Source organism: Sphingobium sp. ba1 (genome assembly GCF_000743655.1).
GTDB lineage: Bacteria > Pseudomonadota > Alphaproteobacteria > Sphingomonadales > Sphingomonadaceae > Sphingobium.
In genome coordinates this window covers 218,372-274,372 of record NZ_JPPQ01000083.1, presented here as the reverse complement: position 1 = coordinate 274,372, position 56,001 = coordinate 218,372, and the positions used below count along the sequence as shown (strand labels likewise).

The window sequence follows — 56,001 nt, the reverse complement described above, 5'->3', positions numbered from 1 at the left end:
GTGCATGTCACGAAGGAACCAGCCGGCACACTGCCGCAGCTGTGCATCCACTATGATCCGGACGCGATCTCTCTTCCTCGTATCCGGGAGCTGGCGAAGGCGGCGGGGACGCAGATCGCAGAGCGCATCGGCCATGCGGTGTGGGAGGTCGACGGCATTGGCCATCAAAGGCGTGCCAGGTCTATTGGCGAAACGCTTCGCGCGCTGCCAGGCGTGCTCGAAGCCGAGGCCATTCTTCCCGGGACGGTGCGGGTTGAGTTTGATCGCACGATCACGTCGGAGGATGGCATTCTCACGGGGCTTCGCGATGCCGGTGTAACACCCAAGGCACTCGCGGCTTCCGGAAAGAAGCCCGTGGCGCACGACCACGACAAGGATCACGATCACCCGGCTGTCGAGAAGCACGACCACGATCATGGGCATGGCGGACTGCTTGGGCCCAACACCGAGCTGATCTTCGCTCTTGCCTGCGGCGGCGCGCTGGGGGTGGGCTACCTCATCGAGACGTTCGTGACGGCCCCCGCCTGGGTGCCGTTCGCTCTCTTCATCGCGGCTTATGTGTTCGGCGGCTTCTACACCGTGCGTGAGGCTATCGAAAATCTGCGCCAGAAGCGCTTCGAGATCGATACACTGATGCTGGTGGCAGCCGCTGGTGCGGCGGCGCTAGGCGCTTGGGCCGAAGGTGCCTTGTTGCTGTTTCTCTTCAGTTTGGGGCATGCACTCGAGCATTACGCCATGGGCCGCGCCAAGCGTGCGATCGAAGCTCTGGCCGAGTTGGCGCCGCGAACGGCCACCGTTCGGCGCATGGATGGTGGCTCCAGTGTCGTGCCGGTCGAGGAACTGGTCCTTGGTGATGTCGTCATCATCAAGCCGGACGAGCGCATCGCCGCCGATGGCTTCGTCATCAAGGGCAATTCTGCGGTCAATCAAGCGCCTGTCACTGGCGAAAGCATCCCGGTCGACAAGGAGCCGGTCGAAAGCGCGGACTCTGCTCGGGCCAATCCTGATCGCGTCGCTGCAGCCAGCAGGGTCTTCGCCGGCACGATCAACGGCAGCGGCCTCATCGAGATCGAAGTCACGCGCCTATCGAACGAGAGCACGCTCGCCAAGGTCGTGAAGATGGTCAGCGAGGCGGAGACGCAGAAGTCGCCGACCCAGCGGTTCACTGATCGCTTCGAGCGCTTCTTCGTGCCTGCCGTTCTTGTCTTGGCATTCCTGCTTCTATTCGCATGGGTCGTCGTCGATGAGCCATTCCGCGACAGTTTCTATAGGGCGATGGCCGTCCTTGTGGCCGCCAGCCCCTGCGCGCTGGCCATCGCGACGCCGAGCGCCGTGCTGTCGGGTGTCGCCCGTGCCGCGCGGGGCGGCGTCCTGGTAAAGGGCGGTGCGCCGCTCGAATTGCTGGGATCGCTCGATGCCATCGCGTTCGACAAGACCGGCACGCTGACGATGGGCGAGCCACGCATCCAGCAGATCATCCCGGCGCCTGGCGTCACCAAGGAAGAACTGATGGCGCTGGCGGTGGCTGTAGAAAGCCTCAGCGACCATCCCTTGGCCCAGGCAATTGCGCGTGATGGGCGCGAGCATATTGGCGATCATCCAGTTCCGGAGGCCGAAAATCTGAAGAGCCTCACGGGTCGCGGCATCTCGGCTCTTGTCGGTGAGGATGAAGTTCTCATCGGCAAGGCCGAGATGTTCGGCAGCGACGGCATAGCCCCGCTGTCCGGCGAGATGGATACCGCGATCAAGACGCTCCGGGAGGCAGGACAGACCAGCATGGTCGTGCGCAGCGGCTCCCGGGATATGGGGGCTATCGGTCTTCTGGATACGCCGCGCGAAGCAGCCCGCGCGGCGCTGGAACGCCTGCGCGAGATCGGCATCAAGCGGATGATCATGATCTCGGGCGATCACCAGCGGGTGGCTGATGCCATAGGCAAGCAGGTCGGGATCGATGAAGCCTGGGGCGATCTTATGCCCGAAGACAAGGTCGAGGCCATCAAGAAGCTGAGGGCCGAGACAAAGGTCGCGATGGTCGGTGATGGCGTGAACGATGCGCCCGCCATGGCGACAGCGACCGTCGGGATTGCGATGGGCGCAGCCGGCTCGGATGTCGCGCTGGAAACCGCCGACGTGGCGCTGATGGCAGACAACCTGTCGCATCTGCCGTTCGCTGTCGGTCTCAGCCGGAGCACGCGCTGGGTTATCCGGCAGAATGTGTTCGTCAGCCTGGGTGTCGTCGCCTTCCTCGTTCCGGCGACCATCCTGGGTCTTGGTATCGGACCGGCTGTCGCCCTTCACGAAGGATCGACGCTGTTGGTGGTTATCAACGCGCTGCGGCTTCTGGCGTATCGAGATCCGGTCCGTGTCTAAGCAGGACGCGGACCACCATCGAGAAGCGACGTGAGGATCGGAAGATTCGACGCCATCTTCGTCGGGACAGGCATACTGATATGCGTCGCTCTCGCTGTGGTGGGAGTGTGGGCGATGTCCGGCGTACTGCACGCACCACTTAATGATCCTCCCGCCACGAAGCGTGTGCATTTTACGATCCAGCCGGGCGAAACGCAGCGCGTAGCAGCCTATGTGGCCGGGGAGGGGACCGTACGGTTCGTAAGCGAGAGCCGCGGCGCGAAGGTCCGCTATCGCCTTCGCCTGGAAGATGGGCACCAAGGGTCCATTCTTGCCGATACGATTGCTTCGGGCATTCAGCGGGGGGAGTTACGTCCGCAGCATGGCAGCCTGTACGAATGGTCTTGGAACAACCTATCGCCTGGGCCGGTGCATGTTGGCTTCTTTGCCGAGGGCAACTTCGACATCCTGAACCGAACAGGCGCTCGTCAGCCTGAATCCTTGGTGGCCCCCTGATTTTAAGAATTGGGCGCTACGCCTCTCACATCATAGATAATGGAGCACCGCGATGATCGTCGGAGCGCGTCCCCGCCTGCAGCAGATCATACTCGAAATCTGGAAGCCACTGACCATCCTGTTTGCCTGGGATGTGGCAGTCACCATCTTCCACCGGTTCATGCCAATCAAGGAGCCTGCGCTGCCAGTCGCGCTGTTCGGCACGGCCATAGCTTTGTTTCTCGGCTTCAGGACGAACGCCGCTTACGCCCGCTGGTGGGAGGCGCGCACCTTATGGGGCGCTTTGATCAACGCCTCGCGCAGCATGGCCCGTTTGTGTCGCAATGTATTGCCGGCTGGCCCGGAAGCGGAAGCTATTGTGCTGCGGCAGATCTCTTTCGCGCACGCGATGCGGTGCCGGCTGCGGGGGCAGGATCCGACAGAGGATATTAAGCGGCTGGCGGGCAAGGAGGCCGCCGAAGTGGCTGCCGAGCGTACGAACCGCCCCAATGCGTTGCTCGAGGACATGTCTCGGATCGTGTCTGGAGCGCGGACTGACGGGAAGATCGACACCATCCAGCAGTCCCTGTTCGAACGAGTGATGATCGATATCGCCAATGCCCAAGGGGGCATGGAGCGCATCAAGAATACGCCGCTGCCCAATGGCTTTGAGTTCATGCCGAACTTCTTCACGCGGCTGTTCTGCGTGCTGTTGCCGATCTCGTTGGTGGAGACGTTGGATCTCTACACACCGATCGGATCGACCCTGATCGGGATGATCTTCCTGGCTGCGTTGCGGATCGGGCAGGATCTGACGGACCCGTTTGCCAACACCGTCCATGACGTGCCGCTATCGACGATGTGTCGGACGATCGAGATCGATCTTCTGGAGTCCCTAGGGCGGAAGGGGCCTGGGCCACTTCCTCCTGTGGCGGGAACGCAGTGGTAGAGTAGGGGATCAAAGGCCGGACGTAGCCGTTACACCCTTCAACAGGCCGTAAAGGGGCGGAAATCAATCGTTACGATCGAGTTGGGCGCCAGCGACAGGCGGTTCCTATCTGCCTTGCGCGCCCATTCATTTAAAGGAGTATGAAGTGGCAACAGCAAGCGTAATCAGCACGCAACCGACCCCGGACGAGGCCCTGCAGCGTCTGGTCGACGGCAATGAGGCATTCGTGGCCGATGCGCCGGTGCCGGCCGACTTGTCACGCGAGCGGCGACTGGCGCTCGCAGAAGGTCAGCAGCCGTTCGCGACGCTGGTGGGCTGTTCGGACTCTCGCGTTGGCCCAGAACAGCTGTTTGGCGCCGGCCTCGGCGAACTGTTCATTGTCCGGACTGCCGGTAACAACGTGGACACCGCCGGCATGGGGTCCATCGAATATTCGGTGGCCGTGCTGAAGGTGCCGCTCATCGTCGTGTTGGGGCATGAGAAGTGCGGCGCCGTTGCGGCTGCAGCCGACGTCGTGACGAAGGATACACGGTTTCCGGGTAGCATTGCTCGTATGATCGAGCCGATCGTACCGGCCGTCTTGGCAGCTCAGCGCAATGTCGGCGAAGACAAGCTGGTCGATACCGCGGTCGAGGAAAACGTCCGGCGTATGGTCGAACGCCTGCAGAAGTTCTCAGAGCCGATGCTGATCGAACCGCAGGAGCGTGGCGAGTTGAAGGTCGTGGGCGCCGTGTACGAACTGTCGACCGGCCGGGTTCGCTGGCTCTAAAAGCGCAGGCCTTCCCGACGGACATAATCAGAGTTTGGCTGGTTATGTCCGTCGGGAGTGCGCGGATATCATGGCGGTGATAGTCGCCCTTTGATGCTGAGCGTCATTTGTAGAAGCTGCTTGTGTCGACTTTTACTCGCACGTCTGACGCGGTCACCGTCAGCGGGTCGCTGATGGGAAGTTCGATTTCTGCCTCATAAGGATATTCGTCAGTGTCGCGGGAGCCGATATCGTTCGCAACATCAGATCCTGAGCCATATTGCAGTTCGACCACAACGGATCCGGTCACCTCGTAGTAGATCGTGTTGGCATCCATGTCGGTGACCACGATTTCGTCGACCCAGTGATGGTCAATTGCGGTGTGGGTAGACAGCTCATCGAGCTCCTGGATTGCTTCCCCAATCATCTTCTCGAACACGGCGGTCTGCATCGCTCCTGCGACTGCCTCTTCGATAAAGTCCCGGCTCTCTTCAGCCGCATCCAGTAGGGCGTTGATTCCGTCGAGAACTTCGCTGAAAATCCGCCTGATTTTTGAACCGTCGGCTAGGATGGTGTTTGGGCGGACATGTGTAGAGCGGTTTAGCGCATTCACCATTTCAATCAATTCGTCGGCGTGGGGCTTCACCTCGAACTTCAGTATGTCCTTTACGAATTGGTCTGAAAGGCCGGCCTTGATGATGTAATTCGCCCGTTGCCTCCTCGTCACTGTATCGGTGTCTGGTGCTTGCACGAACCAGACGCATGCGCGGACATCTTCGTCAGGTGACAGTTTGTGGATGATATGACTGATCGCTTCGCGCAGGCCGGCTGCTACGAAGTTTCCACGGATTGGGTTGCTCTTGCTCTTCCCTACTTTGATGCAGCCTTTGAAGACTGTTTTCAGGAATTTGTCCCGATCGAAACGCTTTGCGAGAGCGCGTGACGCTTCGCTGATCTCGCGCCAGGTAGCAATCTCATTTGTCATTATTATTCCATTTCAACATCATATTTTGATATTTCTGTCCAAGTTTCGATCTTGAGTTGGCCGGACTTCACTCAGTGCCCTTAGGCAGACGACATCGAAACGCTAGCTGGACTGATGCGGGATGGTGCTTGTCGTCACCGGGACGAAGGCAAGGTTCGTCCACCAAACTTTTTAATCTGAGCAGCGACGCCCCTCTTGATCAGCGACACTGCCCGTTCGTTGGGGTTTCCGCTGAGCAGGAACAATGAGAACTGGCGCAGCTTATGTCGGGTCAAGATCGGGATCGGCTCGGACACGAAACTGAAGATGGTCCGTAGGCGTTCGGCCGCGAATTTTTCTACCTTGTCAGGGTCGGCACTTCGGTTGGGCGTTGATGTGGCCGCAAAGTCGAAGAGGTCTGAAGGCTTGGGGGTGTACTTGTAGAAGTGCTGCTCCCAATCGGGGGTGCCGAAAACCTCATTCAGCGATGCCCTTTTTCCAGCGTCGAGAGCCGCATGGTCGTGGCTCAACTGGCGAAGGGCGGCGTGCAGTGGAAAGAGATACCAGACGTCTGCTCGTTGGGTGTTTGCAAGATATCTCAAAGTATCCCATCGAACAGACATGCCATAGGGGTCGAGGAATACGACGGCGCGCTGAAGTCCGCTCCGGCCCGGCTGCGTCCAAGGGCCATTGGAGAACACCTTGCGCAGTTCATCGTTGGCATCCCCAGGGACGCATCGGATGTCGTGGTTTGGAAAGTCGGATTTCACCCGCTCTAGTGCGGCGAAGCGCTGTGGATCCTTCTCGATGAATACGAAGTGGCGGAAGGGCGGATCAATGGCTATCGCACGACGTGCAGAGCCCTCCAGGCGGACGCGTTCCATGACTCCTGGCTCTTGGCTAAAAAGCCCGGCCGACTTGCTTTCGATGGTGCGGTCACCTGTCCCGGCGAATGCATCAATGTACCACGTTTCGAAGGGATTGGTCGGCGACGGACTCGCTTGCAGCGCTCGCGTGTAAAAGTTGAGGTAATCGGAAACAGCATTGAGCTTGATCTCGGTCCACCCGCCACCAAAGGTATGTTCAGCTCTTTCCACATCGGCCATGTCGGGTTTGTCTCGGTTAGGCCTCAGCGGCACCGTTGATCTTGTCTGGTGGGGATATGCCCCTCGTTAAGCGGCGCGCGAGGCGACGGGAACCGGCAGCTCGTTCCATTCGCGCCCGTCGAGATCACGGCCGCCGGTCTTTGGCCGGATGCCGCCCCATTGTTTGAAGAAGAACGCGACGCCTTGTTCGGCGCATAGGTCGCGAATTTCACGCGCCCATTCGATTGCCATCGGCCGCGCGCCCGGCCCACTTTCGCCGCCCGCAATAACCCAGTGAATGCCCGTGAGATCAACTTTTCCGACTGAACCGATCAGCGGTTCTACGGAAAGGAAGCGGACGCCAGCAGGTGCATCTCGCAGATGCGTAATACGAGCGCTGGATTTGCTGTCTTCGACCGACACACCGAGCCAAATGTGAGCCGGTGGTGTGGCATCACGGTAGCGCCGCTTGAGATAGCTGCGCATCAGCGAACTGCGTTTCGTCAACACTTGGAAGACGTGCCAATCCGCCTTCTCCATCGTGTCGAAGACCTGATCGATGAAGGTGCGGGGCACCTCCTTGTGGAATAGGTCGCTCATCGAATTGACGAAGATCATCCGGGACCGCTTCCAAGCGAGCGGTTGCGCTAGCCGTTCAGGCCGAAGGGTGAGGTCGAAGCCATGTTCGAAAGGATGACCTGGGATGCCGCGCCACCGCTCAGAGAAGCGGGCGGCATAGCAATTGTCGCAGCCGGCAGTAATCTTCGTACAACCCGTCACCGGATTCCACGTCGCATCTGTCCACTCGATTGCACTGCCGTCGGCCATAATAACGCGCCCCTAGAACGTACCATGAATCTTGGCATATCGCGAATCGTGGGGCAACGAGTTTCGGTGCCAAAACTGGAAAATATGAGCAAAATGAATGAGAAGGGGATGGACAGTTGCTGTAAGTATTACTCATAACTTGTCTATGGCGGCAGGGCCAGCGAGGCATCAATCCATGGCAGGTAATCTGGGTTACGATTGGATCGTGGGCGGTAGTCTGCCCGAACTCGGTCGCCACAGTGCGGCAAAGCATGAGATATTCGATGCCTATGTTGGGGCGTACATTCGCACACTGACTAAGAGTCATCGCACCCGTGCTCTCAACCTCACAATCGTTGACGGGTTCTGTGGTGGCGGTCGCTATACGCTTGATGGCGGTCAGGTTGACGGGTCTCCACTTCGAATGTTGGCTGCAGTCGACCGGGTTCGGGCTGAGGTCGCAGCGGCACGGACACTAGGCATTGCGATCAATGTCGACTTTGTCTTCGTCGATGCGAACCGCAACCATATCGATTTTCTACGGGATCTTCTGGAAAGCGAGGGTCACGGCTCTCGGATCGGGCGGGACATCCATATCCTCACTTCGAAGTTTGAAGAGGTCTCTGGAGATGTGATCGCACGCATCCAGGCAAGAGGGCGGGCGCATCGCTCCTTGTTCTTCCTGGATCAATACGGATGGAGTTCAGTCACATTCGCCACAATCCGCAAGATCATGGCAGCCCTTCAAAACCCGGAAGTGGTGCTGACCTTCATGGTAGACCATCTGGTGAACCTGCTGAATGACAGGATGATCGACACCGCGGGCTTGGCGGCGGTCGATCTCGGTCGCAGTGATGTCCAGGACATGCTGCAAATGAAGCAGATGCGGGGTTGGAAGCGCTTCATCCAAAACACGCTCTACGAGCATATCCAGCGGAACACTGGCGCCGATTATTACACGCCGTTTTTCATCCACCCCGAAGGCGGGTCCAATCGGGATTATTGGCTCCTGCACCTGTCGAAGCACCATTCGGCTCGAGAGGAAATGGGCAAGATCCACTGGGGAATGGAAAACACATTCGAGCATTTCGGTCGAGCGGGCTTTAACTCGCTTGGTTTTAATCCAAGCGAGGATGTGCGGAAGGATATGTTGGACTTTGGCTTCAACGACAACGCGCGAACCAGGTCGGAGAACGCCGTTGTCGACCAACTCGCCAGGATGCTTCACGCACGGGCGGCAGCCGGGAAGGGGCCGCTGACCAAGAAAGAACTGTTCGCATCCCATTGCAACGAGGCGCCGGTAATCGGTGAGATCGTGGATGCAGCGCTGGTCGAACTACGCAAGGCGCAGGATGTGATTATCACTGGCAAGGATGGAGCGTTGCGACGGTCAGTGAAGACGTTCGCTTGGGATGACGAGATCAAGGTGTCTCGGGAGCCTGGCCTTTTCTCTGTGTTCGATCAAAGAGCAGCGTGACAGGTCAATCATTTCAGATGCCGTATGTCAGCTACCAGATCCTTTTGTAGGTTTTCCCGTTAAGATCGGTGAGCTTGGGATCTGCAGGCATTAGGTCAATGCATCGTTGAAGAGTGGGAATGTCTCGCACGAAATGCATTGGTGTGGTGTTTGCGATTCGATGGTTTGGGGTGGAGAGGAAAGCTCCGGCTGCCTCTGTCGTGTCAAAAACGCGATCGCACATTGCGACGAGAATTTCGATGTAGGATAGACCTTTGCGCATCATGGTGTAAGACGCGCATCGACGATGAGTGTTTTCGAGAAACGGGTGCGGGCCGCCGCCCTCTGCATCGGGCTTGTTGTATTGCCGTGCTTGCCTTCTTCGAAGCCACTCTTCCTCGATGCCTAGTAGGTGTCGGACGGGCCATCCACCGTCCAGCATGTTCACTATGGCCAGCATCTCTGCGACGAGACGGGCGTAGGCCACTCCGCCTTCAATACAGATTTGTCGCGGGGTTATGCCGTTGTGCGAGAGCGGCTCGACATACCAATCGCGAAATTCGAATCCAGATAGCTTGCGGCGACGTCCTGCGGCTATGTATTCTCGTTGAAGCTTTTTTCGACGCTTAATGTAGGCCGCTCTTTCTGGATTGATACGAAAGGTATTTGGTTTGGATCCGTGGCAAATTATGCGCCTGGCGATCGGATGTGCGTCTTCTATATCTGGCTCGTCGCATAGCATTCGCATGTAGGTTGCGACTGCCTGATTAGGTGTCCCATATTCTTTACGGCTGATGCCGGCAGCTTCAAGCACATCCGGGTCAACTTCATATGGGCTTGGAAGCTCAGCATTCAAAAATGGGTGGCGTACGGGAGGAACTGAATTTTGTGGTTGGTCTGCCCGGGTACGGGAGAGGTAAATGTTGGGTGGTCTGTCGTATAGGATATCGCCATTTTCATCCGGTTTGGACCGGAGAAAATCGCGAAGGGTTACGTGCTGCCAATTTCGGGCAGGCGCAGAGAACCAGTGCTCACCGGGTATCGTTCTGCCGACAAAAGCTCCAGTTCCGTAGTACGTAATTTCAGCTTCGTGCTGCTTGCGGGTCTCACTTTTTATCCGATGGGGAATGTTTTCTATCAGGTCGCGCAGTCGATTGCCTTCGTTGGTGATGATTTGCCTTCTTTCTTCCTTGAGAAGGGCAATGCGTTCGGGCTCCAACTGATGCGCGATCCAGACGCGGGGGGCATCGGAAAGGATCGCCTGTCGCAGATCTTGGCCCGAAGTTGTCTCGAAATCATAGTCAGCGACGTCGATCTCGATGCATGACTGGATACGCTGGCGGAGAAGCTCTGCCTTGGCTTCGTCAACCGCGTGGTAAACCTTGATCTCGACATTCAGGCGTCCATCGGGATGATATAATACGATGTCAGGCCTGATGCCGTCCTGCCACTCTTCCAACGTAACGGCATGGTATTTCCACTCCGTCTCAAAGTCGCGTGCTATGTCCAGATATTCGACATGGTGCAGAGGAAGTCCGACAGTACGGGCCTCTTCGATTACCATCTTCGACCACAGGTGAAGGCTTGTTTCGAGGCCGGATGTGCATTCGTCATGCGAAACATGTGCAAAGTGACCGCGCCGAGTTATGATTTTGTCGCTACCCTTACGGGTATGCGGGACGGTTTCTGCAACGTGGCGCATTTCGGATTGGCAGCCGGCGCAGATAAATGGCGCTTGGGTTTTAGAAGCGTCATCGATGTGAACGACCTTGCCGGTTGATTTCACAAGAGCGAAGGGATGTTTCAGCATTTTGAACCATGGACAGATCTATTGTGGCGAGGCGTCCAATGGATGAATTTCCTTTGTCGCCGTGGAGCGCGCACAAAGTTCCTACGTTCTTTTTATCTCTTCCTCTCCTGCCGACCCAAGCCATTTGGAACAGTCAGAGTGAACCGCGACTCTTGTGAAGGCTTTCTGTCTGGGCCCGTGGTTATGGATATTCCGATCGCGTGTTCCTAAAAATTTATCCCACATTTCCACGATTCGAGAAAATGTGGGATAAATCGCGATATTCCTGTCGGTTATGCCACTGTCGCGACTTCGACGGTAAGGTGCTGGAGCTCGTGAACGGGCACCAGGCGCCGCCGGATTTCCGTCGCATCTACACCCGGATGGGCAGACACGCCGACGATCGCGGAGTGTGCTTCAGGGCCGATCTTCCACACGTGCAGATCCGTGATCCGGGCATCGCCAGTCGTCTCGACCAACTCGCGGACTTCATCGGCCACGTGGCGATCGGTGCGATCCAGGAGAATGGCGGCCGTGTCGCGCATCAGTGACCATGACCAGCGTGCAATCACAACGGCACCGACAATGCCCATGATGGGATCCATCCATACCCAGCCCAGATAGCGACCGGCCAGAAGTGCGGCGATCGCCAACACCGATGTCAGGGCATCGGCCAGAACATGCATGTAGGCAGAACGCAGATTGTTGTCGCCACCATGGCTGTGACCATGGTGATGCCCGTGATCATGGTGATGACCATGGTCGTGCCCATGACCACCAGATAGAAGGAAGGCCGACGCTATGTTCACGAGCAGTCCGAGGATTGCGATCCATGTGGCTTCCGCGAAGGCGACGTTGATAGGCTCAAACAGCCGCATGACGGACTCAACGCCGATAGCGAGGGCGATGATGCCCAGGACGAGGGCCGATGCGAAGCCGGCGAGATCCCCGACTTTCCCGGTGCCGAAGCTGAAGTCGCCGTTATGAGCATTGCGTTTCGCGTAGGCATAAGCCGCGGCTGCAACACCAAGCGCTCCGGCATGGGTGGCCATATGGAAGCCGTCAGCCAGTAGGGCCATCGATCCAGTAGTGTAACCAGCGACAATCTCTGCCACCATCATGAGGGCGGTGAGCACCACGACCCAGAGTGTCCGGCGGGCATTGTCGTCATGGCTGGCGGCCAGGAACATATGTTCGTGCGTCAGGTGGCCGGTGTCGGCCAGCACGGCGGTCTTGGTACTCACTTGCTGTACCTCCGGATGATCGTGACGAGGTCCTCTGCGCCTTGCTGGCGTTCTTCGGGCGACAGACCGTCGCGTGCGACATGGGCCTCCAGATGTTCGACGATGATCTCATCGAGAAGGCCATTCACGGCGCCGCGAACGGCTGCGACCAGATGGAGGACTTCGGTGCAATTCGCATTGCCGCCAAGCGCGCGCTCTACTGCGCCAACCTGGCCCGCGATGCGCTTGATTCGCCCGAGTAGCGCGTCTCGGTTTTCATTGATGTGGGCCATTTTTCCCTCGGTAGCCTCAGTGTCATGCAGCAAATTGCTGCTGGTAGGATGATGCTCTATAGGGTAGGGGGGTATGGTATTCAATCAAATTCAGTGGAATGATTTGTGCGCTCGCCTTGCATTGACCTTTGTGGTTTCGACGCCTCGTCCGGCTGGTGCCGCGGTTGCGGCCGTTCTCGTGAGGAAGTGCGTCGTTGGCGCAATCTGCGCCCGGGCGAGGCGCGTAAGGTTGCTGCGGATTTACCGCAGCGCCTGTCCAAGCTGCGCGCAAAGGGCCTGACGAATGATCGCACCGACGACTGACCAGCCTTTCGGCTGATGTCGTCGGTGCGATGGGTGGCAAGCGGAAGCTGTTAGCCAGGCGCGACCTTCAACTGGTGATCGTCTCCGTATCGAATGCGGCAGGAATAGCCATGGCCGCACTCGGTGTGCATCTGCGATACAGCGGCTTTCGTTAGCCGCTGTATCTGGCCACTATCTTCGATTTCGATCCGTTCAACCGATTGGAAGTCGAAAGGTGCGACCGGCACATTTTCCCGACCCTGCTTGATGAGTACCCCGTAGTGCGCCGTGCCTTTGAAATAGGTCACCCGGATGTCATGGGAGCTTTCGTTCTTCCATCTGGGATGGACGGGACCGCATGCGGACAAGCATAGGGCCAAGGCGGTCAGTAAGATCGTCGGTTTCATGGTCTCAATTTCTTGCGGGATTGCTGTTCCTAACAAATCCGCCCTAACCGGGCATGAATGCCTAACCCTCAGGGGCGACGCGATCTGGTCGCATCAGCGCCATGTTCACCACATCGATCCAGTTCCCGCCCATGAAGAGCGCGTTGCGTGAGGTGCCCTCTTCGACAAAACCCAGCCGATGGTACAGCCGCCGTGCGGGTTCGTTATGGGCGAAGACGTTCAGTTCGAGCCTGCTCAGGTTGAGATCACGCCAGCAATATTCAATGGCGACTGCCATCGCGTCTGCTGCCAAGCCTTTGCCGCGGTCTTCGACCTCACCGATGCGGATGCCGATAAGGGCCGATCGATGGATGGCGTGGATTTTGTGGATTTGGATGAATCCCACAATGTGCGGAGCGTCCTGCACGCGAATAGCGAAGAAGACGCGTGAGGCGTCCTGATCGGCATTTAGCCAGAATGCTTCCTGATGCTGCCAGTTAAGCGGTCGGTAGGGTTCATTCAGGCGAGCGTCGTCGGCATTGTCCATCCAGCGGAACAGGCGCTCGAGATCGACAGGGAAAATGGGGCCGAGGGCCACGGTGTTGCCAAAGAGCATATTGGGTCTTTCATGATGTGCAGATGGCCGCGCGGATGGCGACCGAAGAGGAAGCTCGATCAGACTGGCTGGGGGCTAAGGCGCCTGAGCCACCATGTTCGGATGGCCCGCTCCGCAGGTGCCTCGATGCTGTGGTGCAGGAGGGCTGCCAGACCAAGCATCGTTGCCGACGTGACGATGACCCCCGCGAAGGGGCCTATCTGTGCGCGGTCGATTGCCCGGAGCAGCACGAAGCCGGCGTGATGGTGGATGAGATACAGCGGGTAGCTGAGAGCGCCGAGATACAGCAGAATAGGATGAGTGATCGCGGACAGGCGGCCGTTGATGGCCAGCCAGAGCATCACCTGAATTCCGACCCCGGCGATCAGGAAGGCGGCGCCGCCATTGAAGCCCAGTATCGCCAGCGCCATCGCGAAATAGGGAAGTTGGTCGAGATAGCGCCGTTGTGCTGACCACGCTCTGTAGGTGAGCACACCAATGGCGAAGAACGGGCTGTATTGGTTCACCAGGAGCATCTGTACCCGATACGGCGCTATCTCGGAGACGGAGGCGATCGCGCCAACTGCCATCCAACCAGCAAGCAGGTACTCGATGCGCACCCGCTTGCGCGCCATCCATGCGAGGGCCGCGCATATGTAGAAGGCGAGCTCGACGGTCAGCGTCCAGTACACGCCATCTACAGACGGGACGAAGAAGAAGCCTTGCAACATGGTTAGGTTGATCATGACCGTTTCGAATTCCGCCTGTAGCCGTTCGGTCCCGCTCCATTGCACGACCAGCGTCGTGATCAGCACCGCCGCCCAATAGGCTGGGAAGAGCCGGGCAACACGCTTGATGGTGAAGTCGGCGATGCCCACGGTGTTTTCCAGCGTGCGACTGATCACGAAACCGGAGATGCCGAAGAACAGGAAGACGCCATAGCCTCCGGCATCGAACCTCACGCCGATGCTGCGGCGCTCGGGAAAGAAGTCGGGATAGATCGAGGTGTAGTGGAACAGCATCACGCTGATCGCCGCGATCCCGCGCAGGGCGTCGAGTTCCTTCAGCCTGTTTCTGAACGGGCCGCTGACCGGTTGCTGTTCAAGCCGATCAGGACGCACGTTGACCTTCTGTTTTTCAACGAGGGTCATGACGGCCCCCCTTGAAAATCTTCCCGACCATGTTGCGGATGTCTTGATAGAATGGGCCGGTATCGTCCTTGTCAAAGACGTAGTAGCGCATGTTCGGGCGCACGAAGTCCGCGAGGTAGGATCGCAGCTCCTGCAGGCGGCTATATTCAGCGACGCGCTCATTAACGCGAGAGCGCCTGATGAGCAGGCGCATGAGCCGCTTGGTTTCCGGAATCATATAGCGTGCCTGAATTATGTCTTGCCGGCCCACCGGCGCGTCAACGACCTGGCCCAGGACCGAACGTCGATAGGCTTCCCAGGCGAAGAGGGTGTCACAATGGCGAGTGAGCGGGAGGCTGCCCCAATAGCGGCCGTTTACTTCCATGAGCCAATAGCGCTTCCGTGCCGCGTCATAGCGATACTCGACCATGGCGGGGCCCTCCCACTCCAATTCCTGAAGCAGGCGCTCCGACAATTTCATCTGGGCTTGATGCTGATGGAGTGGCTCGTTGTAGCAGAGCGTCGACACCCCGCCTTCTGGCGGCCATTCATGAAGGCGCACATGCTGAAAGCGCAGGGTCGCGCGATCACGCCTCATGTAGAGCATTTGGCCAAGCCCCACGCCATCGCAATAGGACTGGATCAGGGGCCAGCGGCCTATTGTTTGGAAGCGATCAAGCAAGCGGTCGAGTTGGCCGGCATTGCTGACGAACTCTGCCTTCTCCCATTTGAGGCCAGCCTCTTCGAGAAGGGGGAGGATGTCATTTGGGTTGTCCCACTTGGCGATAGCGGGGAAGGTCTGCTCAGCGATCCGCGCGGCGAAATCTTCGCCGGCTCGAGGTTGCCATGTCTGCGGCACGTCGAACCCGAGCTTTCTGGCTGCGCTCAGCGTGTCGCTCTTGCTGAGCGCCCGCTGCAATTGCTCCAAGCGGGGCGTCAGAACCTCGCACTTGCCGATGTACTTTGGTCCTGACGCCAGTTGCAGCAAATCGGTTTCGGACACAGCAAATAGTGCCATCGCGCCCGTGCGACGTACGATGTCGGGCATCCAGGACATGATTGGCCCGGCCGGACGGATGATGGCTTGCGAGCAATGTCGTGAGGCTGCAGCCATTGAGGTTGCGGCCGTACCGACGCCGATGACCGGCACGCCCTTTTGGCCGAGTTCACGGATGATGCTGAGATTGATCGGTAAGCGCCGACGGAAGGTGGCGTTGACGCGGCCCGTCAGGCTTTCCGGCGTGTCCGTGGCGCCCATTTTTTCGCGAGCGTTTCCAGCCTTGCTTCGATCAGAGGGATATCGGGCTTGGCGTTGGGATCATGGTTGTCGCCGAGGGTCTCCAGCGCCTCTTCATGATATTCATGCTGGGGATCGCCGAGCGCTTCGAGCTTTTCGGCATAGCCCCATGGTCCGCCACTGTCCTCCGGCGGGCGCATGCCTACTGCATCGAGGATGAGCGGATATGTCAGGTGCGGGCTGGCCGCGCTGACGCGCTCGATCTTGACGCTATGCTCCCAGGCGTCGCCAAAGTCGTAGAGATATCGGAAAGTCTTGCGCCTCGTATCCGCCAGGACCTGGGCGAGAGTGGCCTTACGGGCGTCGAGCGGCCCGTCGAAGCCATATTCAGGATCAGGGATGCCGAAGCCGGTCTGCCCGAAGCTCATTTCCCACAGATGAGAGTCCGTCCACGAGAAGGCGGTCTGGATGACGGTGTGCAGACGGTCGAGGCGGATATTGAGCGGCACCTCCAGCGTTCGGCTCACGGCCGGTGTCACATCGTCCAGCGTAATCTTCATCCGCACGATAGTGCTGTTGCTCACGCAGCCTTCTCCAGATCGTTGGTCAGCTTTGATGCCTGCCATTTCCACGGCAGGAAGTCATCGATCCGATTGATCGGGTGATTGCCGATGCGCTCAATGACGTCTGTGAACCACGCCTCGGGCTCGACGCCGTTGAGCCGGCATGTACCGGCCAGAGAGTAGAAGAGCGCGGCGGCCTCTCCACCCTTCATAGAGCCGACGAACATCCAGTTTCGGCGCCCGAGCGCGACACCGCGCAGGGCGTTTTCCACCAGATTGTTGCTGATCTCGAGCTGACCATCATCGCAGTAGCGGATCATGGCCTGCCAGCGATTGAGCGGATAGCGACAAGCCCGCGCCAGATTGCTGTCGGAAGACAGGCCTCGGTTCTGGGTTTCGAGCCACACGCGCAATGCCTCCAGCTTGGGCACCGCCTTGCTCTGGCGGATGCGTCTTCGCTCATCGGGTGGCGCACCCTTGATATCGCGCTCGATGGCGAAGAGTTCGGCGATCCGCACGACCGCCTCCGCCGCGATCGGTGACGGGCTCTTTTCCAGTATGTCGGTAAATTTCCTGCGACTGTGACTCCAGCATCCTACTTCGACGATGTCCCTGGGCGCCTTGGTTTTGGGATCGCGGTAAAGCGCATTATAGCCAGCAAAACCGTCCGCCTGGAGATACCCCTGATAGCCGGCGAGATGTTCTGCCGGATGCGCTCCGCCACGATCGGCGCTGAAGCGGAAGGCTACGGCAGGCGGGCTCATGTCACCGCTTGAACGATCATCGCGCAGATACACCCAGAAGTGCCCGGTCCGGCTGCCATCGCCATTGCCCAACAACGTGACCGGCGTGTCGTCCCCGTGGATCTTGGCGGCTTCCCGGATATAGGCGAACAACCGCTCGCCCAGCGGCGCCAGCAGCCATGCCAGTTTTCGCGCCCAGCGGCTCATCACATCCCGATCAATGTGAAGCCCAACGCGGCGGAAGATTACCGACTGCCGATGCCAGGGCTGGTGATCGACAAAGCGATTGACGACGAGGTGGGCCAGCAAGGCGCTGCTCGCCATCACCTTGGGCAGCGGCAGATCGACGGCGGGCGCCTGGCGGATCTGCTCGCAGGACCGGCACACCAGCCTGGGCCGGACATGGCGGATGACGCGGAAGCGCGCCGGGACATAATCGAGGACCTCAGTGACGGCCTCGTCGATCTGGACTGACGGTCCGTTACAACCGCCACTGCATGGGCTGGGCTGATGATCGACGGTCTGACGCGGGAAGTGCGCCGGAAGCGGAACGCGGCTGCCAGGTTTGCGGGCCGATTTTGCTACCAGCGCCGCCGGCACCTCATCGTTGGCGGGTTCCGGCGCCTCGACCTCCTCGAACATCAGCCGCAGCTGGGCGATATCCATTTTCTCGGAGCTGCGGCCGAACTGGACGCGCAGCAACCGCGCGACACGATGCTCGAGCTTTTCGATCCGCAAGGTCTGGGCTTTGACCGTAGCTTCCGCGGCCCTCAGTTCGGCCCGTTCCCGCTCCATGACATCGGCCATCTCCAGCAGCATTTTCTGCAGGAGAACCGGGTCTGTGGGGAGGCGATCAAGGGCGAACCGCATGGTCTCAACCATAGCCGAAGCCCACGGCAAAACCTACATAAAATGGCGGTTTTCCTGATCTTTTTGGCTATGCGAGCCTCGGCGTGATCACCTCGTCATGGACTATCGCCTGCTTCCAGTTCAGCCCTTCGATGAGCATAGCAAGCTGGGCCGCCGACAGGCGAAGCGCGCCCTCATGAGCACGGGGCCACACGAACTTTCCACGCTCGAGACGCTTTGCATACATGCATAGCCCTGAGCCGTCCCAGACCAGAGCCTTCAACCTGTCGCCCCGCTTGCCGCGGAACAGGAAGACCGCTCCCGAGAATGGATCGAGCTGAAGGATATTGCGCACTTGCGCCGACAGCCCGTCAAAACCCTTGCGCATGTCGCACGGCGACAGCGACAGATAGATTTTCGTCGAAGGCGGGAACGCCAGGCTCAATGATCCAGCTCCCGCAGGACATCGAGCACCTGTTTCAGGACCGCCCGATCAACTTCGCCATCCACCGACACCGTCAGGCCGCACCGCCCTCGAACCTCGATCCGCCCAGCTTCCCGAGCTTTGGCCGACGGCGACGACGATGCCAGTTCGACAGGCGCGAAGCCTGCCATGGCTCCGCGGAGCAGTTGCTTGCGCCAGGTATAAAGCTGGCCTGTTCCAACGCTGTGCCGCCGAGCCACGGCCGAGACGATCGCCCCCGGCGCCGTCGTCTCCTTCAGGATCGCCAGCTTCTCCTCGTCGCTCCAGTTCCGACGCCGCTCCACCCGTACAAGCACTCCGCCATCACCGCGACCGCTCATACGAGGCTCGTTTGACTGCTCGATGTCCATGCTCATGCCTCCTTAAAGGCCGCGAGCTTTCCTATTCCGGTGCCGGCAACAAGGTCACGTTCCGTCGGCGCTTACATTGATCGCGCTATCGAGCCCGAGCACGATAGCAGGTGGGTGCGGACGCAAAGGACGCCCGCCAGAATGCGGTGTTGCCAACAGAAGATGCCTTTCGAACGTGCCGAAGGCAGCGGCGTACGTAAAGCATCACAGCCGCTGCCAGACTGGCAGGTCAGACCAATCGGAAGGTCGGGCGCCCTGCGAAAAGGGCGCTGCGGCATCAGGCGGAGGGCGGCTCTAGCAGCGGAGGGGAGGGTACGATCGTCAGCTGTAGGTCATCAGACCGACGGAACTGACGCTTGAGAATACGGCGGTGCCGGTCGCCTACACCAGCTATCCTGACGTCGTCTGCTGATCCGTGCGTGTGATGACCGGTGTGACGGTGAGAACCGTCAGGAAGTTCGTCCGTCTGCCCATCAACCAGATCCGCCGGCTCAGTGTGCGCCTTACCTACTGGATCGGTATGGGTATATTCGTAATGATGTCCCTGAAGCGGCGCGTGCGGCAGGGCGGCTCCAGCCGCTCCTTGAGCGAGGATCGCCAGAACTGTCAGCATTATGCAGCGGATCAGCTGTGTCATGTCGCCTTGGCTCACATGCTCAGTTCGGGTTGCGCTCGGAGGCCTATAACAGAAATGGCGTTACAGATATCGTGAGATTGCCCGGAATTCTTCAACGGCCTTGGAGACGCCGCCGCTGTCTTGGCTATGGCTGAGACAATGATCGATATGATCGTTGATCAGGGTCTTCTTGGCGTTGACGATCGCACTTTCGACCGCTTGCAACTGCTGGGCGATCTCGACGCAGGGACGTCCTTCTTCGATCATTGTTACGATGCTGCGCAGGTGGCCGCCAGCACGGTTCAATCGCTTTATGATCGCAGGATGCGTCTCGTGCTGATGATCGGCCATGCAGAATCGACTCCAAGAATGGCGCTTGCAGTATCCTCCCCGGGGGGATACTGCAAGCGCCATTCATATCCCCCCGGGGAGGATGATTCGTCATGAGGTCATGCAATGCTTTCGGTGTTGAGCAATCGGACATACCGTCACCTGTTCTTGGCGCAGGTGGTGGCTTTGGTCGGAACCGGGCTGGCTATGGTCGCGCTGGGGCTGCTCGCCTATGACATTGCTGGCGGATCGGCAGGCGCAGTGCTGGGGACCGCGCTGGCCATCAAGATGATCGCCTATATTGGTGTGGCTCCCGTCGTAGGCGCCTTTGCCGACAGGCTGCCGCGTCGCGCCTTTCTCGTCACGATGGATGTGCTGCGCGCCGCCGTCGCGATCTGCCTGCCGTTCGTCAGCGAGATCTGGCAGATCTACGTCCTGATCTTCGTGCTTCAGTCTGCTTCGGCAGCGTTCACGCCCACTTTTCAGGCGACCATTCCCGATGTTCTGCCGGAAGAGCGCGACTATACCAAGGCACTCGCCCTGTCGCGGTTGGCTTATGATATGGAAAGCCTGACGAGCCCGATGCTCGCGGCTGCCTTGCTGACTGTCATCAACTTCCACTGGTTATTCTCGGGCACGGCGGTCGGTTTCGTCGGTTCGGCCATTCTGGTCCTGTCGACCACCTTGCCTCGAGCGCTCAACCGTAAGGAGGTGCGCACTGGCATTTATGCCAAGACCACCAGGGGCATGCGGATTTACCTCAAGACGCCACGGCTGCGCGGCCTTCTCGCTTTGACCTTTGCTTCGGCGGCGGCGAGTTCGATGGTGATCGTCAACACTGTTGTCATTGTGCGGGACCAGCTTGGCCTTGGCCAGCGGGACGTTGCCTTCACGCTGGCAGCCTTTGGTGGAGGCTCTATCCTCGCTGCGCTGGGGTTGCCCCGTATTCTCGACCGCATATCCGACCGCTCGATCATGATCACTGCCGCAGCAGTGCTGGCTTGGGGGCTTGCGATCATGGGTGCCCTCACGCACTGGTTCGGCAGTTCTTCCAACTATTGGTCCATACTGCTCGCGGGTTGGTTTGTCCTGGGTATGGCCTATTCGATGAGTGTCACCCCGTCGGGGCGGCTACTGAAAAGGTCGGCCAATGCGGAAGATCGGCCTGCACTCTTTGCGGCGCAGTTCGCCCTGAGCCACGGAAGCTGGTTGATCTGCTATCCGCTTGCTGGCCAGCTTGGCGCGAGAGAAAATCAGGTAATGACGTTCATTGCCATGTCGATCATCGCGCATTTTGGTGTGATCGCTGCTTATTTGCTGTGGCCGAGCGCGGATCCTGACGAACTTCCGCATGATCACGTCGATCTTGATGCAGACCATCCCCACCTTCGGGACAAGCATGGCCAAAGCGCTGGCCACGCCTATGTGATCGACGATCTTCATCAGCATTGGCCAAGATCATGACTCGTTCTTTCGGTCGATCCGGCTTGCCGAGCGCATGTGACGAAGATAGCGTGCGCGCCATGCGAGCATTGCACTCATCCCGGCGTAACAGCACGGCGCTTATATGGCGTCGGCGCGTGTCGACGCTGTGCGGCCTGCTCGCTTTGTTGGGTGTGACCCTGCTGACCACTTGGCATGACACCCTACCTCAGGCGCATGCGGCCCAGCAGGTCGCGTCCAGCGTCGCCGATCACGATCATCACCATGACCGGCATGAGTCGAAGGACCAGCCTGACCTGGCAGACATGATGCACATTGCTGCACATGCCGCGCATCAGTCGACAGATCTCCCGTCGCAGCCCGTCATAGTTGCAGATGTTGCGCCGGTCGCTGGGCGTTGGGAGCTGTTCCACGCTGCCGCGTTGGGTTCCACGGGGCCAGCCTCTCTCTTGAGACCACCCGAGGTCTGATCCCTGGCGCGCATCTGCGCGCATCTTTTGATCAGACCTACGAGGGAATTACACAATGCAAGCCTTTCGAGGCCGGCTGCCGCGTATTGCGGTATCCGGCGCGGTCGTTGCGACCTGCCTTATGGCGGGTGGCACGGCTGCAAGCGCGCAAGTCGCGCCACCATTTGCCGAGCTTTTTCGGCAAACCAGCGAAGCGCCACGTCAATTGGAGCTCGAAGCCGAAGTAGATCGAGCCGAAGGATTGGCACGGCAGGCACGCGCATATCCCAATCCGACCGTGAGCGTCATGACGGAGAATGTGGGGGGGCAACGCCCTTACAACCGCTTCGGTCGTGCGGAAAACACGCTCCAGGTAAACCAGCCGCTTGAGCTTTTCGGAAAGCGCTCCGCTCGCATTGCGGCAGGCGAAGCAGGCGTGGTCGCTGCTCAGGCGCGTACGCGTGACGGCCGGCTGTCCTATGCATATGAACTGGCGCGTGCCTATGCTGGCGCTGAAGTCGCCGATCGCAGGATCGGGCTGGCTGAAGATGAACTGGAAGAAGCAGAAGCGGATCTTAAGGCCGCCCGCGCTCTGGTTGAAGCGGGCAAGGAAGCCCGGCTTCGCGGCCTTCAGGCTGAAACCGAAGTGAATTCGCTAAGGGCTGTCGTCGATACGGCCAAAGCAGAGCGGGTTGGCGCCTATTCCCGCCTGACTGCGCTCAGTGGTCAGTCGGTGTCTTATTCGACGCTTGCCGAACCCATGTTGGACCGGTTGGCGCCGATGAAGGGGCAGGGGCCGATCGACCCGACGCAGACGGCTCCTTATCTGGCAGCGAAAGCTGACGCAGAAGCTGCCGCGCGGCGCGTAACATCCGCCAAGCGGCAGGCCATTCCTGACGTGACGGTGTCCGTCGGCGTTAGACGGCTTGAGGTCGATAACGCGAATGCTCTACTGGCAGCTGTGAGCGTGCCATTCCCGCTCTTCGACAGGAATCGCGGCAACATCGATGCCGCGCAGGCTGAACTGCGCGGCGCGCAGGCACGGGAGGCGGCAACCCGGTTGGAGGCCGAGGCTGCAATCCAGGCTTCGCTTGCCCTCAACGAAGCGGCAGACGCCAGAGCAGCGGCTGCGGATAGAACGCTATCCACGGCTGAAGAAAGCTATCGGCTTGCACGTATCGCCTATGAAGCGGGGAAGTCCCCGCTGATCGAATTGCTAGCTGCACGCCATGGCCTGGGAGCTGCTCGCGGCGTGGTGCTCGATGCCCGCGCTGCCCAGTTCGATGCCCGCGCCAGCCTTGCACGGCTTGAGGGCCGCACCATTACCGGAGAACCCGTCCAATGAAGTCCGACAACAAACTCTATGCCGGCGCTGCGGTCGGCCTCATTCTGGCGGCACTAGCCGGCTTCGGCGTGGCCCGCATGACAGCGCCCAGCGCACCGGTGGCTGAGGAAAGCGCTGTGGAAGCAGAGGCCCAGCCTGCCGATACCGTGGAAATTACTGCGGACGGCATCAAGACCTCGGCAATCTCGGTCGAAGCCGTCTCCGGCTCCAGTCTCTCGGGGATCGTCATGGCGAGCGCCACGGTCGAAGCTACGCCTGATGCCGAGGCTGTTCTAACCGCGCGAGCGCCAGGCACGGTGACGCGCATCTTCAAGCGTATCGGTGATACGGTTCAGGCCGGTGAGGCGATCGCGCTGGTGGAAAGTCGTGATGCCTCGGCAATCGCGGCCGATCGTGGGACTGCGGCGGCGCGCGCGACGCTGGCTGCGCGGCAATTGGCCCGCGAGAAGAGCCTGCTGGCGCAAGGTGTATCGGCGCGGGCGGACTATGAAACGGCCGAAGCCAATCTGGCGGTAGCCCGGGCCGAAGCGCGCCAGGCGGACGCGGCTGCGCGTGCAGCAAGAGTTGCTGGCGATGGCCGGTCCGTATCTGTCGTCAGTTCGGTCTCTGGCCGGATTACATCGGCAACGGCAAGTCTGGGTTCGTTCGTCCAGGCGGAGACTGAACTATTTCGGGTCGCAGATCCGCGCAGCATCCAGATTGAGGCTGCGGTTCCTGTGGCTGACGCTGGCCGGGTAAAGGCTGGCGATCGGGTGGAACTCACGACGTCCGACGGCCAGAAGGTGGAAGGGCGTGTGCGCTCGGCGACCGGTGTTGTCGACGCGCAGACCCGGCAAGCCACGGTCGTCATCACTCCGAGCGGCGGTGGCAGCGTGATCGCTCCAGGACAGCTTGTGCAGGCACGTATCTTCGCCAGCGGTGGTCAGGGTGCGAGCGGTGTCACGGTGCCACAGGATGCGGTCCAGACAGTCGGCGAACGGACAGTGGTTTTTGTTCGCACGCCCAAGGGCTTCAAGGCACAGACCGTTCAGGTCGCCAGTCGCAGTGGCGGCATGGTTGCGATTGCGGCTGGCCTGAAGGCGGGGCAGCAGATCGCGACGACCAACGCCTTCCTCCTCAAGGCTGAGCTTGAGAAGGAGTCGGCAGAATGATTGCGCGTATCCTCAGTCTATCCGTCAGGATGAGATGGGCGGTGTTGTTCCTGACACTCGCCATTGTCGGATTTGGCGGCTGGCAGATCACCAAGCTGCCGATCGACGCCGTCCCGGACATCACCAACCGTCAGGTGCAGGTCAACACCTTCAATCCCACGCTCGGCCCGGTCGACATGGAAAAGCAGGTGACTTATCCGGTCGAGACGGCCCTTGCCGGCATTCCAGGTCTCACCATGACCCGGTCGCTCACGCGCAACGGGTTCAGCCAGGTGACGGCGATCTTCACGGACAGCACGGACATCTTCTTTGCTCGCCAGCAGGTGACGGAGCGGCTGGCGCAGGCCAAGGACAGCCTGCCTGCCGGGGTGCAGCCCAATCTGGCGCCGCTCAGCACCGGCCTTGGCGAAATCTTCTTCTACTCGGTGGCATTTCGTCATCCCGATGGGAAGAACGTCAAGATCGTCAATGGTCAGCCGGGCTGGCAGTCGGACGGCAGCTACCTCACGCCTGAAGGCGAGCGACTGACCACCGAACTGGCGAAGGCGGCCTATCTGCGCACCGTGCAGGACTGGATCATCCGTCCGCAAATGCGCAATGTCAAAGGCGTAGCCGGCGTCGATTCCAACGGCGGCTTCGTGAAGCAGTATCTGGTGCAGCCCAATCTCAACGCGCTGGCCACCTATGGCCTGTCGGTGACGGAACTGGCTGATGCTCTCCAGCGGGCGAACCTGTCGGCAGGCTCCAACTACATCAAGCGAGCCGGGGAGAGTTTCCTGGTTCGCGCCGATGCGCGCCTGAAGTCGATTGAGGAAATCGAGGAGGCGGTCGTTGCGACCCGTGCTGGCGTGCCGGTCCGCGTGCGTGATGTCGGTGAAGTGGTCATCGGTGGCGCGGTCCGCACCGGTTCCGGCAGCCGCATGGGATCCGAAGCGGTGATCTCGACCGTCCTGATGCTGGTGGGCGACAATAGCCGCATCGTGGCGATGAGCGCGGCAGAGAAGCTCACGCAGATCAACAAGGGTCTGCCGCCAGACGTCTTTGCCGAGCCGGTCTATAACCGCTCGAAGCTGGTGAATGCGACCATTTCGACGGTCGAGAAGAACCTGACCGAAGGCGCGCTTCTCGTCATCGTGGTGCTTTTCCTGCTGCTCGGCAATATCCGCGCGGCGCTGATCACGGCGGCGGTCATTCCGGTGACCATGTTGATGACCGCCAGCGGTATGAACGCCATCGGGGAATCCGGCAACCTCATGAGTCTTGGCGCGCTCGACTTCGGTCTGATTGTCGACGGCGCCGTGATCATCGTGGAAAATGCGCTGCGACGGCTTGCCGAACGGCAGGAACATGAAGGGCGTCTGCTGACGTTGTCGGAGCGGCTGGGCGAGACGACGGAGGCTGCGGTCGAGATGGTTCGACCGACCGTTTACGGGCAGCTCATCATCTTCCTCGTGTTCGTGCCGCTGCTGACCTTCCAGGGTGTCGAGGGCAAGACCTTCTCACCGATGGCGGTTACGCTCATGATTGCTCTGGCCTCGGCCTTCATCCTCTCGATTACCTTTATCCCTGCGATGATCGCCATCGTGATCAAGGGGAAAGTGAGCGAGACGGAAGTGAAGCCGATCCGTTGGTTCAAGGAAAAGTACGAGCCGCTCCTGAAGAAAGCCGTGGCGCGTCCCTTGCCGTTCATTGCGGCCGGCGGTGGCATGTTCCTGGCAGCCGTCCTGTGCTTCGGCCTGCTGGGCGAGGAATTCATGCCCCAGCTTGACGAGAAGGACATAACGGTCACCAACTTCCGCGTGCCATCGGCTTCGATCGACCAGTCGACCGAGATGCAACTGCGGATCGAGAATACTCTCAAGACGCTGCCGGAAGTGGCGCTCGTCTTCTCGAAGAACGGCAACGCGGATCTGGGTACCGACCCGATGCCGCCAAACGCTTCGGACACCTATGTCATCCCCAAGCCCGAAAGTGAGTGGCCGTCGGATGTGAAGAGCAAGGACGATATCCTCAAGCGCATCGAAGCGAGGATGAAGCCCCTGATTGGCAACCGGACGGAAATCCAGCAGCCGATCCAGATGCGCTTCAACGAGCTTATCGCCGGCGTTCGGGCTGACGTGGCCATCAAGCTTTATGGCGATGACCTCGATCAGATGAGCCAGCAGGCGCAGCGCATTGCTGCGGTGGTTCGGAAGATCCCCGGTGCTGGCGATGTCAGTGCCGAGCAGACGTCCGGCGCGCCGACGTTTGACGTGAAGATCGATCGATTGGCGGTCGCACGTTACGGCCTTTCGGTCGAAGAGGTTGCCAATACCGTTGCGGCTGCTCTTGGGGGCCGGGAAGCCGGGCTGCTGTTCGAAGGTGACCGTCGCTTCTCGGTCGTGGTCCGTCTGCCTGATGCGCAGCGCGACGATCTGGAAACGCTGGGGTCCATCCCGGTGATGTTGCCTACCCCAGAAGGTCAGGTGGCAAGGTCCATCCCGCTCCGCGAGGTGGCACGGTTCAGCTTCACATCGGGGTTGAACCAGATCAGCCGCGAGAATGGCAAGCGTATGGTGATCGTGCAGATCAACGTGCGTGGCCGGGATCTGGGCGGCTTCGTCACAGAGGCGCAGCAGAAGGTGGGCGAACTCCAACTGCCTGCTGGCATGTACACCGATTGGGGCGGCACGTTCGAAAGCCTTCAGTCGGCGCGTCTGCGCCTGCTGATCGTGGTGCCGATCTGCTTCGCCGCGATCTTCGCACTTCTCTACATGGCATTAGGCGGCGCTATCCCAGCAGCGATCGTGTTTAGTGCGGTGCCCATGGCTCTCGCGGGCGGTGTTTTCGCTCTGCTGCTGCGCGGGATTCCGTTCTCCATCACGGCTGCGGTGGGCTTCATTGCCCTCTCCGGTGTCGCTGTTCTGAATGGCCTCGTCATGATGAGTGCCATCCGCAAATATCGAGAGGATGGGGCAGAGGAGGATCAGGCGATCATCGGCGGTGCGATGGAGCGCGTGCGGCCGGTGCTGATGACTGCGCTCGTGGCAAGTCTCGGCTTCGTGCCGATGGCCCTCGCTACGGGGACGGGAGCCGAAGTGCAGCGACCGCTTGCCACGGTGGTCATTGGTGGCCTCATCACGTCGACGGCGCTGACGTTACTCGTGTTGCCGGCGATCACGGCATTCATGGGGCGCCTCAAAAAGAAACAGGCGCAAGAGTCGTCGGGTAATTCCGAACCGGCAACTGCGTAATCGAAAGGCAGGCGGCGGCGGAGCTGCCGCCTGCTTCACCTATGATTTGCTCAACGCCAGACCCTCGAGGATTGGAAAGTGCCATGTTCCTTGACGAACGTTCTCGATTTTCTGTCCGGTCAGGCCAGCTGGCTATCGTGATGATGGCGGCGCTGGCGGCCGGGTCATGTTCATCTGGCGATGGCAATGGCCAACTCAGTCCCGACGACCAGGCGCTGCTCAGTGATCGCGAAGCGCATCATGAATTTCAGTGCAATGATGGCTCCCTTCTCCACGCGGCGTACCGCGATGAGGGGCTGGTGATGATCCTGAGTGGACCCGCGCAACCGCAGCCGATCCGCCTGACTGCTCCGGCTCAGGGGCTGACCTATGTCGGGGAAGGCATCACTGCCACGATCACCAATCGCGTCCTGCGCATCAGCGAAGTAAACCGGCCGGAGCGCACCTGCACCTCGGGCAAGCCCTTGGGCCTTAGCCCTGTAGAACCAGCCGACGACTTGGTTCGTGACGAGAATAGGTCATCTGACGCTCGCAATTTTGTTGAGAATCATTCGCGATAATCTATCGTGTGTGCGGTTTGGCGCCCGTTGAACGGCCGTTTGGATGAATGAGAGAAGGAAGGAGTGGCGAATGCGAACTTATCCATTCCTCTCTGTCCTGCTCGTAATCGCTATGATGATCTCACACGGCTCGTTGCTGACCGTGTCACAGCATTTCCACAAAAGCGACCGATCATCCGTTGAGGCTACTACAGAGCATCAACATTTTTCAGAAAACCATGAGGAGCCGGGCAGCGCTACAGGAGGCGGTCACGTTCATCTAGTCGGTGATCGCGTGCCAGATGACCATGGGCTGAAACCTGTCCCAACTGGGAAGGCTATCCATAGCGGCGCGCATCGCCAGCCTTTTATGGCGCCATTCACCATGGCTCCGCTACTCGAGCCGCCATCGATATCCTGAAGCATGGCAGTGCGAGGCGTTGGTCTCGCACTTGGTGCTGATCTGCCGGCGTCGAGGCGCTGGCGACCATACGGATATCTATATGAAACTCAGACTGGCTCGACCGTGGGCATGTTATGCTGCGGTCTTTACAGCCTTGGCGTTTTTCGTCGTCGATGTGGCCTTGGCCCATGGCGTTGCGGAAGGCGACAAAGGCTATATCGAAGAAACGACCGGCCCTCAGATAGGGGCATTTCTCTATCTCGGCGCCAAGCACATGGTCACCGGATATGACCATTTGCTGTTCCTGTTCGGCGTCATCTTCTTCCTCTACCGGATGCGCGAGGTCGCGTCCTACGTCACGCTGTTCGCCATCGGCCACAGCACGACCCTGATTGCAGGGGTGCTGCTGGGCACCAATGTCAGCGCCTATCTCGTCGATGCGATCATCGGCTTGTCGGTCGTCTACAAGGCGCTCGACAATCTCGGGGCGTTTCAGCGCTGGTTTGGGTTCCAGCCGAATACAAAGGCGGCCGTGCTGATCTTCGGCTTCTTCCACGGCTTCGGTCTGGCGACGAAGCTGCAGGATTTCGCGCTATCGTCTGATGGTCTGATCACCAATCTCATCGCTTTCAACGTCGGCGTCGAGATGGGCCAAATCCTGGCTCTGTCGGCCATCCTCATCATCATGGGATATTGGCGGCGCATGCGCAGCTTCGCCAAACATGCCTTCACCGCGAACGTCGTGCTGATGACCGCCGGCTTCGTTCTCACCGGCTATCAGCTCGCCGGCTTGTTCCTGGGAGATCCTTCATGACCCGTCCCCACTCGCCCATGCCGGGCGAACTGCCCACCCTTAGCCAACTGAATCGGGCTACACTCATCGCTTTCGGTGCCGCTGCGGCCATCCTGGTGACGGCCGTGCTGCCAGCGGAATATGGCGTCGATCCGACCGGCGTCGGTGGCGCCCTCGGCCTCACCCCGATGGGCGAGATGAAGCAGGCTGAACATGATGCTGCGCCAGTGGCGTCGTCCGCACCGGCTACGCCAACGGCGTCCAAGCCGGCCGTGGCTGCCCCGGGTGAACCGGTCCAGGTCGTCATTACGCTCAAGCCCAACGAAGGGCGCGAGATCAAGGCAGTAATGACCGCCGGCAGCGCGATGCGCTACGCTTGGAAAACCGATGGCGCGAAGATCCGCTACGAATTGCATGGCGAGGAATTCAACGCGCCTGAAGGTGAATACACCAGCTACGAGAAGGGCACGTCGGCCGGTGAAAGCGGATCTTTCACAGCCCCCTTCGACGGTACGCATGGCTGGTACTGGAAGAACAAGACCAGCGAGCCTGTCACCATCACTGCATCTGCGACCGGTGGCTTTTCCGCCTTCGCAGCCAAGCCCTGACCCAACTCATAATGAGAGAAGGAAAATCTGATGCGTAAATTCATTATCGCAGCTGCCGTTGTTCTCGCTCCCGTGTCCCCGGTGATGGCGCATGGCAATCATGATGAAGAAGAGCAGGATCGTCCTGTTCAGCAGGTGGCGAAGGACAATGTCATCAAGCTCATCACCAAGGGCACATTGCCGGCGAGCTGGTCAAAGGCGAAGTTCGTGGAAACGAAGTCGCGGACCGTTCAGGGCGCCCGTCAGGATGTGGTGATCTTCCGCAACGAAGCTGAACCGGAAGCTCGCAAGCTGCTGTACGTCGCGTTGAAGCCGGACGGCACCTTCGTCTCCGCTAACCACAAGCTGAAGTAAGAAATGATAGGCGCGGCCATATGGCCGCGCCTGTTTTGCCCATCATTGCATTAAGTGATGGGCGGAGCCTTTGGCCTCTAATCTGGAACTAGCTGCGATTTTCAGACTCGAATGCTAAAAGGTCGTTTCGCACCTGAAATCAAGCTGCTAGAGTTCTCTTACGGGGTTCTCCCCTCGCATACGCGCTGTAGTAACTGCGGCGTAAGAGTAAATGTCTGCACATATCATGCCCGCCATGATCATTCGGTAATTCCTGGCGTGACTGGAAGGGAGACCCCGTGCCACCTATGGGCCATATTTTTGGACCAGTGAGTTTCGTGAAGTTGCCGCCGGAGTTGATGAGTGAGGCCAGTCTTCTTGCTCATCTTGGCGTTGGCCGTGCCGAACTTAATGTCATTAGTTGGTACGCCGGTAGGATGTACCATAAATTCGACATTAAAAAGAAGTCTGGCAAGGCGAGGGTGATTAATGCGCCGGATCGTCGGCTGAAGATGTTGCAGAGGAAGATCGCCGATTTGCTGACGCCTCTCTATCGGAGGCGCAACCCTGTTCACGGGTTCGTGATCGGTCGTTCTGTGAAGACCAATGCTCAGTCCCATCTGGGCAGCAAGTTCATCGTCAACTTGGATTTGAAGGATTTCTTCCCGTCCATTTCGTACGGACGCGTGACGGGCGTGCTGCGTTCGCTTGGCATGAAGCGCGAGGTCGCGGAAGCTATTGCGACAATTTGCTGCCTCAATGGGACGTTGCCCCAAGGCGCTCCGAGCAGTCCGATCTTGTCCAATATGGTTTGCTTCCGCTTGGATCGGAGGCTGCGGGAGTTAGCCAAGGACGCCCGTTGCATTTACACCCGCTATGCGGACGACCTGAGCTTTTCCAGCTACCAGCCGCTAATGGGATTGTTCGAAACGACACCACCGGCTTCAGGGCATTTCTCACCGGATCTGTTGTCGGAAAAACTTAAGCAGATTTTCAGCGGTAACGGGTTTGTGCTGAACCCGGACAAGGCTCACTATGCTGACAAGCATTCGCGCCGCACCGTGACAGGCATCCGGATTAACGAGGCTCTCAATGTCGACCGGCGGTTTGTGAGGAATTTGCGGGCAGCCCTTTACTCTGTTGAAACTTTGGGACTGGCCGCCGCCCAGGCAAAATTCAAATCCTTGCATGGTGGTAAAGCTGACGTCGGCCAGCACCTGCAAGGCAAGGTATCGTGGTTGGGGTACATCAAAGGCGCATCTGACCCAGTCTTTCGGAGTGTCGCATCCCGTTTCAACGCTGCATTCCCGCCGCTCGCGCTCGATATTTTGCCCAGTCCCCAAGAAATACGAGAACGATCAGTGTGGCTGATTGAGCACTGGGAAACAGGGGGTGACCAAGGCACGGCGTTTTTCATGAAGGGTGTCGGTCTGGTAACGGCAGAGCATTGCATATCGCCGTCCGGTATAGTTGAGTTGTATCACCCGACGAAGCCGTCGAATAAATTCGCGGCGTCCGTGAAGCATCGATGCCCAGATCGCGATCTGGCCGTTCTCGACCATGCAATCCCCAACAACGAATTCTATGAGCTCGAAACCGCCGGCAAGGCAGCCGCGACAGGCGATGCCACGACCGCGATCGGGTATCCCGGTTATGGACCCGGCGACAGACTGAACATCCGACCTGGCGCAGTTACGTCCCTGCCAACTAAGAGTGCGGTGAAGATGGTCGAGGTCCAGCAGATGCTGACGCCGGGCATGTCAGGAGGGCCATTGCTGGATGTGGATGACCGCGTCGTTGGCGTCGTTCACAAGGGCGGCCATGATCATGGTCGGCAACTCGCTATTGCCATATCTGAACTGCATGCTTGGCTGCCCTGACCTGATTAGCCGAACCGGCTAATCGCGCAGGCGCCGAACCAGCCGTTTCCAGCTTGCTTCACTGTTCATCCAGTCAGGCCGGTCCGGTTGTCGAGGCGTTGGAGCAAATCGTTCAGGATGTCCCCGACAGCGCGTGCAGCGCAGGTGCGATCCGACGGTTTCCATAGCGGTGTTCCAGCAATGCGCGAGGAACCAGCGGTTGAGTTTGTCAGCATCGATTACTCCTGAGTGGCCGCATCTGCAGATGATGAAAAGATTGACGTTTCGGTGGGCATAATCGCCGAGGTTCCGCAGGGGGACGTTCGCCCCCACGTCAGAGGGGAAGGGTCATCTGCCTGCGATCAAAGTGAGGCGGCTGACGTTCCATGGCCACTATAATTGTTTGGGCCAGTTCTACAGCGGCTTGCTCCCGCAACCGTTCGTTCGGCGCCGTCAGTGCCACTCGTGCCCACCCAGGGGCGTTCAGAGGGCTCTGCGCGAGCCAGAGAGGATCGGGCTGTGTCATGTCCGGCAATATGCGAACAAAAAGAGAACATAGCAAGAGCCTGTTCTTCGGCTAACGAAGTTGATGGATGGGCTTGGACTAGCCGAAAGGGGGGGCGGTCCCTCATCCCGGTGCGGCGACAGGTTACGCTGAGGACGTGCCTATTCCTGTCAGTCGTCGGAAAGGAGAGACGCGAAGCCGTGGATCGTGAATGGCATGGCGGCGTCAGGCACCTTCGCCTCACCTGGAACCTCATGCATGAGTAGCAGCATGCCCTCATGTGGAAGATAGGCGCAGCCAAATCCCTTCTCCCGTCGCTGTTGCGCGGCTTCGAGAACGGCTGCGCGGTAGGCGTCATGGACCTTATTTCCGACATGCAGCTTGGTTAGATCGATGAAGCCCAGTGCATCGCCATTCGGGCCCTCTTCGCTGACGCCGAAGATCATGGTTTCATCGGGCATTTCGAATCCTCATTTCATTTCGCGAACATTCGCGAAGTGTGTTTCCAAGCATGACGACATCGGCGCGCGGGGCCTCGATGATCATCTGGTCGCGCGCCATTGCGCCTTTAATCGCGGCCTCGACCGCGAGGCATAGCAAAGCTGTGCTGTTCGCTTGCATCTGGATCTGTGCGGCCTTTCGGCTTGATGGCTAATTCGAACTTGATGTCGCTCGCCTGCGAAGCGATCCCGCGAGTAACTGCCTCAGATAGGTAGGTTCCCTCCGCATCGCCCCCGGTGATTTCAGATTCCCGATCGAGGCCATTGGGCACCGGCTCTGGCGCTCGAGAAGCAAGGCGTTCCAACCGCGCATCCAATGCTGCAGCGCCAGGGCCACCGGTTCGCGCCCAAGTAGCCCCTAAATCGATCCCCGCCCGATGGAATTCTGACACTCGCTCATAACGGCCGACGGCTGCCATCGTGATGTCCTTTTGACCCAGGCCGTCCTTTTCCAGTGTTCGGATGCCCATGCTGGATACGAGCTCCTGAGCGGGCTTGGCGATCGCCATGCCTCGGCTGACGCTTAGGACTCCGCCTCGGCCGATCAGTTCGAGGCCACGCGCCTCTTCCTGAGTGGCGACGTCGTAGAGGATCATCCGGGCTTTTTCATTTGGCGAGAGGGCCCCATTCGCCGCCTCGTAGATTTCCGCACGGACAAAGGCGCGTTCGGTCGCCGCAAACCGGTGCTCGTTGAGAGGCATCCCGGCATCGCCAAGGGTCAGGACCGCGCGTTCAAGGGCTGGATCAACAGCGATCGTATCGTCGCGGTAGCGAAGCTTGTCCTGAACGGTCCGAATTTCAGCGGCGGCGCGGACCAACTCAGCACGCGTCAAAGTCCGGAAAGGGCGATACTCTTCCGCCTGAGGGCCGGTGGCCATCTCCAGCCGCGCCAAATCGAACGCTTCAACGCCGGAAGCCGCGGCTGTCTTCGCCGCAGCGCCTATGGCAGCCGTCGTGGCATTCTGTTGTTCCTTCGGCATCGCGTGCCGTTCAGGCGCATCAGACAGCCATTCCTCAATTACTCTGAAGTCCATTGTAATGCTTCCCTGCAAGACCGGGAGTAATTGTCTCAGACCGATTGGGCAAATTCCAGACCCCCTTCAGCACAGGTTGCATTGGATATGGAACAGGCTGCTTCGAATCCTCCGGAAAGCGGCTTATGCGCCGCAGTTATCGGCGGCGTTGGATTGAACCGATGGGATGACCAGGCTAGTCCAATGGGGGACTATTCTTGATGGACTTCAGCGCTTCCGAGGCAAGATAGAGTTCGTCTTGGGCTGCCTCCCATTCACAGCGGGCTTCATCCCAGCGCCGCTTAGCGATGAGCAGGCGATCTTGCGCTTCCTGTTGTTTATTCCGTGTACGGGTGCGTTCCCTCGTTCGGCTCAGCGGCAACCGATAGACGTCGTTGTCGGTCAGCTTTCGACCGCACGACTTTGGGCTATGTTGATTGCGTATGTGGGCCCATGATCCTTGCAGCTTGTGGACGGAATTGCCGCAGCGCTTGCAAAACCATTCGCGCTCAATGCGATCGGCCCTCACAGCAGCACTCCGATCATCAGGCCGACGAGCATCCATGCGAGGCCGGTCATGACTTGCACGGGATCGCGCCAGTATGCGCGTTCAATTATGGCGGAGCTGCCGCTGGCCACATCCCTGAGATCGTCGCGACACCCGGGATAGGGATATTCCTCATCCAGATGGTTTGCCAGACGTTCGAACGCGGCTTTCTTGTCGGGGGGAATATTCCCGGGCATGCTTTCCTCAATCGCTATCGACTATACGATAGTAATCGTCGGATTTCCCGGCGAGACCCTCGTTGAGCTTTTGCACTGGTTTGCAACAGGACCGCGGGTTCGGATTTGCGGCGGTCAGGCATCGCACCTTGGCGGTGGACGCAGCTGGCACATGCACCCTGCATGGGATATTATCGGCACCGACGCAGGAACGTCGCAGGCGGGCTGAACATTTCTAAAATGGACCGGGATCCACGGAAGGGATGGAGCGGCATGATTATCACCCTCTCTGACCCTTTAGCGGGAATCCGAGAGCGCAAGGCTGCCTTGGGTATCATCGATACCCCAGAGCGTACCGATGCCATGCGCAATAGCGGATCGCGCCGAACAGCGCGCAAGGTTAGCGTCCGCGCTCGTGGTGTAATTTCCGGTGTAGATTGAGGTTGTCGCATGGGGTGGGGCATGCCCCACCCCATGCGATTTCGATCTCGGTGGCCACCGGGCTCATCGGTAAGGTGGAGTTACCACACTTCACACGCCCACCGAGGAGTTGATCCCGATGACCGACGACAGACTACCGCTTGCTGAACTGATGGCGAAGACCGGAGATGGAGATTTCCTGCGCACGATCGCCGAGAGCGTGCTGCAGATCATTATGGAGGCCGATGTCGACGGTCTCGTCGGCGCTGGCCGGCACGAACGCTCCGGCGAGCGCACGACCTGGCGCAATGGCTACCGTGACCGCAGCCTCGATACCCGGCTCGGCACGCTCAACCTGAAGATCCCCAAGTTGAGGACCGGCGCCTACTTTCCCGGCTTTCTGGAGCCCAGGAAGACCGTCGAGAAGGCGTTGGTCGCGGTCATCCAGGAGGCATGGATCGCTGGCGTCAGCACCCGGCGCGTCGATGAGCTGGTGCAGGCAATGGGCATGACCGGCATCTCCAAGTCCTCCGTGTCGAAGCTGTGCAAGGACATCGATGAGCGCGTCCATGCCTTTCTCAAGCGACCGCTTGCCGGCGACTGGCCCTACCTCTGGCTCGATGCCACCTATCTCAAGGTGCGCGAGGGGGGGCGGATCGTCAGTGTCGCCGCGATAATCGCCGTGGCCGTCAACACCGAGGGCAGGCGCGAGATCGTCGGCCTGCACATCGGCCCTTCCGAAGCCGAACCGTTCTGGTCGACCTTCCTCAAGGACCTTACCCGCCGCGGCCTGACCGGCGTGAAGCTGGTCATCTCCGATGCCCACGAGGGCCTCAAGGCCGCGATCACCCGTGTGCTCAGCGCCACCTGGCAGCGCTGCCGCGTCCACTTCATGAGAAACGCGCTGGCCTACGTGCCCAAGGGCCAGAACACGGTAGTCGCTGCTGCCATCCGCCAGGTCTTCCTTCAGCCCGACCATGCCGCCGCAACACAAGTCTGGCGTCAGGTCGCTGATCAGTTGCGCGCCCGCTGGCCAAAGCTGGGCGCGTGCATGGACGATGCCGAGCATGACGTCCTCGCATACATGACCTTCCCCGAGCAGCACCAGGTCAAACTCCACAGCACCAATCCGCTGGAAAGGCTGAACAAGGAAGTGAAGCGCCGCGCCGATGTCGTCGGCATCTTCCCCAACGAGGACAGCATCATCCGCCTCGTCGGCGCCGTCCTCCTTGAGCAGAACGACGAATACCAGCTCCAGCACCGCTACATGCAAATCGAGGGCATGGCCGCACTTGCCACACCAACAATCGAGGAGGTTCAGCCGCTACAGATTACACCCAAGGCCGCCTGACAATGCAGCCCGCTGGCCACACCCGAATTTACACCACGTTGACGGACGCGACCCGCGCAAGCGTGCTATGTTGGCCCGGATCGAGGAGCGCTCACGCGACGCGGGCGTCGTCTAGGCTGACCAAGCGCCTTGTTTCATGATCTTGGCGAAGCTCATGCGGCAGTAGCCCGCATCATGTATCGTCGGCAAACCGACCTTCCGCGCCCATTTTTGTGCTGACTGGGGAGGCAATCCCATCCTGTAGCCGATCTCGACCGATCCTATGATCTCTGCTGCAGCCTGAAGAACATCCGCTGCGAGATATGCTTTACCGTGGCGACGTATGCGGCCGGTGGCGACGAATTTGAGAAACTGATTGGTGGCCAGGTTGAGTATCTCGCTGGCATCGGCGCCTGATAGCTCATCCTCGACATGGGCACCGGACAACGGGTTTTCCAACATCCGCAAAGTGTCGATGAGTTCGGCCGGGATTAGTATCTGGTGGGACAGGTCCGTCGCCTCGGAGGTCAGACCGAATCGACCATGCGGCCCCAGGAGCCAGGTGAAGATGCCGGCCCATGGCTTGGCCCGACCACCAATAGCCCTAGCCGCGATTTGTAGCGGAACGCCGTCAACTATTGCAGGATCGGCTTTGGCTTGGATTTTTGCCTCGAATGCCGCCCAAGCCTTGGTGGTGGTATTGCGGACGCCATATCGCGCCTCCCAATAAGGGTGGGTCAGCGGCGCGAGTAATCCAGATTGCATCAACTGGGCTATGGCATAGCGGGGCAACTGAGTTGACTGCGACACGGCGGTCAAAGGCAGACGGTCAGGCTTGGTACGTGCCAGTTCCTCGATTTCTTCGGGATCATGGAACGGTCGAACCACGCCATGAACTCGCACGTCGGTTAGCTTGAAGACGCCAGCGGCTCGCAGCTTTGCGATGATGGTATCCGTCTCACGCAGTACACGCACGGTTGATTTGGCGGAGATCAGTCCAATTATGTCATTCCCCTCGTCGGCCGACGGGAGGTCGGTCAGATCGGGGCTTTGACTGAGATCGGGTTGCTCTTGCTGCAGGCCATGTAGAAACATCGCGAACAAGGCTTTGACGCGGGGCGAGGAGCGGCCGATCCGGGCCTGCTTGACGGCGTGCCCCAATTTGTTCGACCAGTTGTCCCCTTCGCGTGGAGCTGGAAGTAGGTCGGCTGGAACGATGGGCCATTGGCGCAGCAGTGTCACAGCATCATGAAGCGCGCTGATGACCGCCATAGTAAGGTCAGGATTGGTCAGCCATTTTCCGCGCAGTTGGTCGTTTAGCCAGGGGGAGAGCTTCAAGGCCAAGTCGGCAATATCGTGCGGCTCCAAACTCGAAATCGGGTCAGGAAGCTGTGATCGCGAAGCGGCACGTACATCGGGATTATGGCTGAAGAGGCCAGCATAGATGCCCAAATTGCCACGCATCTCGTGAGGGATGAACTCGGCCGGTCCCTCTCGTAGATCCGCGCTGCAGACATCTTGGTCGCAGGTAGCAATGCCGTTGGCGTACCGCCACCGCTGGGTGATGCCGCACTCGTGACACTCACTGCGCAAGACCTGAAAGGTTTCCGGGCAGAATGGGACGGAGGTCAGTTGCCAAATCGCACGGTGATGAACCGAGAGGGCAAGGCTGGCCGGTGCGTACCGGCGAATGGTGGTTCTCAGCTCGCTTTGCCACGCGCGTCCACCAAACCAATGTATGATAGCGCTGCCGTCTTCTGGACCGTGGGCATGGTGCAGCAACTGGGGATACGGCACCACCAGAATCTTGGCCAGCACAGGAAGCTGTTCGGCGTTGGTTGTGGCCGCTGTTGGCTTGTTGTCGTAAACCCAGCCAGCCTCGGACAACAGCGTTCCCGTCCGTGGATACCCGTTCTCGGCAGTCACACGGGCGACAAGGCCCATGAGACTTTCGCCAGCGATCGGCGCGAGCGGGTATTTCACACGGCTCAAGCTTCAATCTCCACGAACGGATTATAGTCGATGAAGCTATGGGCAATGGCCCAGCTGTTCACCGCCATGGCGAGATCGTTGCGGGTAACGGCATGCCGACCTTCACGCACGACGTTTATGGCTGCAGTTTCCACGATGCGGCAGGTGCGGCCGATGATTCCGCTGCTTGCGAGGCAAAGGGGGCGAGCGATGTCCTCTTCGACCAGACCGCTGGCGACCTTCATGATCTGCTTGTCGACCATGGCGGTATCGAAGTCTTCGACGAAGTCTAGGAACAGGTCTCGATCGTCATCCGCCCACCAATCGAGCGGAGGAAGCGTGAGGGGAGGGAAGAGCCGGCCGTTCAGCTCGCGGCTGGATTGGAACAGCTTGTCCGCGTCGTGGGTGCCGAAAAAGGCGACAGGTAACAATCCTGAATCGAGGAAGGTCTTGAGACTGTCCGTGACATGGGTTGCCGCCGATGACCGGCGTGATAGGTGATGTACCTCATCGATGACGAGCAACTGCACGTTATCCCGTTTGATGGCTTGCACGGCGCGCTTGTGCAGGTTGGGTTCGGTGCCGCGGTCATAAAAGGGGTCGTCCAGGGCCTGCAGGATGGAAGAGAATAGCGACCTGGCGGTGCCAGTGCTCATGAGCTTGACGATCAGGACGGGCCGGCTGCCTTCGGGAAGTTCGCCCAGGCGTTCGATGCCGTCCCGGAAATGTTCGGCTGCTGTCGTTTTGCCGGAACCGCTTTCAGCCAGGAGGGTGATGCCATATTGCCGCTCGCCACGGGTGGCGATGCCAGAGCGCCGTACCTCATCCAGCCCCGCAATGATGGCCTCTTGGCGAGGATGAACAATCTTGATCTGGCGGAACGCGCTGCGGGCATCTGCCACGCGCTGAGAGCGGGCAGCGGCTTCATTCGGCCGTACAATGGGCGGGTTTGATGTGGTGGTAGTCATGTGTTGCCTTTCGGGTAGGGGTTAGAAGTAGCTGCTGTCGTTCGAGCGCTTTTTGCGTTCACGGCGTGGTTCGGGGTCGGTGGTCGACGCGTCCGGGGTGGGTGGTGGCGCAGGAGCACGCCGGTCGCGCTCTGGCATGTCCTCTGGCGTCGCCTCCCGGGCATTGGCAGCTTTCGCCTTCTGCCGGTTGCTCCGCCGTTTAGATGCGGTAGGGGCAGCTTTCTGTGGAGCGGGGCGACGAGACAGGGTGTCGGCATCGTGCATCTCGTGCTCGATCACGTCTGCATAGATGATCGGGATGTCGACAGGTTCAGGGCGCTCCCGCTGCAGGCTGGCGAGTTCACCGGTGATGCTGCGGATGCGCTTGTTTTCGTACAGCTTGGCCAGAAGCTTGCGTTCACGCTCCTTGGCTTCGGGCGTCAGCTGGTCGATGGCGTCGAGAAGCTCGGCGCGGCAGGCGTCACGCCATTCCCGTGAGTTGAAGTCGGCGGCTTCCGCCTTGGCCTTCTCACGGATCTGCTCGTGCATCCACAGGCTGATCGGCTCGTCGGTATAGCCGGCCGTCTGGCAGTACAGCTCGACGTCCTGATTGGTTTTGCGGTTGATCACCCAAATCTTGCGCAGATCGTACGGGTCATAGCGGAACGACACCGTTGCAGTGGCATTCTTCAGGCGCTGACGCTTGCCTTCCAAGGGGACAAGATCGGCGAGCAGGTCAGGCACGGCTTTATAATCGCCGAAGCGCAGGCCATTCCACTCGATGCCAGCGTGGGTCAGCCTGTGCGAATTGATCTTGGGGAGGAGGGCCTTCTCGAAGATGCGAGGGTCACGCGGTAGAACGATCCCGTACTGGGCGGTGCCCTGTTTCCAACAGAGCAGAGGCTGTTTCTCGTTCAGGCCGCCATGCGGGGTCGTGTGATAGACCGCGATGGCGAACATGATGAGTGCCTCGAGTTCGTCGAGCGTTAGCACGGCATCCACGGCGGGGTCGTAATCATACTCGCGGGAGAGGGCGATCGGCAGATGGGCGCCGGCCACCTTCGATGACACGTAATTGTGGATGGTGAGGAAGATGCGCTCAACAAGGGCTCGTTCGCGCGGCTTTTTCCGACCACTGATGCGGATCGTTGCACCGGTCGCCTTGCTCATGCTCTCCATATCGTGGCTGCGGAATTCCATACCGCCATCCACGTGATATGTGCTGCACAGGCCGCAGACGTCTTGGGCTTCAGGGTGCTTGTTCTTGATGATCGGCGGCACGATCTTGGGCAGAACAGACCGGCGAAGCAACTCCGACACGGTGGCGTATGATGGGGCATTGAAGGACAGCATGTGCGAGAGCACGACCCTGCTGAACCCATCAACAAGTGCGGAGAAAGTGGGGCGGCCCAGGATGATGGCGCGTTCCACGTCGATGACGAGGACGGCGGGTATGGGGGTGTGATCCATAAGCCCGAATTCCAGAGGGCGCTCCGCCTCATGCCCTTTCCCTGCGCCACGCCACCGAGAGTAGGCTGCCTGCTTGCCGTGGCGGGCAGCGACCGTTTGCTCGCACTCAAGCATTTTGATGTCGCGATATGTGGTGCTCAGGCTCACCGGGAGGAGCGGCTCCGTAGGCATCTCGTATTCGAGCGAAGTGCCATCGTTGACGCGGCTAATCTCAGCGTTGGTCAGCACATTGATATCGGTGACGCTCTTCTTCGACGCATAGTAGGTCAAAGCCAGGCGCTGGCGGATTTCCATGCGGATGCCATCATCATCATGGCAATGGCGCCCCTGGGCGCTCATGGCCTCGCGAGCATCGCGGTCGCCGACTTTACCGCGCTTCCGCATCCAGCGTTTCACGGTGTGCGGATTGGGTGCCTCGCCATATTTGGTGTGCAGCTCGGGGGTCCAGTGCTCGGCAAGTCCTTCAGAGATTGCCTTCACGCCGGTCATTACGCCGTTCCGATCGAGCAGCCGTAACGTTGCCAGCCGGAGCGCGCTGTCGGCGTCGAGTTCCTCGCATTCGGCAGGCGTGAGATGTGATTCAGCGATCTTGTTCTTGGCCGGCGACTGCCCACGCTCTGCCATCTGGAAGAATTGACCGTTCTGAAGCAGCGTCCGGAAGCGATCCTGGTCCATTGGACGGACGACGCCGGCGTCATCGAGATATTCGACGGGCTTGCCTGTGGCAGCATGTTCGAAGTTCAGGCGTGTGCCATATCCATGTGATGTAAAAACACAGGGTTGACCTTCGATACTGTATAGCTGATTGCGTTTGAGCTTATAGGGGAAGTAATTCACGTATCTCTCCCGAGATTTGGGTATTCTGAGGGCGCGCAACATCCATCAGCAGTAGATATTTCTACGCTGCGAATGGCATTGCTTCTGTTGTGATGGGTGCCTGCGGGTTCGTCAGGCAGTTATGATTTCACTCTAGGTCATGGTTGAATCCTTCCTAGGGTATTTGATCTATGATCAGATGAAGCTGACAGGCATCTCATCGATGAGAGGCTGCGTGAGATCGAGCGACACGATGCGCCTCACCAGCATGGCGAAAGTGATTGCCCGCCCTTGGACAAAATTTCCGGGCGCCATCAGCTCAGCGAATTCGCCCAACCGCATGTCATCGCCTTTGCTGCGGAGGCTTTCGACGAGCCGCTTCTGCGACGATGAGATGGCCGTGCGGCGCATTGAGCTGGCGAGGCGTACGTTGAAGCGGTGGCGGCTATTCTCGAAAATTTCGGAACCGAAGGTGATACGGAACTCATGGCCCACCCGGCGGCAAATCTCGGCGACGCCGGCGAGTTTCAGCCGATATTCTGGATCTCGGAGGTCCGCATCGTCGCCTTTGACTTCGACGACCGCCAGGCGGCCATCGGCGTCCAATATGTCGACGTCACTGGTGTACCGCTCCTTCCTCCGCAGGATGAATTCGAAGCGGCGAGCCTCTGATTGGTAGTGGACGACATTGGGGTCCGTCTCGCACCGCTCGATCAGTGCAAGCTGATGCAGGCTCTCATAATGCTGTGTGCGGCCGACCTTCACGGAAGGGTACCAGCCGCTCGCATGGTGCGTTCCGCCAGAGACTGTTCGGAGCGATCCATTGTCGTTGGCGACCACGATGCGAGCCATGGTGTTGACCAGGCTGTTGTGCTTCCTGAGCAAGGTTTCGGCGCGCAACCGGCCAGCGGAGGGTTCGTATGACGGGTTGCGCAGCATGAGGTTGATAGCGGCGCGAACGTCGATCTCAGCCAGTTCTTCATATGCGTCAGTCATGCCAGAACGTCCAACCGCGACGGTTGCTGTTGGGCCATTTGGAGCGAGAACGACTCCACGTCTTAACGCGTTGCTCTCGTTCAAAATGTCGGATGATCTCGATCAGATACTCTGTATAAACGATTGAAACGAGGTTGTTTCGATCTGCACTTCGCGGTTTAGTCGTCATCGCACTGTCTCCATGTTGGTCACGATACTGTGCATTTAGGAACGCTAAAATGACCGTGATGGCAACAGGAATGTGGTTTCAACTGCACAGTATCGTGACCAACGCACTTGACGATGCGTGCCTTACTGTTCTAATAAGTCATGGATGAACAGTAAGAAAAACGGCACGCGCGACGTTGGTCCGGACCGGTCGGCCCTCGAAACTGACGAGGAGTTGGTCAAACGGCATGCCGCTTCAGGCTTTTCTGGCGAATCAGAGTACGCCCTGTTCTTGTCTCTGGATGATTCTAAACGGGAGGTGGTGATCGCCAGACTGAGGACGATGGACCTCTATCTTCGCGACGATGACCCCATGCCCGTGGGCGACGCGTGCAGCGCGCTCGATATGGAGCAGCGCAATTTTTACCGACTGCTGAAGAAGCTGAAGGATCTGGGCCCAACACGAGGTCTGTCACCGAGCTTCCGGGTGAAGGCTGTCGCGGCACCAGCACAGAAAGGCTTCGCACCCGTTGCCGAGCGTGCGCTGCGCTGGAAACTGCAGCATGAGCCCGCGGCTTCGCCCGCGTCGATCATACGCTGGATATTTGAATCCTGCGCGGATGCGGGCGAGGCGCCTCCGTCTGCATCCTCGATCCAGCGACGCATAAAGGTACTCCGCCGGGAAGGTGTCGCAGAGCCGGCGGCTGGGGCTGCTGGTCTTCAGATCCTGGTGGACCAGACCGCAGTCGATGTGATGGTTCAGATCAGCGGCCGGGTGGAATTGGCTACGGCTACGTTCATTGTCGATACCAGCTCTAGGATGATCCTTGGATTGGGGGTGGGCGATCCGCTGATTCCGGAAGACGGGCTCATGCGCGCTACCCGCAATATGGATGACGACCTCATGCGCCATCTCGTGCAGCACACGCAGGTGCATTTCGATCGCGTGGAGTCGATCGACTTTATCGCGCCTCCAGGCGGGGCGCGGCAGAGCAAGCAGTTGCAGAAGCGCTTTCGGGTCTTCAACCGCCGAGTGTCGTTTGACATTCATGCAGGCGGAAAGTGGCGTCACGGCACACAGCTGGTCCGCTACCTGGGCGACACGCTGGGGCCGTATCAGTTCAAACCGCGGTTTACAGAGGAGGGGGCTCCTCTCAGCAACTCGATCAGCGAGGGGATTGAGCAGGAGATCATAGAGCGGGCGTTGCTCGTGGAGGCGATGCGCTGGAACGAAAGCCAGTGGCAGCAGGCGGAGCCGACGGTCGAGAAGTCTCAGCGCATGCGTGAAGAGCGGGCGAATGCGATCACCGCCCTTTTCCGTGATGTAGTCATGCGGCCCGAGTTCTAGTCGGGCCCGAGCAACGCGATTATTGCGATGTTACGATATGTCGATTTCTAGCAGATACGCTGGAACGGTGCGTTTCAACGTTTCGGAGTGTGGGCCAACTTTGGAGGCGGTGACGTCGGCAATGTGGGTTTCGCGGGTTAAGGTCAGTTGTGCGCCGGTGGCGAAAACAACCTCCTTCTCGTTGCCGAGGTCTCCATCCCGACTGTAAGCGTAGGCTTTGGTTTGTGGCTGGATGACGTGGACGACCATCAGGTCCATCCGGCCAGCGTCATAAGCTTTGCTTTTCCACTCTGCATTCCTGCGTGCCACTTGCGGGCAGAAGGATGTGGAGAATGGGCGGGTCGTCGTGAAAGTTTGTACGCCGAGCGGCCATGAGCCACCGTGGAACAAGAATTGTCCATTTGGCATCGTCACCCCGATAGCTTTGATCGCGCTATCCGCCGCAGATAAGTCGGCCTCTGAGAACTCAGCCTGATAAGCACTTAGGGCTTGAGGCACGTTTGACGGCATCAGGTTGCGGAGATCGCGATATTCAGAGCTTGCTGACAGCGCTTTGTCTATGTGACGCTCGAGCGCGTTATCTGCACCCTCACGAAGCATGCGCGCCGCGGCCTGGACATGGTTCGAGACTTCCTCAAGCAGCTTGTCTTTCGTGGTGAAGGATTCGGCTAACGAATAACCCTTTTGGCAAAGGGATAGCGCTTCTTCATCGGTGGACTGGCGGTAACTCCATGCTTCGTATGGGGTGGAAAATACGTTCACAACCCGAGCGATCTGATTCATTTGGCTTGGTCATCCACCCTGTGAGGTTTTCTTAAAGCGATCGGCCCTCAGGCTTCAGAAAGCTCTATGAGGAGCGCTTCCGCGTCTCCGACGCCGACTATGGTTATGACTTCAACATCGTTGATGAGAATTCCGTCGTTGCGGTTGGCGACAACATCACCGACCTGAACAGCGCCGGTGAGCGGCACGACATAGCCGAAATTGCCTGCTTCAAATCGGTAGTCCGCAGTGCCACTGTCGGTCAGCACAATGCGCGAGAGGCGGGCATTGGCTCGCATTGGCAGTGAATTGCCTTCATTGTCGAACCCGCTGGCCAATGTAACGAACTGCCCCGGCTCACCATCGTCAGCGAACCCATTCGTGACGGAAAATGGCTCGCCAGCCTGATGGTTGGGCATCAGCCAGATCTGGACAAATTCGACTGGTTCAGCTTCGTCTGGATTGCCGCGCCTGATAAAGACACCAGTTCCAGCTGACATGATCTGACAATTGCCTGCCTGGAGCATCCCGACATTGCCCAGGTTATCTTCGTGATAGAGGAACCCACTGGTGACGTAGGTCAGTATCTCGGTATCGGCATGCGGAGTTTGCGGCAGGGCAGCGCGGGGAGAGATCGTCTCGTGGTTCCACATGATCATATCGCCCCACTGCATCGGATGTCCGCCGCAGCTCTCAGGCCCGAAATGCTGAAGGCTTTGGAAATGATCCAAACGGAAGCTGCCGAAGTCGCGGGAGGGGCGTAAGGTGATCATCAGGGTTCCAGTGCGAATATGAATGGCTAAAGCGGGTTTGAAAAAAACCAAACTGGCTTTGGACAGGCAGTTGCTATGCAAACGCGCTGCATTTCCGGGTGGACGCGCAGCTAGACGCTGGCGTTGGGCAAAACCTTGCCCACCCTGCGACCCAAAGCGGCCGCATGCGCGGAGAGACCGCGCGCAAGGATGTTGATTGCGTTGTTGGTGCCTCGTGGGACATCGGCGCCGCAGGCACAGATGTGCCGGTCAGCATCGTTACTTTCAGAGGTTGGTGATCCGCATGCATTGCACGTTTGCGTAATGTGTCTCGGATCGACAACGACGACTTTGCCACCAGCTTTTTCAGCTTTGTAGCGGATCATCTCGAGAAGGCGCTTTGGTCTTGGCTCGGCCAACACCTGACCGTTTTCTCGTATCGCGATTGCGCCAACGCCGTCTGATGGGCGTCGTGTGCGTGTTGGTCGGGGAAATTGTTTGAGCGCGAGATCTTCGACCACGATCGTTTCAAATCGATTAGTGATCGCCGCCGAGATCTGATGCAGCCGCGTGGAACGGAGGTTTATCACCCGTTGACTGGCGCGGTCTTGGCGTTCGCGCAGCTTTTTACTTCGGCGGGAGTCTTTCTGGCATCTTGCCAGTGCCCGGTAGGCCCGACGCAACGCGGAACTCTGAGTGGTCTTACGGGGTGTGTCGTCGAAGAGAGAGCCATCTGACAGCGATGCTAGTTGCTCTATGCCGAGATCGAGGCCGCATGCGCTACCGGGTTTCTTATGCTCTTGATCGCCGACTTTGCAATCAATCAGGATGGCAACATGCCATTGGCGGGCTCTGCGGGTGAAGGTGAGTCGGGCGATGCGAGCGTCAGCCGGCAACGGGCGATGCATGCGCATGCGCAATTTCCCGACGATGCCATCGACCGTTAGGTAGCCGTCGGCAATAACACATCCTCGTACGCCGTGGACGCCAAAACTGCGCCAACGCTCTTCGGAGCGGAAGCGCGGGAACCCGGCGTTGGGGTTGGCCGTCAGGCGATCGCGATACCTCGTCATTGCGGTATCGACGCAGCGCAAGGTCCAGTTGTTAATGCCCCAGGGCAGGGCAGTATGCTGGCGGTTGGCCATTCTATACGCAGGGAGAGACTTGGTATCGTCTTCGTATGTGAGATGGACGCCGCGCTGAAAGGCTGCACGCCGATTTTGGAGCGCGTCGTTGTATAAATTTCGCTGCAGCTGCAGGATCGACGCCAGGCGCGCATGTTGCGCCCGGCTTGGCTCGATCGGAAATTTATACTGCAAGAACATGCGCTTGCATCTGACGTGCAAAAGTTAACGCAAGGTGGATTTTCAAAGATCAATCGAACGGCATGACGGTGGGGATCCATTCGGACAGAATGATGAGATGCCTACTGTTGGATCGAATTCTGTGATCTGCGGGTGCGCGAAATCTTCAGCGTCGGAAGCGTCGCTTCGCCGGTAATTGCCGGGCAGCCAACGCTGTGCCGCGGACGTTGATCTCGATGCGCCTGCGGCCGATAATCCGACCCCACTGGTAGACGGTGAGATCCATTGCGTGGTTGCCATTATACGCTGAATGCTCGGATACTTCGTAACCATCGCCTGAGCAGTGTCCAATATCATTCTTGGTCCACGCTTCATGTCCGCGGTTCCTAACCGTCCATCGTACCGAAGCGCCCACTGGGAGCGAGGTTGCGTTGACCAATGTAAAGTCGATGGAGCAGTCTTTCAGGATCGTGGGAAGCTCGTTCACCCCGAAGCGCTCGTAATTCTCATTGTTCTGGGACCAAGCCCGAACGTGAATTTCGGGGTCGAAGCTGTAAGCGACCAAAGCGTGATTTTTTGCAATATCGCTGCGCGCTGCAGTGTTGGCGTTTGCTTCACCCTCGACATCTTCCGGCATAGGGAAGAAATGCTCGAAGGCCTCCGTCCAGATCTCGGCCGCCGTCGCCTCGCTGGTTGCAGCGTTGGCTCGCCGAGCGGTGTCCTCGAACTCACGAAGGCGCGCGCGGAGATTGTCGTTTGCTTCGTCAGAGAGGCGGTTCAGGTCTTCGTCGTTGTCGATTGGGTTTGCGACCTCAGTGTCGTCATCAAGGCGATCAGCGATGATCGTGATAATTCCCTCCAGGACATCGTCGTCGTCACTGGTCTCCGAAAGATCAATCTCGCTCAGCGCTTCAGCGACGAGGACCGTCAGTGTGATCGATGAAGGTCGGCTTGCCTCATCTTCGATCTTCAACGCCGCCCACATCTTGAAGTAGCAAACGAGGCGACGCAGCTGAGCGCGGATGGTTTTGTCGTCGTGGAGATCCTTGAACCAGACATAGATCGCCTTGGGGTCGCTTGCCTCCCAGCCTTTGGATTCTGTCGCCAGCGCGCGCCGATCCTTGGTGCGATCGAGGTGATAGCAGGGCACATCAATGTGAAAGTCGGGATTGAAGGCAATGCGGCAGCATCGCTCTTTGGGCTCTTCGACCCGTGAGGCGTCGTTGTCCTCGTCGTCTGCATAATCGAGGAGAGCGTTCTGAATCAGCTCTTTGAAGCCTTCAGGATCATAGTCGCCGTCATCGTCGGAACCGGCCCATTCGAAATATAGTCCGAGGTCAATGTCGAACTGGGCGCCAGTCGTCAACGGCCGGATTTGGGTATCGAATTTGTAGGAGCCCTGCAGCCAAGTGCTGATTGGATAGCCGGTGTCGTCCTTCATTCTGGATTTCAGAAAGTCGGCAAGGTCGTTCCAGCGGGCTTGTTGAGTAGCGAACTGATCGGTTGAGGGGGTGATGCGATCGTAAAGCGTCTGATCGGACTTCGAATGAAAGAGGCGTGCAGCAGTGGACATCGGACACTCAAAGCTTAGCGTTGACGAAAGTGAATGGCGGGGCCTCATGTGACAGCAGTTGCCGGAGGCGAGGGTCAGCTGACGCCTCGGCAAACGAGTCCTTGGCTATGGAAAGTAAATTGCTGATGGCGCTAGGGGTGGCGGCATCCAAGGCAAGCTCGTGCCGTTGTTCATCTGCCTGTCGACGGTCGATCCTCAGGTATCGATCTTTCAGCAAATGCTTCATCATGTCATCGGCCAACGCCTGTTGTGATCCGATCATCACATCGGTCAGGCGCTGGTTTTTCATCCAACCCATCACCCCCATGTTGGGATTGAGCGAACTGGACATGGCGAAGTCTGTGGTAGTGGTGCCGACGCTTAAGACTGAGATGTCGTCACGGTTAATGCCCAGAAACATGTCGGCCTCATGAAGGGCGATCATATCGGGTGAGTTGGCGAACATCCCTCCGTCCGAAAACAACTCGTCTCCGATCCGATGTGCAGGGAAATAGGTCGGCGCTGCCGAGGTAGCCAATGCGACGTCTACGACCTTCAACTGCCAATCGAGGACAAATCGCTTGTGATGTCCTGTCTTGAATACCTTAGGTCCGCCCTTGGTAAGGCTGACAGAAGGGATGACCGTCGGCCGGGCGAGGTCCGACATCAACGTTTGGGGACCGACGATTTCTTCGATCGTCTCGCGCAGCGCGTCCTGCTTGTAGAGAGGGGCAGGCAAATTTCTGGTGAAACGGATCAACCAAGCCAGTTTGGAGTTCGCCGGCGCGCGAGGGAAAATTTTAGGACCGTGCTCGATGAAGGCATCACGGATTTCAGTGGCACTCTTCCCAGCTGAAAGACCCAGAGCAATGATGCCGCCAATCGACGTGCCGGCGAACATATCGAAGCACTCGTTCAGGCGCTTGCCCGAACGCTGTTCTAGTTCTGCAAGAACTGCGGCGGTGTAGAGGCCCAGAAAGCCTCCTCCCGACAAGGATAGGATTTGAAACGCCAAGCGACACCCCCTCTTGCAAGTTAGAGAGGCGCCTCGAAGTTTCAAGCTAAGCTATCATGATAAAAGAATGCACCTGGGCGGGCACATGACCAATGGCCTATCTACTTGCGTGGAGAGATGGGGGATAGGCGTTTCCAATCGGCGTCGCTTTGGCTGGCCCCTTGGTAATCGCTTGGACCGCTGCCGCGGCTGATACGGCAGGCTCGGCCTCTCGATTGATCTGCAGGCCAGCGTGATAGCGCTCCAGAAGCAGAGCGACGGCTGGACGCACGACAGGCAGAGGCAGAGTTTCGCGAATTGCGAATGGGATGGAAGGATTGCGGCGCGGATTGAGAGGCACGCGGCCGAGCTTGGTGCCGAACATGGCAGTGAGGGCCAATCCTGGCCGACGAGAATCCACCTGAACGTCTGACTTAGCGATGCCGATCGAGCGCAACTGGGCTTTCGTGCGTAGGTCATCGACAGGAGCGTTGCGGTATACTGCCAAAGACGCGCGTGCGGGTGATGCGGAACTCGTCTTCTCAGCGGCCTCAGTGACCAACTGGAGGATGTCGTCGGCAGTTGGCCTATCTGCAGTCACCACATGGGCAAGAGCGATACCACGGCTGACATCGATGAACGCGGTGAGGACAGCGTGATAGGGGATGTTATCGGGGCCATCGACCGCCACATCGAGTGGCGACATATCTATGGCGTAGTCGGTATTCATGCCGGTGTAGGACGCGATATCGGTCACTTCCATGGGCAGATTGAGTCTCGTGCGGACTGCCCGTTTGCTTGGTGGACTTATTTTACGCTTCTCGCACAAGGCTTCGGCGGCAGACTGGATCGCCCCTGGCCGAGCGCCCGGGCCGGCGTGCGCGATGGCTTCTTCGAGAGCTGCTCTCGTTTCAGCAGGAAGCTGACGGGGGTAGTTGGACAGAACCTGATCGTTCAACTGGAGCGAGTCCTTGTACGCCCGAATGATCTTGAAGAAGTTGCGCTCCTTATACCCCAGCCGAGTGGCGGCAGCGGTAACAGCTGCTGCCACTCGCCGACTGCCCTTCCTTGGGAGCTCTTCGACTTCCAGAGCGCGCCGGTAAGCTTCCGGCCACTGCTGAGGCGTGAAGGTCACCATGTAGTGGGCAATGCGATCTTCCATTTTTCTTCACTCCTGAGTTTCGAGGAGCGAAGCTGAGCGTATTCAGAAAATTCAGGGCGTCACTGAGGCCAGACCATTGAGGTATGTGCTGATGGACGACGCTGCGGCTGTATCAGCCCGATAGATCACCTGTTTTCCCGCACGGCGCGAAGAGACCAGGTGGGCACGCGATAGAATTCCCAGGTGGGAAGATAGCGTGTTTGCAGCGACATTGAGGTGGCGCGCGATTTCTCCCGCCGGCAGGCCTTCAGGCGCCCGGGCGAGGAGGCGGTAGATATCATGCCGAGTCGGTTGCCCCAGCGCAGCCAGGGCCTCGACCATTGCTGATGAGTCCATGGGCCAGACTATCAGCGATCCATCCCAACCGGTCAAACGGTTAGTGACGGACAGATCCGTCAGCCAAACCAACAATGTACCGGCCAATGTCCGTTTCGACGTCCGTTGAAACAGCAAATCGGACATCGTTCAATTCTATGATTCCAGAATCATTGAAATGAATGTACAAGTCTGCAAGTGGAGCAAGCGACTCGCGCAGGCTTCTTTTGAAAAGGATGGTGACAGAAAGGGTTTCGCAATGCTGACGCATGAGATGTACGAACAGAGAATAGCTGCCCGGACCCAGCGCTCAGCGCTGGATTACTTTACCACTTCAGCTCTGTTGGGACGCCCTGATCCGCTAGCCAGCGATAGCCCCGACGATGTGTCATTCGATTTGACCTACAAGATGGTCGATCGCCTCGTGATAGCGGCCGTTGAAACCGGCGCTCGGTTTGAGCGTGACAGCTTGCCGTCCGATCCATTGGCCTGGCTGTATAGCCCGCAGCCTCCGTTTGACGGAGCGCGACCGCTGGAAGCGTGTTTGACCGCGCCGGGGTTGATGAGGTGTATCATGTTCCACTCACTCGATCTGGAACTGGGCATGCCAAGTGATCTGGTCGATCAAATCCTCCGTCGTGACGCGGGCATGACCGGAGAGACGGTGGCCGGAGGGCTCTGGAATACCGGCAGGGACCGGGACAGTGTCGAACATGGTCGGACGCTTTACACCGCGACGATCGTCGATGTGCGGGTGGATCAGATCCACCATGTCTACCATGCGATGATGGCCTGCGATCTCGCCGAGGCGAGAGGATTGCTCAGACTTCGTTATGGAAGACAGTTGGCGGACCAGGCTGAGGTCCGCAGAGGGTACGACGCGAGCAACCCGCTGGCGGTCTCTATGGTGTCGGACGCGATGGGGGCGATCTTGGCGATGGTGGCCAGCAACCCCCAAAGTGCGTTGGCCGAGGGACTGGACCTGCAACTCGAATCCAGGTTCGCGCCGTAGAGAGGCGCGCAGGTCATGATGATCGTCACGATCACAATCTGGCCAGGTGGCGACGAAACAACGGCCTTCGATATCGCTCAGATGAAGATCGAGAACGAGAGTAGGCTGGCGGACGTCAGCGATTACACCGCCCGGATCGTCCAGTGCGAGAACCGCCGGCTAGGGGTGCAGGGGATGGATACCCGGGTGGGAATATCATCGCATCCGCGCCGGGATGGACCTTGGGCATTGCTCAAACGGATACTCGATCGCCTCGATTTGCCGTCCTGAATGGGACGTTCCTAACTCTTCGCTGACGGCGGAAACCGCATACTTCACTACACCCTCTAAAACCGAATTGGCCGAAATCGGCCAATTCTGCCTCTCAGAGGATCACGAAAATGAAGCAAAGGAGCAGTCTTACTGACAACCGATAGGTGGATGGTGACCCCGGCGTGACTCGAACACGCAACATCCCGCTTAGAAGGCGGGTGCTCTATCCAGTTGAGCTACGGGGCCTTGGGCAGGCTCGATAGCGACGCCGGGGACAGCTTGCAATCACCCGACTGTGCGATATGCAGGACGTCATGAACGACGGGGCAGTTCACAGGGTCGATGCGGGCGCGCTGGGTGCGCGGCCGCTACGCTATTATGATTTCGTGATGGCGGCCTTCGTCGCGATCCTGCTGCTATCCAACCTGATCGGCGCGGCCAAATTGTCGAGCCTGGGTGGCTTCACCTTTGGCGCGGGCATCCTCTTCTTCCCGCTCGGCTATGTGATCGGCGACGTGCTGACCGAAGTCTATGGCTATGCCCGCGCGCGTCGCTGCGTCTGGGCGGGCTTTGCCGCTATGCTGTTCATGGCGGTGATGAGCTGGGTCGTGGTCGCGCTGCCGCCTGCCGAAGGCTGGACGGGGCAAGAAGCCTATGAAGCCGTGTTCGGCAGCACCTGGCGCATCGTCTTTGCTTCGCTCATCGCCTTCTGGGCCGGCGAACTGGCCAACAGTTTCGTCCTTGCCCGCATGAAACTGCTGACCCAGGGCAGGCATCTGTGGATGCGGACCATCGGATCGACCTTTGTCGGGCAAGGGGTAGACAGCCTGCTCTTCTATCCGCTCGCTTTCTACGGCAACTGGACCCAAACGCAGGTGCTAACCGTCATGGTCACCAACTGGGCGATGAAAGTCGGTTGGGAAGCACTGCTTACGCCCGTCACCTATGTCGTCGTCAATGCGCTCAAGCGGCGCGAAGGGCTGGACGTATATGACGCAGGCACCAACTTCACCCCGTTTCGCGCGCGGCTCTGATTTCTTCATCCAACGACCCGGAGATAAGGCTCTGTTTACCCTCTCGGTAGCATGAGGGGGCATGAGCAGGCAGTCGCATCGGCATTTCGACCAATCGAACATCGAAGGAGGCGTAGCCTCCATTTCTCACGACAATCTCGTCGCCGAATTGGCGCTTGCGCAGCGCCGGTTCGAAGCGACCTTCTATCATGCGCCGGTGGGCATCGCCCATGCGGGCCTGGATGGCCGCTTCCTGTTGGTGAATCCCCGATTCTGCGAAATCAGTGGGCATGATGCCGATACGCTGTTGCAGGTCGGTTTTCAGCGGATTACCCATCCCGACGATCTCGATACCGACGAAGCCTTGCTGGCGCGTCTCCATGCCGGTGAGATACCGCGTTACACCCTGGAAAAACGCTATATCCGCGACGATGGCGGTATCGTCTGGGTCAACCTGACCGTGTCGATGGTGCGCGATGCAGCGGGGCAGCCCGAATTGTTTGTCGCAGTGATCGAGGATCTGTCCGACCTGCGCCGTGCCAGTTTCGAAGCCGTGCATGATCCGCTGACCGGCCTGCTCAACCGGCGCGGGCTGGCGAACCGCGCTGACGCCATTCTGGCCGATGCCGCGCATACAGGGCAGCCGGTCAGCCTCATCTTCCTCGATCTCGACGGGTTCAAGCAATTGAACGACAGCCGCGGCCATGCGGCGGGCGACGCTTGCCTTGCCGATGTGGCAGCGCTGCTGATGGATCACACCGGGGCCATCGATGCCATCGCGCGAGTGGGCGGCGACGAATTTCTGCTCCTGCTGCCCCTGCGCGACGCGCCGACCGCGACGGCGCTGGGCGATCAATTGCGGCATGCGCTCACGGCGCGCTGCGGCGGGATCAGCGGCTCGTTCGGGCTGGTCACCGCAAGCGGTGCGCTTGATCTCGAAGCGCTGATCGATTGCGCCGACACCGCCATGCTCGCGGCCAAGCGAGGTGGCCGCAATCAGCTCAGGACGGGCTATCTTTCCTGACCGGATAATGTGCCGCCGCGAAATACAGCCCATCGGGCGGGGCATTGAGCCCCAAGGCGGCGCGATCCTTCGCCTCCAATGCCGCGCGCAGATCGCTAGCCGACCACCGTCCATAGCCGACCAACGCCAGGCACCCGACCATCGATCGCACCTGATGATGCAGGAAGGATCGCGCGTCTGCGTGAACGGCGATGCGTTCGCCATCACGCTCGACGTGCAACCGGTCGAGCGTCTTGACGGGACTGGCCGATTGGCAATGGGCTGACCGGAAGGTGGTGAAATCATGCAGCCCTACCAGCAACTGCGCCGCCGCCTGCATCGCATCGGCATCCAAAGGCTTCGCTACCTGCCAGGCCAGCCCCCGTTCGACCGTCAGCGGCGCACGGCGATTGACGATGCGATAGACATAGGAACGGCCAAGGCAGGAAAAACGCGCATGCCAGTCGTCCGGCACGATCTCGCACGCCAGGATCGCCACCGGATGCGGCCGCAATCGCGCATTGATCCCTCCCATCAGCCGGAATGGGGTGATCGCCTTGGCTATGTCAGCATGCGCCCGCATCGCCAGCCCATGTACCCCCGCATCGGTTCGCCCGGCGGCATGTACCGCCACCCGTTCGCCCGTCACCGCATGGATGGCATCCTCGATCGCCTGTTGCACGCTTGGCCCATGGTTCTGCCGCTGCCACCCCATGAACGGTCGCCCGTCAAATTCGACCGTGAAGGCGAAGCGGGTCAGGCCCGTCTCCGGCTCATCCATTCACCTGGCTCCCCGCGGGCATGTCGAACCCGCGCAGCAGATCGTCCGGCGTCATCGCTGCCTTGCCTGCGCGCTGGATCAGCGTCGGGCGGATCGCGCCATGACCGCACCCGATCAGCAGCGCATCGTCCAGCATTGCGCCCGCTGCGCCATCCTCATGCTCGACATGCGCCGCCAGGATGCGAAACCGCTCGCCGCCATATTCGAAAAAGGCACCGGGAACGGGATTGAAGGCGCGGATCTGGCGCTCGACCTGAATCGCCGGGCGCGTGAAATCGATTCGCGCTTCGGCCTTGTCGATTTTGGCGGCATAGGTCACGCCTTCCTCCGGCTGCGGCATCGCCGGGTGCAGGCTGATGTCGTCCAGCACCTCGACCATCAGCGCCGCACCCGCCTGCGCCAGTTCGTCGGTCAGCGCGCCCGCCGTTTTCCCCTCGACCGATGTCACATATTTCGCGCGCATCGGCCCGGTGTCGAGGCCCGCTTCCATGTCCATGATGGTGACGCCGGTGACATTGTCGCCCGCCAGCACCGCCCGCTGGATCGGCGCTGCCCCGCGCCAGCGCGGCAGCAGCGACGCATGGATATTCATGCAGCCTTGGCGCGGCGCATCGAGAATCGCGCGCGGCAGGATCAACCCATAGGCCGCCACCACCGCGACATCGGCGTCAAGCGCCGCGAAATCGGCCTGCACCTCCGGGTCTTTCAATGACACCGGCGTCCGTACCTCTATCCCCAGCGCCTCGGCGCGCTGGTGAACCGGAGAGGGCCGCAAAGCCTTGCCGCGCCCGGCGGGCCTGGGCGGCTGGCTGTAGACGGCAACGACCTGATGTCCTGCGGCAACCAACGCCTCCAGCGCCGGAACCGCGAATTCGGGAGTGCCCATGTAAATGATACGCATAGCAAATGCTCAAAGCTCTTGTCGGGACGGGTTGCAACCCCTTATCTCACAGCATGGCCTCTCCTGAAATCGAAGCGTTGACCCAGGCGCTCTCCCGCCTGCCCGGCCTTGGCCCGCGTTCGGCGCGGCGCGC

General features: G+C 59.4%; 55 protein-coding genes, 1 tRNA gene and 1 pseudogene (1 of these 57 running past the window's edge). 23 read left to right on the top strand and 34 right to left on the bottom strand.

The features are described 5' to 3' along the window. The 4 genes from IL54_RS20625 to IL54_RS20610 form a co-directional block, all read left to right on the top strand. Window positions 1-2,370: the 3' portion of a heavy metal translocating P-type ATPase gene (locus IL54_RS20625; RefSeq protein WP_026109590.1), read on the top strand. The gene continues 117 nt to the left of window position 1, outside the view; the window shows 2,370 of its 2,487 coding nt (coding positions 118-2,487); its start codon lies off the left edge, out of view; it ends in the stop codon at window positions 2,368-2,370. Window positions 2,371-2,484: 114 nt separating this feature from the next. Further along, window positions 2,485-2,865 carry a hypothetical protein gene (locus tag IL54_RS20620; RefSeq protein ID WP_232015805.1) on the top strand — a complete coding sequence of 127 codons (381 nt, stop codon included), beginning with the start codon at window positions 2,485-2,487 and terminating at the stop codon, window positions 2,863-2,865. Between the two features lie 52 nt (window positions 2,866-2,917). Further along, complete coding sequence (locus IL54_RS20615; protein ID WP_010338233.1) at window positions 2,918-3,793, top strand: bestrophin family protein; 876 nt, start codon at window positions 2,918-2,920, stop codon at window positions 3,791-3,793. 145 nt (window positions 3,794-3,938) lie between these two features. Then, complete coding sequence (locus IL54_RS20610; protein WP_004210803.1) at window positions 3,939-4,562, top strand: carbonic anhydrase; 624 nt, start codon at window positions 3,939-3,941, stop codon at window positions 4,560-4,562. A 103-nt stretch (window positions 4,563-4,665) separates the two neighbouring features. Here the strand turns inward: IL54_RS20610 and IL54_RS20605 are convergent, their stop codons facing one another. The 3 genes from IL54_RS20605 to IL54_RS20595 all read right to left on the bottom strand — a co-directional run bounded on the left by IL54_RS20605 (window position 4,666) and on the right by IL54_RS20595 (window position 7,418). Next, window positions 4,666-5,526, bottom strand: a complete 861-nt coding sequence (locus IL54_RS20605) for a hypothetical protein (RefSeq protein WP_037480025.1) — start codon at window positions 5,524-5,526, stop codon at window positions 4,666-4,668. Between the two features lie 134 nt (window positions 5,527-5,660). Next, on the bottom strand, window positions 5,661-6,611 hold the full coding sequence (tcmP, locus tag IL54_RS20600) for a three-Cys-motif partner protein TcmP (protein WP_037480024.1): 951 nt from the start codon (window positions 6,609-6,611) through the stop codon (window positions 5,661-5,663). A gap of 66 nt (window positions 6,612-6,677) precedes the next feature. Further along, the gene (locus IL54_RS20595) at window positions 6,678-7,418 is read right to left on the bottom strand and encodes a DUF5131 family protein (RefSeq protein ID WP_017503063.1); all 741 of its coding nucleotides are present in this window, start codon (window positions 7,416-7,418) and stop codon (window positions 6,678-6,680) included. Window positions 7,419-7,593: 175 nt separating this feature from the next. Here IL54_RS20595 and IL54_RS20590 point away from each other — a divergent pair, with 175 nt between their 5' ends. Further along, a complete protein-coding gene (locus IL54_RS20590; RefSeq protein ID WP_037480023.1) occupies window positions 7,594-8,874 on the top strand; it encodes a three-Cys-motif partner protein TcmP in 1,281 nt (426 codons plus the stop codon). A gap of 31 nt (window positions 8,875-8,905) precedes the next feature. Here IL54_RS20590 and IL54_RS24450 read toward each other — a convergent pair whose 3' ends face one another. From IL54_RS24450 to IL54_RS20570, 3 genes are all read right to left on the bottom strand, one after another. Further along, window positions 8,906-10,663 carry a hypothetical protein gene (locus IL54_RS24450; protein WP_125998924.1) on the bottom strand — a complete coding sequence of 586 codons (1,758 nt, stop codon included), beginning with the start codon at window positions 10,661-10,663 and terminating at the stop codon, window positions 8,906-8,908. 272 nt (window positions 10,664-10,935) lie between these two features. Then, a complete protein-coding gene (gene dmeF, locus IL54_RS20575) occupies window positions 10,936-11,832 on the bottom strand; it encodes a CDF family Co(II)/Ni(II) efflux transporter DmeF (RefSeq protein ID WP_052027850.1) in 897 nt (298 codons plus the stop codon). Between the two features lie 50 nt (window positions 11,833-11,882). Beyond that, window positions 11,883-12,158, bottom strand: coding sequence for a metal/formaldehyde-sensitive transcriptional repressor (locus tag IL54_RS20570; RefSeq protein WP_004210808.1), 276 nt, complete (start codon window positions 12,156-12,158; stop codon window positions 11,883-11,885). Between the two features lie 105 nt (window positions 12,159-12,263). On the opposite strand from IL54_RS20570, the gene IL54_RS20565 reads away from it, so the two are divergent. Then, window positions 12,264-12,461 (top strand): DUF1289 domain-containing protein, encoded by a 198-nt coding sequence (locus IL54_RS20565; RefSeq protein WP_037480019.1) that lies wholly within the window; start codon window positions 12,264-12,266, stop codon window positions 12,459-12,461. A 50-nt stretch (window positions 12,462-12,511) separates the two neighbouring features. On the opposite strand, the gene IL54_RS20560 is transcribed toward IL54_RS20565, so the two are convergent. From IL54_RS20560 to tnpC, 6 genes are all read right to left on the bottom strand, one after another. Further along, window positions 12,512-12,847 carry a hypothetical protein gene (locus IL54_RS20560; protein ID WP_004210810.1) on the bottom strand — a complete coding sequence of 112 codons (336 nt, stop codon included), beginning with the start codon at window positions 12,845-12,847 and terminating at the stop codon, window positions 12,512-12,514. Window positions 12,848-12,908: 61 nt separating this feature from the next. Then, complete coding sequence (locus IL54_RS20555) at window positions 12,909-13,442, bottom strand: GNAT family N-acetyltransferase (protein WP_009821101.1); 534 nt, start codon at window positions 13,440-13,442, stop codon at window positions 12,909-12,911. 59 nt (window positions 13,443-13,501) lie between these two features. Then, window positions 13,502-14,572, bottom strand: coding sequence for an acyltransferase family protein (locus tag IL54_RS20550; RefSeq protein WP_009821102.1), 1,071 nt, complete (start codon window positions 14,570-14,572; stop codon window positions 13,502-13,504). After that, window positions 14,559-15,608, bottom strand: coding sequence for a carboxylate--amine ligase (locus IL54_RS20545; RefSeq protein WP_037480629.1), 1,050 nt, complete (start codon window positions 15,606-15,608; stop codon window positions 14,559-14,561). Before IL54_RS20545 ends, IL54_RS20550 begins: the two co-directional genes overlap by 14 nt. A 170-nt stretch (window positions 15,609-15,778) precedes the next feature. After that, window positions 15,779-16,372 (bottom strand): plasmid pRiA4b ORF-3 family protein, encoded by a 594-nt coding sequence (locus tag IL54_RS20540; protein ID WP_237748752.1) that lies wholly within the window; start codon window positions 16,370-16,372, stop codon window positions 15,779-15,781. Then, window positions 16,369-17,796: an IS66 family transposase gene (gene tnpC / locus IL54_RS23480; protein ID WP_162182184.1), complete on the bottom strand. Its 1,428-nt coding sequence runs from the start codon at window positions 17,794-17,796 to the stop codon at window positions 16,369-16,371. The genes IL54_RS20540 and tnpC overlap by 4 nt, the downstream gene beginning before the upstream one ends. Before the next feature lie 12 nt (window positions 17,797-17,808). Here tnpC and IL54_RS24715 point away from each other — a divergent pair, with 12 nt between their 5' ends. Beyond that, window positions 17,809-18,051 (top strand): hypothetical protein, encoded by a 243-nt coding sequence (locus IL54_RS24715; RefSeq protein WP_162182183.1) that lies wholly within the window; start codon window positions 17,809-17,811, stop codon window positions 18,049-18,051. Here the strand turns inward: IL54_RS24715 and tnpB are convergent. The 3 genes from tnpB to IL54_RS20515 form a co-directional block, all read right to left on the bottom strand. Beyond that, entirely contained in the window at window positions 18,032-18,388 is a 357-nt protein-coding gene (gene tnpB, locus IL54_RS20530; protein ID WP_037472583.1) for an IS66 family insertion sequence element accessory protein TnpB, read from the bottom strand. The genes IL54_RS24715 and tnpB overlap by 20 nt on opposite strands. Next, window positions 18,385-18,777 (bottom strand): IS66-like element accessory protein TnpA, encoded by a 393-nt coding sequence (gene tnpA, locus IL54_RS20525; protein WP_161489738.1) that lies wholly within the window; start codon window positions 18,775-18,777, stop codon window positions 18,385-18,387. Before tnpA ends, tnpB begins: the two co-directional genes overlap by 4 nt. A 697-nt stretch (window positions 18,778-19,474) precedes the next feature. Then, window positions 19,475-19,744, bottom strand: coding sequence for a metal-sensing transcriptional repressor (locus IL54_RS20515; RefSeq protein ID WP_009821105.1), 270 nt, complete (start codon window positions 19,742-19,744; stop codon window positions 19,475-19,477). Between the two features lie 105 nt (window positions 19,745-19,849). On the opposite strand from IL54_RS20515, the gene IL54_RS20510 reads away from it, so the two are divergent. Next, entirely contained in the window at window positions 19,850-21,187 is a 1,338-nt protein-coding gene (locus IL54_RS20510; RefSeq protein WP_037480016.1) for an MFS transporter, read from the top strand. A 182-nt stretch (window positions 21,188-21,369) separates the two neighbouring features. Here IL54_RS20510 and IL54_RS24445 read toward each other — a convergent pair whose 3' ends face one another. Beyond that, the gene (locus IL54_RS24445; protein ID WP_125999564.1) at window positions 21,370-21,579 is read right to left on the bottom strand and encodes a hypothetical protein; all 210 of its coding nucleotides are present in this window, start codon (window positions 21,577-21,579) and stop codon (window positions 21,370-21,372) included. A 112-nt stretch (window positions 21,580-21,691) separates the two neighbouring features. On the opposite strand from IL54_RS24445, the gene IL54_RS20505 reads away from it, so the two are divergent. The 8 genes from IL54_RS20505 (at window position 21,692) to IL54_RS20470 (ending at window position 31,900) form a co-directional block, all read left to right on the top strand. Continuing rightward, window positions 21,692-22,960: a TolC family protein gene (locus IL54_RS20505; protein ID WP_009821107.1), complete on the top strand. Its 1,269-nt coding sequence runs from the start codon at window positions 21,692-21,694 to the stop codon at window positions 22,958-22,960. Further along, window positions 22,957-24,111, top strand: a complete 1,155-nt coding sequence (locus IL54_RS20500; protein WP_004210818.1) for an efflux RND transporter periplasmic adaptor subunit — start codon at window positions 22,957-22,959, stop codon at window positions 24,109-24,111. Before IL54_RS20505 ends, IL54_RS20500 begins: the two co-directional genes overlap by 4 nt. Beyond that, window positions 24,108-27,344, top strand: coding sequence for an efflux RND transporter permease subunit (locus tag IL54_RS20495; RefSeq protein WP_004210819.1), 3,237 nt, complete (start codon window positions 24,108-24,110; stop codon window positions 27,342-27,344). Before IL54_RS20500 ends, IL54_RS20495 begins: the two co-directional genes overlap by 4 nt. A gap of 83 nt (window positions 27,345-27,427) precedes the next feature. Beyond that, entirely contained in the window at window positions 27,428-27,904 is a 477-nt protein-coding gene (locus IL54_RS20490; protein ID WP_004210821.1) for a hypothetical protein, read from the top strand. Between the two features lie 482 nt (window positions 27,905-28,386). Next, complete coding sequence (locus tag IL54_RS20485; RefSeq protein WP_037480627.1) at window positions 28,387-29,100, top strand: HupE/UreJ family protein; 714 nt, start codon at window positions 28,387-28,389, stop codon at window positions 29,098-29,100. Continuing rightward, window positions 29,097-29,687: a hypothetical protein gene (locus tag IL54_RS20480; protein ID WP_004210823.1), complete on the top strand. Its 591-nt coding sequence runs from the start codon at window positions 29,097-29,099 to the stop codon at window positions 29,685-29,687. The genes IL54_RS20485 and IL54_RS20480 overlap by 4 nt, the downstream gene beginning before the upstream one ends. 30 nt (window positions 29,688-29,717) lie before the next feature. Then, window positions 29,718-30,041 (top strand): DUF6488 family protein, encoded by a 324-nt coding sequence (locus IL54_RS20475; protein ID WP_221775498.1) that lies wholly within the window; start codon window positions 29,718-29,720, stop codon window positions 30,039-30,041. Between the two features lie 287 nt (window positions 30,042-30,328). Next, complete coding sequence (locus IL54_RS20470) at window positions 30,329-31,900, top strand: reverse transcriptase domain-containing protein (RefSeq protein WP_037480011.1); 1,572 nt, start codon at window positions 30,329-30,331, stop codon at window positions 31,898-31,900. 313 nt (window positions 31,901-32,213) lie between these two features. Here IL54_RS20470 and IL54_RS25565 read toward each other — a convergent pair whose 3' ends face one another. The 4 genes from IL54_RS25565 to IL54_RS20450 all read right to left on the bottom strand — a co-directional run bounded on the left by IL54_RS25565 (window position 32,214) and on the right by IL54_RS20450 (window position 34,641). After that, complete coding sequence (locus IL54_RS25565; protein WP_076605609.1) at window positions 32,214-32,405, bottom strand: DUF6771 family protein; 192 nt, start codon at window positions 32,403-32,405, stop codon at window positions 32,214-32,216. Window positions 32,406-32,554: 149 nt separating this feature from the next. Then, window positions 32,555-32,845: a hypothetical protein gene (locus tag IL54_RS20465; RefSeq protein ID WP_004210827.1), complete on the bottom strand. Its 291-nt coding sequence runs from the start codon at window positions 32,843-32,845 to the stop codon at window positions 32,555-32,557. Window positions 32,846-32,952: 107 nt separating this feature from the next. Beyond that, window positions 32,953-33,918, bottom strand: coding sequence for a hypothetical protein (locus IL54_RS20460; protein WP_004210829.1), 966 nt, complete (start codon window positions 33,916-33,918; stop codon window positions 32,953-32,955). Between the two features lie 504 nt (window positions 33,919-34,422). Further along, window positions 34,423-34,641, bottom strand: coding sequence for a hypothetical protein (locus IL54_RS20450; RefSeq protein ID WP_004210831.1), 219 nt, complete (start codon window positions 34,639-34,641; stop codon window positions 34,423-34,425). A gap of 538 nt (window positions 34,642-35,179) precedes the next feature. On the opposite strand from IL54_RS20450, the gene IL54_RS20445 reads away from it, so the two are divergent. Beyond that, window positions 35,180-36,391 carry an IS256 family transposase gene (locus IL54_RS20445; protein ID WP_037480006.1) on the top strand — a complete coding sequence of 404 codons (1,212 nt, stop codon included), beginning with the start codon at window positions 35,180-35,182 and terminating at the stop codon, window positions 36,389-36,391. A gap of 111 nt (window positions 36,392-36,502) precedes the next feature. Here IL54_RS20445 and IL54_RS20440 read toward each other — a convergent pair whose 3' ends face one another. From IL54_RS20440 to IL54_RS20425, 4 genes are all read right to left on the bottom strand, one after another. Further along, complete coding sequence (locus tag IL54_RS20440) at window positions 36,503-38,353, bottom strand: TniQ family protein (RefSeq protein WP_234415774.1); 1,851 nt, start codon at window positions 38,351-38,353, stop codon at window positions 36,503-36,505. Window positions 38,354-38,358: 5 nt separating this feature from the next. Further along, on the bottom strand, window positions 38,359-39,309 hold the full coding sequence (locus IL54_RS20435; RefSeq protein ID WP_037480002.1) for an ATP-binding protein: 951 nt from the start codon (window positions 39,307-39,309) through the stop codon (window positions 38,359-38,361). 21 nt (window positions 39,310-39,330) lie between these two features. Further along, entirely contained in the window at window positions 39,331-41,595 is a 2,265-nt protein-coding gene (locus tag IL54_RS20430; protein WP_037480000.1) for a Mu transposase C-terminal domain-containing protein, read from the bottom strand. A 174-nt stretch (window positions 41,596-41,769) separates the two neighbouring features. Further along, window positions 41,770-42,570, bottom strand: coding sequence for a hypothetical protein (locus IL54_RS20425; RefSeq protein WP_037479997.1), 801 nt, complete (start codon window positions 42,568-42,570; stop codon window positions 41,770-41,772). A gap of 313 nt (window positions 42,571-42,883) precedes the next feature. Here IL54_RS20425 and IL54_RS20420 point away from each other — a divergent pair, with 313 nt between their 5' ends. Further along, complete coding sequence (locus tag IL54_RS20420; protein WP_037479994.1) at window positions 42,884-44,065, top strand: hypothetical protein; 1,182 nt, start codon at window positions 42,884-42,886, stop codon at window positions 44,063-44,065. Window positions 44,066-44,095: 30 nt separating this feature from the next. Here the strand turns inward: IL54_RS20420 and IL54_RS20415 are convergent, their stop codons facing one another. The 7 genes from IL54_RS20415 to IL54_RS23460 all read right to left on the bottom strand — a co-directional run bounded on the left by IL54_RS20415 (window position 44,096) and on the right by IL54_RS23460 (window position 51,053). Then, window positions 44,096-44,848 carry a hypothetical protein gene (locus IL54_RS20415; RefSeq protein ID WP_004210840.1) on the bottom strand — a complete coding sequence of 251 codons (753 nt, stop codon included), beginning with the start codon at window positions 44,846-44,848 and terminating at the stop codon, window positions 44,096-44,098. Window positions 44,849-44,895: 47 nt separating this feature from the next. Beyond that, entirely contained in the window at window positions 44,896-45,600 is a 705-nt protein-coding gene (locus tag IL54_RS20410; RefSeq protein ID WP_048939343.1) for a pirin family protein, read from the bottom strand. 110 nt (window positions 45,601-45,710) lie between these two features. Further along, window positions 45,711-46,904, bottom strand: a complete 1,194-nt coding sequence (locus IL54_RS23465) for an RNA-guided endonuclease InsQ/TnpB family protein (RefSeq protein WP_076605608.1) — start codon at window positions 46,902-46,904, stop codon at window positions 45,711-45,713. Window positions 46,905-47,049: 145 nt separating this feature from the next. Further along, on the bottom strand, window positions 47,050-48,456 hold the full coding sequence (locus IL54_RS22390) for a CBASS cGAMP synthase (protein ID WP_052027821.1): 1,407 nt from the start codon (window positions 48,454-48,456) through the stop codon (window positions 47,050-47,052). A 7-nt stretch (window positions 48,457-48,463) separates the two neighbouring features. Then, a complete protein-coding gene (locus IL54_RS20390) occupies window positions 48,464-49,450 on the bottom strand; it encodes a CBASS cGAMP-activated phospholipase (RefSeq protein ID WP_037479981.1) in 987 nt (328 codons plus the stop codon). A 97-nt stretch (window positions 49,451-49,547) separates the two neighbouring features. Beyond that, window positions 49,548-50,591: a hypothetical protein gene (locus IL54_RS20385; RefSeq protein ID WP_037479978.1), complete on the bottom strand. Its 1,044-nt coding sequence runs from the start codon at window positions 50,589-50,591 to the stop codon at window positions 49,548-49,550. A 51-nt stretch (window positions 50,592-50,642) separates the two neighbouring features. Beyond that, window positions 50,643-51,053: an ArsR/SmtB family transcription factor gene (locus IL54_RS23460; protein ID WP_076605607.1), complete on the bottom strand. Its 411-nt coding sequence runs from the start codon at window positions 51,051-51,053 to the stop codon at window positions 50,643-50,645. Between the two features lie 112 nt (window positions 51,054-51,165). Between IL54_RS23460 and IL54_RS20380 the strand changes: the two genes are divergently transcribed. Continuing rightward, window positions 51,166-51,918 (top strand): hypothetical protein, encoded by a 753-nt coding sequence (locus IL54_RS20380; RefSeq protein WP_037480621.1) that lies wholly within the window; start codon window positions 51,166-51,168, stop codon window positions 51,916-51,918. Window positions 51,919-51,933: 15 nt separating this feature from the next. After that, complete coding sequence (locus IL54_RS20375) at window positions 51,934-52,188, top strand: hypothetical protein (RefSeq protein WP_004210842.1); 255 nt, start codon at window positions 51,934-51,936, stop codon at window positions 52,186-52,188. A 151-nt stretch (window positions 52,189-52,339) separates the two neighbouring features. Here the strand turns inward: IL54_RS20375 and IL54_RS20370 are convergent. After that, window positions 52,340-52,416: transfer RNA gene (locus IL54_RS20370), tRNA-Arg, on the bottom strand. A gap of 68 nt (window positions 52,417-52,484) precedes the next feature. On the opposite strand from IL54_RS20370, the gene IL54_RS20365 reads away from it, so the two are divergent. Then, window positions 52,485-53,204, top strand: a complete 720-nt coding sequence (locus tag IL54_RS20365; RefSeq protein WP_037480618.1) for a queuosine precursor transporter — start codon at window positions 52,485-52,487, stop codon at window positions 53,202-53,204. A gap of 61 nt (window positions 53,205-53,265) precedes the next feature. Further along, a complete protein-coding gene (locus IL54_RS20360; protein WP_037479973.1) occupies window positions 53,266-54,207 on the top strand; it encodes a GGDEF domain-containing protein in 942 nt (313 codons plus the stop codon). Here the strand turns inward: IL54_RS20360 and truA are convergent. Together truA and fmt are read right to left on the bottom strand one after the other, a co-directional pair. Next, a complete protein-coding gene (truA, locus tag IL54_RS20355; RefSeq protein WP_037480615.1) occupies window positions 54,185-54,946 on the bottom strand; it encodes a tRNA pseudouridine(38-40) synthase TruA in 762 nt (253 codons plus the stop codon). The two genes, IL54_RS20360 and truA, sit on opposite strands and share 23 nt — an antisense overlap. 13 nt (window positions 54,947-54,959) lie before the next feature. Continuing rightward, window positions 54,960-55,868, bottom strand: coding sequence for a methionyl-tRNA formyltransferase (fmt, locus tag IL54_RS20350; RefSeq protein ID WP_037479970.1), 909 nt, complete (start codon window positions 55,866-55,868; stop codon window positions 54,960-54,962). Window positions 55,869-55,921: 53 nt separating this feature from the next. Here fmt and IL54_RS25980 point away from each other — a divergent pair. After that, window positions 55,922-56,001 (top strand): annotated as a pseudogene (locus tag IL54_RS25980) (recombination mediator RecR); the annotation flags it as partial.

Bases quoted from the DNA above. Each gene is read 5' to 3' on its own strand.
- IL54_RS20475 (WP_221775498.1), top strand. From the start codon at position 29,718: ATGCGTAAATTCATTATCGCAGCTGCCGTTGTTCTCGCTCCCGTGTCC.
- IL54_RS20605 (WP_037480025.1), bottom strand. From the start codon at position 5,526: ATGACAAATGAGATTGCTACCTGGCGCGAGATCAGCGAAGCGTCACGC.
- IL54_RS20480 (WP_004210823.1), top strand. From the start codon at position 29,097: ATGACCCGTCCCCACTCGCCCATGCCGGGCGAACTGCCCACCCTTAGC.
- IL54_RS20385 (WP_037479978.1), bottom strand. From the start codon at position 50,591: ATGGAAGATCGCATTGCCCACTACATGGTGACCTTCACGCCTCAGCAG.
- IL54_RS20615 (WP_010338233.1), top strand. From the start codon at position 2,918: ATGATCGTCGGAGCGCGTCCCCGCCTGCAGCAGATCATACTCGAAATC.
- IL54_RS20515 (WP_009821105.1), bottom strand. From the start codon at position 19,744: ATGGCCGATCATCAGCACGAGACGCATCCTGCGATCATAAAGCGATTG.
- IL54_RS20620 (WP_232015805.1), top strand. From the start codon at position 2,485: ATGTCCGGCGTACTGCACGCACCACTTAATGATCCTCCCGCCACGAAG.
- IL54_RS20555 (WP_009821101.1), bottom strand. From the start codon at position 13,442: ATGCTCTTTGGCAACACCGTGGCCCTCGGCCCCATTTTCCCTGTCGAT.
- IL54_RS20490 (WP_004210821.1), top strand. From the start codon at position 27,428: ATGTTCCTTGACGAACGTTCTCGATTTTCTGTCCGGTCAGGCCAGCTG.
- IL54_RS20485 (WP_037480627.1), top strand. From the start codon at position 28,387: ATGAAACTCAGACTGGCTCGACCGTGGGCATGTTATGCTGCGGTCTTT.
- IL54_RS20425 (WP_037479997.1), bottom strand. From the start codon at position 42,570: ATGACTGACGCATATGAAGAACTGGCTGAGATCGACGTTCGCGCCGCT.
- IL54_RS22390 (WP_052027821.1), bottom strand. From the start codon at position 48,456: ATGTCCACTGCTGCACGCCTCTTTCATTCGAAGTCCGATCAGACGCTT.
- IL54_RS23465 (WP_076605608.1), bottom strand. From the start codon at position 46,904: ATGTTCTTGCAGTATAAATTTCCGATCGAGCCAAGCCGGGCGCAACAT.
- IL54_RS20415 (WP_004210840.1), bottom strand. From the start codon at position 44,848: ATGAATCAGATCGCTCGGGTTGTGAACGTATTTTCCACCCCATACGAA.
- tcmP (WP_037480024.1), bottom strand. From the start codon at position 6,611: ATGGCCGATGTGGAAAGAGCTGAACATACCTTTGGTGGCGGGTGGACC.
- dmeF (WP_052027850.1), bottom strand. From the start codon at position 11,832: ATGTTCCTGGCCGCCAGCCATGACGACAATGCCCGCCGGACACTCTGG.
- IL54_RS20550 (WP_009821102.1), bottom strand. From the start codon at position 14,572: ATGACCCTCGTTGAAAAACAGAAGGTCAACGTGCGTCCTGATCGGCTT.
- IL54_RS20510 (WP_037480016.1), top strand. From the start codon at position 19,850: ATGCTTTCGGTGTTGAGCAATCGGACATACCGTCACCTGTTCTTGGCG.
- IL54_RS20460 (WP_004210829.1), bottom strand. From the start codon at position 33,918: ATGGACTTCAGAGTAATTGAGGAATGGCTGTCTGATGCGCCTGAACGG.
- IL54_RS20560 (WP_004210810.1), bottom strand. From the start codon at position 12,847: ATGAAACCGACGATCTTACTGACCGCCTTGGCCCTATGCTTGTCCGCA.
- IL54_RS20445 (WP_037480006.1), top strand. From the start codon at position 35,180: ATGACCGACGACAGACTACCGCTTGCTGAACTGATGGCGAAGACCGGA.
- IL54_RS24450 (WP_125998924.1), bottom strand. From the start codon at position 10,663: ATGCTGAAACATCCCTTCGCTCTTGTGAAATCAACCGGCAAGGTCGTT.
- IL54_RS20500 (WP_004210818.1), top strand. From the start codon at position 22,957: ATGAAGTCCGACAACAAACTCTATGCCGGCGCTGCGGTCGGCCTCATT.
- IL54_RS20495 (WP_004210819.1), top strand. From the start codon at position 24,108: ATGATTGCGCGTATCCTCAGTCTATCCGTCAGGATGAGATGGGCGGTG.
- IL54_RS24715 (WP_162182183.1), top strand. From the start codon at position 17,809: ATGCTCGAGCTTTTCGATCCGCAAGGTCTGGGCTTTGACCGTAGCTTC.
- IL54_RS20465 (WP_004210827.1), bottom strand. From the start codon at position 32,845: ATGCCCGATGAAACCATGATCTTCGGCGTCAGCGAAGAGGGCCCGAAT.
- IL54_RS20590 (WP_037480023.1), top strand. From the start codon at position 7,594: ATGGCAGGTAATCTGGGTTACGATTGGATCGTGGGCGGTAGTCTGCCC.
- IL54_RS20380 (WP_037480621.1), top strand. From the start codon at position 51,166: ATGCTGACGCATGAGATGTACGAACAGAGAATAGCTGCCCGGACCCAG.
- IL54_RS20435 (WP_037480002.1), bottom strand. From the start codon at position 39,309: ATGACTACCACCACATCAAACCCGCCCATTGTACGGCCGAATGAAGCC.
- IL54_RS20570 (WP_004210808.1), bottom strand. From the start codon at position 12,158: ATGGCCCACATCAATGAAAACCGAGACGCGCTACTCGGGCGAATCAAG.
- IL54_RS20505 (WP_009821107.1), top strand. From the start codon at position 21,692: ATGCAAGCCTTTCGAGGCCGGCTGCCGCGTATTGCGGTATCCGGCGCG.
- IL54_RS20450 (WP_004210831.1), bottom strand. From the start codon at position 34,641: ATGCCCGGGAATATTCCCCCCGACAAGAAAGCCGCGTTCGAACGTCTG.
- IL54_RS20410 (WP_048939343.1), bottom strand. From the start codon at position 45,600: ATGATCACCTTACGCCCCTCCCGCGACTTCGGCAGCTTCCGTTTGGAT.
- IL54_RS20365 (WP_037480618.1), top strand. From the start codon at position 52,485: ATGAACGACGGGGCAGTTCACAGGGTCGATGCGGGCGCGCTGGGTGCG.
- IL54_RS20420 (WP_037479994.1), top strand. From the start codon at position 42,884: ATGAACAGTAAGAAAAACGGCACGCGCGACGTTGGTCCGGACCGGTCG.
- IL54_RS20470 (WP_037480011.1), top strand. From the start codon at position 30,329: ATGGGCCATATTTTTGGACCAGTGAGTTTCGTGAAGTTGCCGCCGGAG.
- IL54_RS25565 (WP_076605609.1), bottom strand. From the start codon at position 32,405: ATGACACAGCCCGATCCTCTCTGGCTCGCGCAGAGCCCTCTGAACGCC.
- IL54_RS20360 (WP_037479973.1), top strand. From the start codon at position 53,266: ATGAGCAGGCAGTCGCATCGGCATTTCGACCAATCGAACATCGAAGGA.
- IL54_RS20545 (WP_037480629.1), bottom strand. From the start codon at position 15,608: ATGTCCTGGATGCCCGACATCGTACGTCGCACGGGCGCGATGGCACTA.
- tnpA (WP_161489738.1), bottom strand. From the start codon at position 18,777: ATGGACATCGAGCAGTCAAACGAGCCTCGTATGAGCGGTCGCGGTGAT.
- IL54_RS20375 (WP_004210842.1), top strand. From the start codon at position 51,934: ATGATGATCGTCACGATCACAATCTGGCCAGGTGGCGACGAAACAACG.
- IL54_RS23460 (WP_076605607.1), bottom strand. From the start codon at position 51,053: ATGTCCGATTTGCTGTTTCAACGGACGTCGAAACGGACATTGGCCGGT.
- fmt (WP_037479970.1), bottom strand. From the start codon at position 55,868: ATGCGTATCATTTACATGGGCACTCCCGAATTCGCGGTTCCGGCGCTG.
- IL54_RS20595 (WP_017503063.1), bottom strand. From the start codon at position 7,418: ATGGCCGACGGCAGTGCAATCGAGTGGACAGATGCGACGTGGAATCCG.